The organism is Pseudonocardia sp. DSM 110487, from assembly GCF_019468565.1.
Classification (GTDB): Bacteria; Actinomycetota; Actinomycetes; order Mycobacteriales; family Pseudonocardiaceae; genus Pseudonocardia.
Map to the genome: position 1 here is coordinate 5,727,271 of NZ_CP080521.1, position 56,450 is coordinate 5,783,720.

57 protein-coding genes and 1 pseudogene (2 of these 58 only partly in view) are annotated in these 56,450 nt (G+C 72.8%); 37 read left to right on the forward strand and 21 right to left on the reverse strand.

The features are described 5' to 3' along the window. Both K1T35_RS26705 and K1T35_RS26710 read right to left on the reverse strand, forming a co-directional pair. Positions 1-758, reverse strand: partial view of a cell wall metabolism sensor histidine kinase WalK gene (locus K1T35_RS26705; protein WP_220254570.1) — the 5' portion only. 484 nt of this gene lie to the left of the window's left edge; 758 of the gene's 1,242 nt are visible here — the first part of the coding sequence; the start codon lies at positions 756-758; its stop codon lies beyond the left edge, outside the window. Beyond that, positions 755-1,447, reverse strand: coding sequence for a response regulator transcription factor (locus K1T35_RS26710; protein ID WP_220254571.1), 693 nt, complete (start codon positions 1,445-1,447; stop codon positions 755-757). Before K1T35_RS26710 ends, K1T35_RS26705 begins: the two co-directional genes overlap by 4 nt. A gap of 212 nt (positions 1,448-1,659) precedes the next feature. Between K1T35_RS26710 and K1T35_RS49070 the strand changes: the two genes are divergently transcribed. From K1T35_RS49070 to K1T35_RS26730, 5 genes are read left to right on the forward strand one after another with little or no spacing between them, the layout of a single operon-like run. Beyond that, a complete protein-coding gene (locus K1T35_RS49070) occupies positions 1,660-1,884 on the forward strand; it encodes a hypothetical protein (RefSeq protein WP_255620762.1) in 225 nt (74 codons plus the stop codon). Then, positions 1,881-2,906 carry a MoxR family ATPase gene (locus tag K1T35_RS26715; protein WP_255620763.1) on the forward strand — a complete coding sequence of 342 codons (1,026 nt, stop codon included), beginning with the start codon at positions 1,881-1,883 and terminating at the stop codon, positions 2,904-2,906. The genes K1T35_RS49070 and K1T35_RS26715 overlap by 4 nt, the downstream gene beginning before the upstream one ends. After that, positions 2,903-3,856: a DUF58 domain-containing protein gene (locus K1T35_RS26720; RefSeq protein WP_220254573.1), complete on the forward strand. Its 954-nt coding sequence runs from the start codon at positions 2,903-2,905 to the stop codon at positions 3,854-3,856. The genes K1T35_RS26715 and K1T35_RS26720 overlap by 4 nt, the downstream gene beginning before the upstream one ends. Beyond that, positions 3,853-4,794, forward strand: a complete 942-nt coding sequence (locus K1T35_RS26725; protein WP_220254574.1) for a VWA domain-containing protein — start codon at positions 3,853-3,855, stop codon at positions 4,792-4,794. The genes K1T35_RS26720 and K1T35_RS26725 overlap by 4 nt, the downstream gene beginning before the upstream one ends. A 52-nt stretch (positions 4,795-4,846) precedes the next feature. Next, positions 4,847-5,752 carry an alpha/beta hydrolase gene (locus K1T35_RS26730; protein ID WP_220254575.1) on the forward strand — a complete coding sequence of 302 codons (906 nt, stop codon included), beginning with the start codon at positions 4,847-4,849 and terminating at the stop codon, positions 5,750-5,752. Here the strand turns inward: K1T35_RS26730 and K1T35_RS26735 are convergent. The 11 genes from K1T35_RS26735 to K1T35_RS26785 form a co-directional block, all read right to left on the reverse strand. Continuing rightward, a complete protein-coding gene (locus K1T35_RS26735) occupies positions 5,749-6,414 on the reverse strand; it encodes a response regulator transcription factor (protein ID WP_220254576.1) in 666 nt (221 codons plus the stop codon). The genes K1T35_RS26730 and K1T35_RS26735 overlap by 4 nt on opposite strands. Continuing rightward, positions 6,411-7,559: a sensor histidine kinase gene (locus tag K1T35_RS26740; RefSeq protein WP_220254577.1), complete on the reverse strand. Its 1,149-nt coding sequence runs from the start codon at positions 7,557-7,559 to the stop codon at positions 6,411-6,413. The genes K1T35_RS26735 and K1T35_RS26740 overlap by 4 nt, the downstream gene beginning before the upstream one ends. 2 nt (positions 7,560-7,561) lie before the next feature. Continuing rightward, positions 7,562-8,062, reverse strand: coding sequence for a hypothetical protein (locus K1T35_RS26745; RefSeq protein ID WP_220254578.1), 501 nt, complete (start codon positions 8,060-8,062; stop codon positions 7,562-7,564). Positions 8,063-8,225: 163 nt separating this feature from the next. Further along, positions 8,226-8,705, reverse strand: coding sequence for a nuclear transport factor 2 family protein (locus tag K1T35_RS26750; RefSeq protein WP_220254579.1), 480 nt, complete (start codon positions 8,703-8,705; stop codon positions 8,226-8,228). Positions 8,706-8,767: 62 nt separating this feature from the next. Beyond that, positions 8,768-9,550, reverse strand: a complete 783-nt coding sequence (locus K1T35_RS26755; RefSeq protein ID WP_220254580.1) for a helix-turn-helix domain-containing protein — start codon at positions 9,548-9,550, stop codon at positions 8,768-8,770. A 156-nt stretch (positions 9,551-9,706) separates the two neighbouring features. Next, positions 9,707-10,642: a dihydrodipicolinate synthase family protein gene (locus K1T35_RS26760; RefSeq protein ID WP_220254581.1), complete on the reverse strand. Its 936-nt coding sequence runs from the start codon at positions 10,640-10,642 to the stop codon at positions 9,707-9,709. 3 nt (positions 10,643-10,645) lie between these two features. Next, a complete protein-coding gene (locus K1T35_RS26765) occupies positions 10,646-11,350 on the reverse strand; it encodes a FadR/GntR family transcriptional regulator (protein WP_220254582.1) in 705 nt (234 codons plus the stop codon). Further along, on the reverse strand, positions 11,343-12,242 hold the full coding sequence (locus tag K1T35_RS26770) for a dihydrodipicolinate synthase family protein (protein WP_220254583.1): 900 nt from the start codon (positions 12,240-12,242) through the stop codon (positions 11,343-11,345). Before K1T35_RS26770 ends, K1T35_RS26765 begins: the two co-directional genes overlap by 8 nt. A gap of 14 nt (positions 12,243-12,256) precedes the next feature. Next, positions 12,257-13,078 carry a carbohydrate ABC transporter permease gene (locus K1T35_RS26775; protein WP_220254584.1) on the reverse strand — a complete coding sequence of 274 codons (822 nt, stop codon included), beginning with the start codon at positions 13,076-13,078 and terminating at the stop codon, positions 12,257-12,259. Beyond that, positions 13,075-14,010, reverse strand: coding sequence for a carbohydrate ABC transporter permease (locus K1T35_RS26780; protein ID WP_220254585.1), 936 nt, complete (start codon positions 14,008-14,010; stop codon positions 13,075-13,077). The genes K1T35_RS26775 and K1T35_RS26780 overlap by 4 nt, the downstream gene beginning before the upstream one ends. Beyond that, positions 14,007-15,230 (reverse strand): sugar ABC transporter substrate-binding protein, encoded by a 1,224-nt coding sequence (locus K1T35_RS26785; RefSeq protein WP_220254586.1) that lies wholly within the window; start codon positions 15,228-15,230, stop codon positions 14,007-14,009. Before K1T35_RS26785 ends, K1T35_RS26780 begins: the two co-directional genes overlap by 4 nt. A gap of 95 nt (positions 15,231-15,325) precedes the next feature. Between K1T35_RS26785 and K1T35_RS26790 the strand changes: the two genes are divergently transcribed. Further along, positions 15,326-15,949: a LysE family translocator gene (locus K1T35_RS26790; protein WP_220254587.1), complete on the forward strand. Its 624-nt coding sequence runs from the start codon at positions 15,326-15,328 to the stop codon at positions 15,947-15,949. Between the two features lie 5 nt (positions 15,950-15,954). Here K1T35_RS26790 and K1T35_RS26795 read toward each other — a convergent pair whose 3' ends face one another. Continuing rightward, positions 15,955-17,091 (reverse strand): MFS transporter, encoded by a 1,137-nt coding sequence (locus tag K1T35_RS26795; RefSeq protein WP_255620764.1) that lies wholly within the window; start codon positions 17,089-17,091, stop codon positions 15,955-15,957. A gap of 99 nt (positions 17,092-17,190) precedes the next feature. On the opposite strand from K1T35_RS26795, the gene K1T35_RS26800 reads away from it, so the two are divergent. From K1T35_RS26800 to K1T35_RS26855, 12 genes are all read left to right on the forward strand, one after another. Then, on the forward strand, positions 17,191-18,255 hold the full coding sequence (locus K1T35_RS26800) for a methyltransferase domain-containing protein (RefSeq protein WP_255620765.1): 1,065 nt from the start codon (positions 17,191-17,193) through the stop codon (positions 18,253-18,255). Beyond that, positions 18,252-18,914, forward strand: a complete 663-nt coding sequence (locus tag K1T35_RS26805; RefSeq protein WP_220254590.1) for a spermidine synthase — start codon at positions 18,252-18,254, stop codon at positions 18,912-18,914. Before K1T35_RS26800 ends, K1T35_RS26805 begins: the two co-directional genes overlap by 4 nt. A 199-nt stretch (positions 18,915-19,113) precedes the next feature. Beyond that, positions 19,114-19,881, forward strand: coding sequence for an SDR family NAD(P)-dependent oxidoreductase (locus tag K1T35_RS26810; RefSeq protein WP_220254591.1), 768 nt, complete (start codon positions 19,114-19,116; stop codon positions 19,879-19,881). Further along, complete coding sequence (locus K1T35_RS26815; protein WP_220254592.1) at positions 19,878-20,951, forward strand: LacI family DNA-binding transcriptional regulator; 1,074 nt, start codon at positions 19,878-19,880, stop codon at positions 20,949-20,951. Before K1T35_RS26810 ends, K1T35_RS26815 begins: the two co-directional genes overlap by 4 nt. A gap of 13 nt (positions 20,952-20,964) precedes the next feature. After that, positions 20,965-22,578, forward strand: a complete 1,614-nt coding sequence (locus K1T35_RS26820) for an FAD-dependent oxidoreductase (protein ID WP_220254593.1) — start codon at positions 20,965-20,967, stop codon at positions 22,576-22,578. Next, on the forward strand, positions 22,578-22,736 hold the full coding sequence (locus K1T35_RS26825; protein ID WP_220254594.1) for a hypothetical protein: 159 nt from the start codon (positions 22,578-22,580) through the stop codon (positions 22,734-22,736). The genes K1T35_RS26820 and K1T35_RS26825 overlap by 1 nt, the downstream gene beginning before the upstream one ends. Then, complete coding sequence (locus K1T35_RS26830) at positions 22,697-23,959, forward strand: FAD-dependent oxidoreductase (RefSeq protein ID WP_220254595.1); 1,263 nt, start codon at positions 22,697-22,699, stop codon at positions 23,957-23,959. Before K1T35_RS26825 ends, K1T35_RS26830 begins: the two co-directional genes overlap by 40 nt. Before the next feature lie 34 nt (positions 23,960-23,993). Further along, positions 23,994-26,123, forward strand: a complete 2,130-nt coding sequence (locus K1T35_RS26835; protein ID WP_220254596.1) for a hydantoinase/oxoprolinase family protein — start codon at positions 23,994-23,996, stop codon at positions 26,121-26,123. After that, positions 26,120-26,737: a hypothetical protein gene (locus tag K1T35_RS26840; RefSeq protein WP_220254597.1), complete on the forward strand. Its 618-nt coding sequence runs from the start codon at positions 26,120-26,122 to the stop codon at positions 26,735-26,737. The genes K1T35_RS26835 and K1T35_RS26840 overlap by 4 nt, the downstream gene beginning before the upstream one ends. A 1-nt stretch (position 26,738) precedes the next feature. Then, positions 26,739-28,022 (forward strand): transporter, encoded by a 1,284-nt coding sequence (locus K1T35_RS26845; protein WP_220254598.1) that lies wholly within the window; start codon positions 26,739-26,741, stop codon positions 28,020-28,022. Between the two features lie 68 nt (positions 28,023-28,090). Then, on the forward strand, positions 28,091-29,026 hold the full coding sequence (locus K1T35_RS26850; RefSeq protein ID WP_220254599.1) for an LLM class F420-dependent oxidoreductase: 936 nt from the start codon (positions 28,091-28,093) through the stop codon (positions 29,024-29,026). Positions 29,027-29,035: 9 nt separating this feature from the next. Next, positions 29,036-29,941 carry a LysR family transcriptional regulator gene (locus K1T35_RS26855; RefSeq protein WP_220254600.1) on the forward strand — a complete coding sequence of 302 codons (906 nt, stop codon included), beginning with the start codon at positions 29,036-29,038 and terminating at the stop codon, positions 29,939-29,941. An 18-nt stretch (positions 29,942-29,959) separates the two neighbouring features. On the opposite strand, the gene K1T35_RS49075 is transcribed toward K1T35_RS26855, so the two are convergent. Together K1T35_RS49075 and K1T35_RS49810 are read right to left on the reverse strand one after the other, a co-directional pair. Further along, on the reverse strand, positions 29,960-30,094 hold the full coding sequence (locus K1T35_RS49075; RefSeq protein WP_255620766.1) for a hypothetical protein: 135 nt from the start codon (positions 30,092-30,094) through the stop codon (positions 29,960-29,962). A gap of 56 nt (positions 30,095-30,150) precedes the next feature. Further along, positions 30,151-30,381, reverse strand: a pseudogene (locus tag K1T35_RS49810) (SDR family NAD(P)-dependent oxidoreductase); the annotation flags it as partial. Positions 30,382-30,531: 150 nt separating this feature from the next. On the opposite strand from K1T35_RS49810, the gene K1T35_RS26865 reads away from it, so the two are divergent. The 3 genes from K1T35_RS26865 (at position 30,532) to K1T35_RS26875 (ending at position 32,470) form a co-directional block, all read left to right on the forward strand. Further along, positions 30,532-30,945 (forward strand): hypothetical protein, encoded by a 414-nt coding sequence (locus tag K1T35_RS26865; RefSeq protein WP_220254602.1) that lies wholly within the window; start codon positions 30,532-30,534, stop codon positions 30,943-30,945. A gap of 316 nt (positions 30,946-31,261) precedes the next feature. Next, entirely contained in the window at positions 31,262-31,504 is a 243-nt protein-coding gene (locus K1T35_RS26870) for a hypothetical protein (protein ID WP_220254603.1), read from the forward strand. Positions 31,505-31,603: 99 nt separating this feature from the next. Further along, on the forward strand, positions 31,604-32,470 hold the full coding sequence (locus K1T35_RS26875) for a hypothetical protein (RefSeq protein ID WP_220254604.1): 867 nt from the start codon (positions 31,604-31,606) through the stop codon (positions 32,468-32,470). Positions 32,471-32,484: 14 nt separating this feature from the next. Here the strand turns inward: K1T35_RS26875 and K1T35_RS26880 are convergent, their stop codons facing one another. Both K1T35_RS26880 and K1T35_RS26885 read right to left on the reverse strand, forming a co-directional pair. Then, positions 32,485-33,279, reverse strand: a complete 795-nt coding sequence (locus K1T35_RS26880; RefSeq protein WP_220254605.1) for a TIGR03620 family F420-dependent LLM class oxidoreductase — start codon at positions 33,277-33,279, stop codon at positions 32,485-32,487. Between the two features lie 29 nt (positions 33,280-33,308). Next, on the reverse strand, positions 33,309-34,091 hold the full coding sequence (locus K1T35_RS26885) for a FadR/GntR family transcriptional regulator (protein WP_220254606.1): 783 nt from the start codon (positions 34,089-34,091) through the stop codon (positions 33,309-33,311). Positions 34,092-34,190: 99 nt separating this feature from the next. On the opposite strand from K1T35_RS26885, the gene K1T35_RS26890 reads away from it, so the two are divergent. The 7 genes from K1T35_RS26890 (at position 34,191) to K1T35_RS26920 (ending at position 42,879) form a co-directional block, all read left to right on the forward strand. Beyond that, positions 34,191-35,708, forward strand: a complete 1,518-nt coding sequence (locus K1T35_RS26890; protein ID WP_255620767.1) for an ABC transporter substrate-binding protein — start codon at positions 34,191-34,193, stop codon at positions 35,706-35,708. Between the two features lie 5 nt (positions 35,709-35,713). Further along, complete coding sequence (locus K1T35_RS26895; RefSeq protein ID WP_370645521.1) at positions 35,714-36,658, forward strand: ABC transporter permease; 945 nt, start codon at positions 35,714-35,716, stop codon at positions 36,656-36,658. Beyond that, complete coding sequence (locus tag K1T35_RS26900) at positions 36,655-37,500, forward strand: ABC transporter permease (RefSeq protein WP_255620768.1); 846 nt, start codon at positions 36,655-36,657, stop codon at positions 37,498-37,500. Before K1T35_RS26895 ends, K1T35_RS26900 begins: the two co-directional genes overlap by 4 nt. Next, entirely contained in the window at positions 37,497-39,437 is a 1,941-nt protein-coding gene (locus K1T35_RS26905) for an ABC transporter ATP-binding protein (RefSeq protein WP_220254608.1), read from the forward strand. The genes K1T35_RS26900 and K1T35_RS26905 overlap by 4 nt, the downstream gene beginning before the upstream one ends. Continuing rightward, entirely contained in the window at positions 39,434-40,612 is a 1,179-nt protein-coding gene (locus tag K1T35_RS26910; RefSeq protein ID WP_220254609.1) for a M20 family metallopeptidase, read from the forward strand. The genes K1T35_RS26905 and K1T35_RS26910 overlap by 4 nt, the downstream gene beginning before the upstream one ends. Further along, positions 40,609-42,021, forward strand: coding sequence for an aldehyde dehydrogenase family protein (locus K1T35_RS26915; RefSeq protein WP_220254610.1), 1,413 nt, complete (start codon positions 40,609-40,611; stop codon positions 42,019-42,021). The genes K1T35_RS26910 and K1T35_RS26915 overlap by 4 nt, the downstream gene beginning before the upstream one ends. Before the next feature lie 99 nt (positions 42,022-42,120). Continuing rightward, positions 42,121-42,879 carry an SDR family NAD(P)-dependent oxidoreductase gene (locus K1T35_RS26920; RefSeq protein ID WP_220254611.1) on the forward strand — a complete coding sequence of 253 codons (759 nt, stop codon included), beginning with the start codon at positions 42,121-42,123 and terminating at the stop codon, positions 42,877-42,879. Between the two features lie 51 nt (positions 42,880-42,930). Here K1T35_RS26920 and tuf read toward each other — a convergent pair whose 3' ends face one another. From tuf to K1T35_RS26935, 3 genes are all read right to left on the reverse strand, one after another. Next, entirely contained in the window at positions 42,931-44,118 is a 1,188-nt protein-coding gene (gene tuf, locus K1T35_RS26925; protein ID WP_220262880.1) for an elongation factor Tu, read from the reverse strand. A gap of 282 nt (positions 44,119-44,400) precedes the next feature. Continuing rightward, on the reverse strand, positions 44,401-46,815 hold the full coding sequence (locus K1T35_RS26930; protein WP_220254612.1) for an FAD-dependent oxidoreductase: 2,415 nt from the start codon (positions 46,813-46,815) through the stop codon (positions 44,401-44,403). Positions 46,816-46,876: 61 nt separating this feature from the next. Further along, a complete protein-coding gene (locus K1T35_RS26935) occupies positions 46,877-48,316 on the reverse strand; it encodes a trimethylamine methyltransferase family protein (protein ID WP_220254613.1) in 1,440 nt (479 codons plus the stop codon). A gap of 124 nt (positions 48,317-48,440) precedes the next feature. On the opposite strand from K1T35_RS26935, the gene K1T35_RS26940 reads away from it, so the two are divergent. The 9 genes from K1T35_RS26940 to K1T35_RS26980 form a co-directional block, all read left to right on the forward strand. Then, positions 48,441-49,205 carry an IclR family transcriptional regulator gene (locus K1T35_RS26940; RefSeq protein WP_220254614.1) on the forward strand — a complete coding sequence of 255 codons (765 nt, stop codon included), beginning with the start codon at positions 48,441-48,443 and terminating at the stop codon, positions 49,203-49,205. Continuing rightward, on the forward strand, positions 49,202-49,879 hold the full coding sequence (locus K1T35_RS26945) for a B12-binding domain-containing protein (protein ID WP_220254615.1): 678 nt from the start codon (positions 49,202-49,204) through the stop codon (positions 49,877-49,879). The genes K1T35_RS26940 and K1T35_RS26945 overlap by 4 nt, the downstream gene beginning before the upstream one ends. Before the next feature lie 2 nt (positions 49,880-49,881). Next, positions 49,882-50,739 carry a dihydropteroate synthase gene (locus K1T35_RS26950; protein ID WP_220254616.1) on the forward strand — a complete coding sequence of 286 codons (858 nt, stop codon included), beginning with the start codon at positions 49,882-49,884 and terminating at the stop codon, positions 50,737-50,739. Further along, on the forward strand, positions 50,736-52,556 hold the full coding sequence (locus K1T35_RS26955; protein ID WP_220254617.1) for an ASKHA domain-containing protein: 1,821 nt from the start codon (positions 50,736-50,738) through the stop codon (positions 52,554-52,556). Before K1T35_RS26950 ends, K1T35_RS26955 begins: the two co-directional genes overlap by 4 nt. Positions 52,557-52,659: 103 nt before the next feature. Beyond that, positions 52,660-53,202, forward strand: coding sequence for a DUF1638 domain-containing protein (locus K1T35_RS26960; protein ID WP_220254618.1), 543 nt, complete (start codon positions 52,660-52,662; stop codon positions 53,200-53,202). 65 nt (positions 53,203-53,267) lie between these two features. Next, complete coding sequence (locus K1T35_RS26965) at positions 53,268-54,236, forward strand: YafY family protein (protein ID WP_220254619.1); 969 nt, start codon at positions 53,268-53,270, stop codon at positions 54,234-54,236. Positions 54,237-54,266: 30 nt separating this feature from the next. Continuing rightward, positions 54,267-55,292 (forward strand): ABC transporter substrate-binding protein, encoded by a 1,026-nt coding sequence (locus K1T35_RS26970; RefSeq protein WP_220254620.1) that lies wholly within the window; start codon positions 54,267-54,269, stop codon positions 55,290-55,292. A gap of 137 nt (positions 55,293-55,429) precedes the next feature. Beyond that, positions 55,430-56,395 (forward strand): iron ABC transporter permease, encoded by a 966-nt coding sequence (locus K1T35_RS26975; RefSeq protein ID WP_255620769.1) that lies wholly within the window; start codon positions 55,430-55,432, stop codon positions 56,393-56,395. Then, a protein-coding gene (locus tag K1T35_RS26980) for an iron chelate uptake ABC transporter family permease subunit (protein WP_220254622.1) crosses the window boundary here: on the forward strand, positions 56,392-56,450 show its start. The gene runs 967 nt beyond the window's last position; 59 of the gene's 1,026 nt are visible here — the first part of the coding sequence; the start codon lies at positions 56,392-56,394; its stop codon lies off the right edge, out of view. Before K1T35_RS26975 ends, K1T35_RS26980 begins: the two co-directional genes overlap by 4 nt.

A 56,450-nucleotide genomic window follows, 5' to 3' on the forward strand; every position in this document is an offset into this window, starting at 1 on the left:
GCGTCGGCCGCCTCGTCGGCGACCTGCCCGAGGTCGACGTCGGCGTCGGTGAACGCGGGCGCCGCCCTGCGGGCCGCCGCGAGCAGGTCCTCGATGAGGCTGCCCATCCGCTGGGTCGCCCGCGCCGTGACGGTGCTGGCCCGCTGCCGCTCGGCCGTGTCGACGTCGTCACGGGACAGCACGGCGTCGAGGTTGATCTGGATGATGGCCAGTGGGTTGCGCAGCTCGTGGGAGGCGTCGTCGATCATCTGGCGCTGCGCGGCGAACGCACGGTCCAGCCTGCTGAGCATGTCGTCGACGGTGTCGGCGAGGTCGCGCAGCTCGTCGCGCGGGCCGTCAAGGGCGATGCGCCGGGAGAGATCGGTGGCGCTGATCTCCCTCGCCGCCGCCGTGACCCGCTTGACCGGGCGCAGCACTCGCCCGGAGAGCCACCAGCCCACCCCGAAGCTCGCGATCAGCAATCCGCCGAGCGCCCCGGCGGAGGCGTCGCGCATGAGCTCGAGCGCCTTGTGGTTGACCGCCTCCTGCACGCTGGCGAGGTCGGCGGCCTGGAACTGCTCGCCGTCCTTCAGCACGAGCTCTCCGCCAACCTCCTTCACCTTCTGGACGGTGATCGGGTTGAGCGGCGCGGCGTCGACGCTCTGCGACACCACCGCGTAGACGGCGACGAGCACGAGCGCGGCCAGCGCGAACAGCACGAGCGAGTAGGTGGCGGCGAGCCGGAACCGGATCGTCTGCGCCCAGGCGGGGCGTCTCATCCGATCTCCCGCAGCCGGTACCCGCGCCCGATCACGGTCTCGATCAGCGGTTGCTCGCCGTCGCCGGTGAGCTTGCGCCGCAGCGTGCCGACGGTGACGCGCACGGTCTGGGTGAACGGGTCGGTGTTCTCGTCCCAGACGTGTTCGAGCAGCTCCTCGGCCGACACGACGTGCCCCGGCCGGTGCATCAGGTAGCGCAGCACGGCGAACTCCTTGCGGGTGAGCGGCAGCTCGCGGTCGCCGCGGGTGGCGGTGCTGCGCCCGTCGTCGAGGGACAGGTCGCCGACGGTGAGGATGGCCGTGCCGCCGCCGTTGTCGCGGCGCAGGAGGGCCCGCGCCCGCGCCAACAGCTCGGCGAGGGCGAACGGCTTCACGAGGTAGTCGTCGGCGCCCTCGTCGAGCCCACGAACCCGGTCGGTGAGCTCGCCGCGGGCGGTGAGCATGAGGATCCGGAGCTCGGGGCCGCTCGGTCCGGCGATGCTGCCGTCGCGCACCCCACGGCAGAGCGTGAAGCCGTCGATGTCGGGCAGGTTGAGGTCGAGCACGAGCAGGTCATAGGCGTTCACCCCGAGCTTTGCTGCGGCGTCCGCGCCGGTGAGCGCGATGTCCACCGCGTAGCCGGCCCGGCCGAGCCCCACCCGCAACGCGCTCGCCAGATCCTGCGCGTCCTCGATCACCAGCAGCCGCATGACCGTGACGGTAGCGAGTTCCCCCGGTGCGCAGACCCGCCCTTTTCGGTCGGCTTTCGCTCCGGCTTCCCGGCGTTTTCGCCCCGGCTTGCTCTCCTGGTACCCAGCCGGTGGGTCGCCCCTCACCACCGGTACCCGGCCGGCCCGCTCCGCGCATCCCCCCAGCGCGGGACGGGCCGGCACCAACCGAGGTGCTATGGAGGTCAGAGAACATGTCCCGAACCGCACGCATCGTCCTCGCCGGAGTGCTCACCGCCGGCGCGCTCGTCCTCGGCGGCGTGGCGCTCGCGGCGCCCTCGGCGCCCACCGCTCCCTCGAGCAGCGTCTCGGTGGAGCAGGGCGGGCCCGCCGGCCTGCGTCCGGCGCAGAACGTGCCCGACCGCGACTGCCCGGAGGGTTCCACCGGCGCGGTGAACGCTTCCGCGATCCGGCTGTGAGCGAGACGACCTCGGCGGAGTTCGCGCTCCACGAAACAGCATTGCGCGAAACAGCACTGCTCGAGAAGGCGCTGTTCGAGGTCAAGCGCGTGGTGGTCGGGCAGGACCACGCGCTCGAGCGGATGGTGGTGGCCCTGCTCGCGCGGGGCCACTGCCTCCTCGAGGGCGTGCCGGGGATCGCCAAGACGCTGGCGGTGCGCACCCTGGCCACCGTGTCCGGCGGGACGTTCTCCCGCCTGCAGTTCACGCCCGACCTCGTGCCCGGCGACATCGTCGGCACCCGGATCTGGCGCCCGTCGACCGAGACGTTCGACGTCGAGCTGGGGCCGGTCTTCGCGACCGTCGTCCTCGCCGACGAGATCAACCGGGCCCCGGCGAAGGTGCAGTCGGCGCTGCTCGAGGCCATGGCGGAGCGGCAGGTGACGCTCGGCGGCAAGAGCCACCCGCTCCCTTCGCCGTTCCTCGTGCTGGCCACGCAGAACCCGATCGAGTCCGACGGCGTCTACGAGCTGCCGGAGGCGCAGCGCGACCGCTTCCTCCTCAAAATCGACATGGGCTACCCGTCGGGTGTCGAGGAGCTCACGATCCTCGCGCGGATGGGCGTCGACCCGCCGGTACCGACCCGGGTGCTCGACCCGGATCGCGTCACCGCGCTCCAGCGCGCGGCCGACCGGGTGTTCGTGCATCACGCCAGCGCCGAGTACGCCGTGCGCCTCGTGCTCGCCACCCGCGACCCCGCCGGGTACGGCCTGCCGGACGTCGCGGCGGCCCTGCAGTTCGGCGTCAGCCCGCGCGCCACACTCGGCCTCGTCGCCGCGGCACGGGCGCTCGCCCTGCTGCGCGGTCGCGGGTACGTGCTGCCCGGCGACATCACCGACGTCGCACCCGACGTGCTCGCCCACCGGCTGGTGCTCTCCTACGACGCCCTCGCCGACGGTGTGCCGCCGCGGGCGCTGGTGGACCGGATCCTCGCCGCGGTGCGCGCTCCGCGGGTCACCCCGGCCCAGGACGCGGCCGCATGACGGCTCCGGATTTCCCGGCGCCGGATTTCACGGCGGCGGAGCGCGCGCTGCGCGTCCAGGAGCTCGCGATCCGCCGCCGCCTCGACGGCATCCTGAACGGGGACCGGATCGGCCGCCGCACCGGACCCGGTAGCGAGCTCGGCGAGGTGCGGCCCTACCGGCCCGCGCAGGACGACGTCCGGCGCATGGACTGGAACGTCACCGCCCGCGTCGGCGAGCCCCACGTGCGCGCGAGCATCGCAGAGCCGGACCTCACGACCTGGGTGCTCGTCGACGCCTCGGCAAGCATGGACTTCGGCACGGCCGTGATGGAGAAGCGCGATCTCGCCGTCGCGGTCGTGGCCGCGGTGCTCGCGCTCACCGATCGGCCCGGCAACCGGCTCGGCGTCCGGCTCGTCGGCGGGACAGCCCCGCGCACGTTCCCGCCCCGCGCCGGGCGCCCGGCCGCGCGCCTCCTGCTGCGCGAACTACTCGCGGCGCCCCGCACACCGCACGGGGCCGGTCCCGGCCTCGACCTCGCCACCGCGTTGGAGCGGCTGCACCGCGAGCAGCGCAGGCCAGGGCTTCGGGTGGTGGTGTCGGACCTGCTGCCGCGCACCCCCGACGAGCGCATGGCGTGGGTCGTGCCGCTGCGGCGGCTCGCCGCGCGGCACGACGTCGTCGCCGTGGAGGTGACCGACCGGCGGGAGGCTGTGCTCCCCGACGTCGGGCCGCTCACCCTCGTCGACCCGGAGTCAGGGCGTACGACACGGGTGCGCACGGGCGACCGCAGGCTGCGCGAGCGCTACGCACGCGCCGTGGCCGAGCACCGCGCGGCCACGGCGTTCGCGCTGCGCACGGCGGGCGCCGACCACGTGGTGCTGCGCACCGACCGCGACTGGGTCGGCGACGTGGCCCGCTTCCTCGCGGTGCGCCGCCGCACCGCCCGACACCGCAGGAGCGTGCGATGAGGTTTCTCGCCCCCGGGTGGCTCGCGCTGCTGGCCGCGGTCGCCGTGCTGATCGTCGCGTACGTCGTGGTGCAGCGCCGCCGGAGCCGCTACGCCGTGCGCTTCGCGGCGCTCCCCCTGCTCGAGCGGGTGATGCCGCGCGAGCCCGGCTGGCGCAGGCACGTGCCGGCCGTCGCGTTCCTGCTGACGGTCGCCGGTCTCGTGCTCGGCATGGCCCGGCCGGTGATGGAGGTCCAGGTGCCGCGGGAGCGGGCCACGATCGTCGTCGCCGTGGACGTGTCGATGTCGATGGGTGCCCAGGACGTCGCCCCGTCCCGGATCGCCGCCGCGGTGACCGCGGCACGGGAGTTCGTGGCGGAACTGCCAGAGGCGTTCCCGGTGGGTCTGGTGCTCTTCTCCGGCACGAGCGCGGTGACCGTGCCGCCGACGCCCGACCGCGCCGCGGTGACGGCGGCGTTCGACCGGATCTCGCTCGGCCCCGGCACCGCCATCGGTGACGCGGTGCTCGCCTCGCTCGACGCGGTGCGCGGCTCGGACGCCGGCGCCGCGCCTCCCCCGGCCAGGGTCGTCCTGCTCTCCGACGGCGCCAACACCACGGGCACCCCGATCCCGGACGCGGCCGCCGAGGCCGCCGCGGCGGGCGTCCCGGTTTCGACCATCGCCTACGGCACTCCCACCGGCACCGCCACCATCGACGGCGACAGCGTGCGGGTGCCCGCCGACGTCGAGGCGCTGGCAGGGCTCGCCGAAGGCAGCGGCGGTCTCGCCTACCGAGCCGAGACCGCCGCCGAGCTGGAGGCCGTGTACGCCGACATCGGCTCGTCGATCGGGTTCCGCACGGAGGAGCGCGAGGTCACGAGCGCCGTGCTCGCGTTGGCGCTGCTCACCGCCTTCGCCGCGGCCGCCGGCTCGCTGGCCTGGTTCTCCCGATTGCCGTGAAACCGCAAGTTCGGAGCCTCCCCGCCCGGCACCCGACTGCGATGGTGGAGCCGTGACCGAACCCCGTCCCCTCCAGCTCTTCACGGGTGGCACGTCGCTGGCCGCCACCCTCCACCGCAGCGTTCCCGACCTCGTCGAGCCGCAGCCCACCATCGTCATCAGCGGCTCGTGGCTGACCGTCAAGGAGCAGATGGCCGACCTGTACGCGGCCCGCCTCGCGCAGCGCGGGTACACCGTCGTCACGTTCGACTTCGCGGGCTTCGGCGCCAGCGACGGCGCGCCGCGGCAGGCGGAGCTGCCCGCCCGCAAGATCGACGACATGATCACCGCGACCCGGGCGGTGTCGACGCTGTCCTTCGTGCGGCCGGGCGCGATCGGGTACCTCGCGGTCTGCGCGAGCGCGCAGTACGCGGTGCGCGCGATCGCGGCCGGAGCGCCGATCGACGCATTCGCGAGCGTGGCGGGTTGGTACCACGACGCGCGGACCGTGGCACCGTTCTACGGCGGCGACGACGGCGTCGCACTCCGGCTGGAGCGCGGGGAGGAGGCGCTCGCGGCCTACCAGCGCACCGGCGAGGTCCGCACGGTCCCGGCGTACGAAGCCGGGAACGACCGGGCCGGGATGTTCTTCGAGCTGGACTACTACGGCTCGCCCAAGCGGGGCGCCGTGTCGAACTGGGTGAACGAGATGGCCGAGCTCAGCTGGGTGTACTGGTTGACGTTCGACGGGCTGTCGGCGGCGCGGCAGGTGCGCGTGCCCAGCCTGTTCGTGCACGGCGACGGCTGCGTGCTGCCGGAGAACCTTCGTGCGGTGGCCGGAAATGTCGCAGGCCCCGCTGAGACGGTGTGGGCCGAGGGCACACAGATCGACTTCTACGACCAGGACCCGCAGGTGACGCTCGCGGTGGACGCGGTGGACGCCCACTTCCGCGCCCACCTGGCGGGGACCTCGGGCTAGTCCGCAGGGCGGACGAGCCCAGACTCGTACGCCAGTATGACCAGCTGCACCCGATCGCGGGCGTTGACCTTGCCCATGATCCGGTGAACGTGGGTCTTGGCCGTCAGCGGGCTCAGGACGAGGGCGTCGGCGATCTCCTGGTTGGTCAGGCCGTGGGCGGCGAGGGTGAGCACCTCACGCTCGCGGTCGGTCAGTCGGGCCACCGCGCCGTCCGGCGGCGGGAGCGGGTCGGGCACCCGCAGCACCCGGGCGATCAGGGCCCGCGTCGCCCGGGGCGACAGCAGCGAGTCACCCGCGGCAACCGTCCGGATCGCATCGAGCAGGTGCTCGGGGCGGGTGTCCTTCGCCAGGAATCCGCTCGCACCCGCGCGGATCGCCCGGAACACGTTCTCGTCGGTCTCGAACGTGGTCAGCACCAGCACGCGCGCCGTAGCGAGATCCTCGTCGTCGGCGATCAGCCGGCATGCCGCGATCCCGTCCAGCTCGGGCATCCGGATGTCCATCACCACGACGTCGGGCCGGCTCTCCCGCGTCAGCGCGACGGCTTCGCGGCCGTCTGCCGCCTGCGCCACCACGTCCATGTCCGGTGCGGAACCGACGAGCAGCGCGAAGGCGCTGCGCACCAACGTCTGGTCATCGGCGAGCAGCACCCGAATCGTCATCGGCCCTCCGTCGGGAGCTCCGCGCACACCATGAAGCCGCCTCCGGGACGCGGGCCGGTGTCCAGCCGGCCCCCGACCGCGGCGACCCGCTCGGCCATCCCCCGCAGCCCGTGACCGGTCCCGGGAGCCCCGGCGTCCGTTGAGCCATGCCCGTCGTCGAACACTTCCACGCTCACCACCTCGTCGCCGTACCCGATCTCGAGCCGTGCGCGCGAACCGGGCGCGTGCCGGGCCACATTCGTGAGCGCCTCCTGCACCACCCGGTAGGCCGTGACGTCGACCGCGGGCGGCAGCGCTCTGGCCCGCCCCGTGGTGCTCACCGCGACCTCGACCCCCCGCGCCGCGGCCCCGGCCACCAGCTCGTCGAGCCGGTCCAGACCCGGTGCCGGCGACCGCTCGTCCTCGGCCCCGTCGGAAGTCCGCAGGACTCCGAGCGCCGCCCTGAGCTCGGCCATGCTCGTGCGCGACTCCTCGGCGATGGTGGCGAGCGCCGCGACGAGGTCGTCGCGAGCGGCGCCGCCGGCCCGCGCGACGTGCGTGGCCACGGAGGCCTGCACGTTGATCAGCGAGATGCTGTGGGACAGCAGATCGTGCAGATCCCATGCGATGCGCAGCCGCTCCTCGGAGATCCGGCGCTGGGTCTCGGCGGCGCGCGCCGCTTCCGCGCGTTCGGCGCGCTCGGCCGCCGCCGCGAGATACGAGTCGCGCGCCCGGGTTCCCTCGCCGAGCGCTACGGCCAGGGCGATCCAGCTCACGGCGCCCAACAGCTCCTGCGGGCTCGACCGGGCACGCCACCCGATGAGCGCAACGACCGCCACGAGAACGGCACCGACCAGCCCCGCGACCCGCGGCAGCGCGCGCGTCCCCGCAACCGTGTAGAGCGCGACCAGCACGGGGAGCATCGCCGGCTCGGGCGGGTAGCCAAGGCCCTGGTGGGCGGCGGCGGCGACGAGGCAAACGCCCAGCACGGCCAGCGGTGCACGCCGCCGAAGGGCGAGCGGCGCACAGAGGGCGACGCACAGCCCGATTGCGACGAGAACCGGCCGATCGGGTGGCCCGTCCTCGATCACGACCGCGGTGGCCACCACCGCCAGTGCGGCCACGGCGAGCAGCGGGTCCGCCCACCGTGCGATCGACGCCCGCATCCTCAGGCGACGACAGCGGCCGGGCGGGCGGCGCGGGTGACGGCGGTCGTCGCCGTCACCAGCGCCAGCACGGCATATCCGGCGACCAGGGTGATCCGCATCCAGTTGGTCTCCATGTACAGGAGGTACGACGGGTGCGGCGCCCCGTCGGCGAGCACCACCGATCCGGCGTCACGCACGTCCTGCGCCCACGTTCCCCACGTACCGATCCTCGTCACGACGACCGCGAGCTGCAGCACGAGCGTGAGCCCGAGCAACCACACCGTAACCGCGCGCCGGTACAACGCCAGCAGGGTGACCGTGCACGCGATGCCGAGCACGGAGGTCGGGACGACCGTCGCATCCGACAGCGACTCGTAGGCGGCGTCGAACGCCGCCATCCGCGACTGGTCGACGTACCACAGCGCCCTGTGGTGCATGTGCGTCATGAAGGACAGACCCGCACCGAAGGCGGTCAGCGCCGACAGGACGACGAGGAGGGGAAGAGCAGCGCGCTGTCTCAAGGAGGTCTCCGTTGTGAGGACGCCGGGTCCGTCCCCGGCCTGTCCCCGGAGTCTTCCCTCGGCCGGCGTTCCCGACGACCTGCCTCGGGCGTCAGTTCGGTCTACCACCCGCGGACGCCTGCCCGTACTCCCGCGGGCGTATCGGAGATCCATTGGCGGGGCACTAAGTTCGCGTGCGGGCCACCCGGGGTGACACCCCGGCCCGCTCCGCGGCCTTCGCGGGCAGGCCGGTGTCGCCCTCCTGGTAGAACATCCGCAGGGTGATCCCGCCGATCCGCCAGCCGTCGGCCGTGCGCACGAGCGGCACCACGTAGTGCCCGTGCACGCCCCACACGGCTGCGTCGTCGCCGCTGCCGATCCGGTGGTAGGCGCGCACGTGGGTCTGCGCCACGAGCCCGCCGTCGCGCTCCTCCACCAGGCACGGCCCTGTCATGTGCTGGGTGGCGTCGAAGCCCGGCACGAGGCCCTTCCAGCGCTCGACCAGCTCGTCGGCGGGCAGCGACTCCGGCTCCCCACCGAAGAGCTCGGAGTAGTCGGTGCGCACCTCGTCGGCGAGGCAGGCGCGCACCCCGTCCCAGTCGACGTCGTCGATCGCGTGGAGCAGGCGGGTGAGCACGGCGGCGGGTTCATCGGATGCGGGCACGCGCTGGACCTTGGCACAGCGAGGTGCCGCAACGGAGGGTCCGATCTTGCGGACGCGCCCGCTCAGCGCCGCAGCTCCCCCGGAGCGACCCCGAACTCCCGGCGGAACACCCGACGGAAGTGACTCACGTTCGAGAACCCGACCGAGTGCGCCACCCGCACGACGCTCGCGTCCGACGTCAGCAGCGCCGCCTTCGCCGTCTCCAGCCTCCTTGCGGTGACGAACCGGTGCGGCGCGAGCCCCGTGGTCGCCTTGAACGCCCGGGCGAAGTGGAACGGGCTGAGCGCGGCGACGCCCGCCATCGCGTCGAGTGTGATCGTCGCGGTCAGGTCGGCGTCGACGTAGTCCGTGACCCGGTCGACCGTCCGCCGGTCCAGCGCCCCGACCGCGGGAGCGACCGGTGCGCCACCGTCGCCGTAGGCACGCACCACGTGGGCGACCAGGCGGTGGGCGATCGTGCTGGCCTCGACGTCGGTGAGGTTCCCGCCCACGACGTGCGCCCTCCTGACGAGGGTGGCCATTCCGTACACCACGGCGTCGCGCACGCCGAGCGCGTTCTCGATGCTCGGCGCGTCCGTGGCGACGCGGCGCACCAGCCCGGGATCCGGGTAGATCTCGAGGGCCTCCGTCGTGCCGTCCACCCCGCCCCACGTGATGCCGTCCTCGCCGGTGACGAACACGGCGCCGGCCCGGATGTCCGTCCGCAGGGCCCGCCCGCCGGACTCGAACTCCTGGCGGCTGTGCGCGGAGAACGACACGCCGACCTGGTGGGGCCGCGTGACGGTCGGTTCGCGGTGCGGGGGCAGCCAGGAGTACTCCGAGCGCATGCCCGGCCACTCGATCACCCTCTGCACCGCACGTCCGGGCGGGGCGCTCATGCGCCCCGCCCGGTCCAGCGCCGCTGCCTCACACCGCGGGTCATACCGCATTCCGCGCTCGGCTGGTGTGAAACGGGCGTCGAGGAACGCGGGGACGAGCGGGCGGTCTGAGCCGACCGGGGCTCACGGGCCGATGAACAGCTCCGGGACGGCAGCCTCCGCAGCGGCCCGCAGTGCCGGGACCGCCACCTCGTCGACCGACCGGTGCGGCCAGCGGACGCGCGTGCCGATCGGGGCCCAGCCGCCGATCGCGGCGAGGGTCTTGTCGAGCGCGGGATCGGAGTGGCCGGCGCGGCCGAGCGGGCCGATGTGGGCGTCGAGGAAGCCGCGCAGCCGCTCCTCGAACGCCAGCGCGGCGGGCAGGTCGCTGGTGATCAGCGCGTACCAGCGGGCGGCACCGGCCGGGCTGAGGCAGGCCACGTTCGAGTACGCACCCGCAGCGCCGCGGGCGTACCCGGAGGCCAGCGTGTGGCCCGCCACGAAGATCGCGAGGCGGCCGCCCACCGCGTCGGCCATCCGCGTGTACCAGGCGTCGTCGCCGCCGGGCACCTTCACGCCGATCAGCGCCGGGACCTCGTCGGCGAGCTTCCCGAACAGCTCAGGCGGGATCTGCGTCTTCGCGTAAGGCGGGTTGTAGAGCACCAGCGGCACCCCGTCGGCCACGGCGGCCATGCGCTCGACGGACGCGAGCACCTCGTCGGGTCCGAGCGGCAACCAGTCGGGCAGCACCACCTGGATCGCGCAAGGGCGCAGGTCGGCGGCGCGGGCGATCCGCTCGAGGGACAGCTGCCCGCTGGGGTGGCTCGCCCCGAGCTGGAACGGCATGCCCGCCGCGGTGCAGCGCTCCGCGACGAGCGCGTGCAGCCGGTCGTACTCGGCCTCGGTGAGCGTGTGGAACTCACCCGCGGTCCCGTTGGTGTAGATGCCGTGCACGCCGGAGGCGAGCACCCGGTCGAGCGCGACGGCGAGCCGGTCGAAGTCGATGCTCTCGTCGTCCCGGATCGGCAGCAGCACGGTGGCCCATACGCCGTGCAGCGCGGACGCGGTCAGCGACTCCACTGCTCAGCCCGCATCCGATTCCGGGGTACGCAGCAGGGCGGCGCGCTCCCGGATGTCGTCGAAGTGCTGCTGCATCGCCGCGATGCTCTCGCCCGCGTCGCCGGACTGCAGCGCACGAATGATCCGCAGGTGCACCGCCCCGCGTCCGCCCTCGGGCGGCACCGGGATCGAGTCGCCGAGCCGCGTGAACAGCTCCCAGAAGACCTCGATGAGGTTGTCGACGAGCGGGTTGCCCAGCGCCCGGTAGAGCACCAGGTGGAACCGCTTGTCGACCTCGGTGATCGGCTTCCCGCGCGCCTCGAGCGCGGTCATCTCGTCGGCGAGCCGGGCGCACTCGGCGAGCTCGACCTGCGGGTTCAGCCGCGCGACCGCCGGCATCAGGCCGAGCTCCATCGCCTCGCGCGCGGTGAGGATCTCCTCCAAGGCAGTGCCGGCCGCGGCGAGCCCGTAGGGCAGCTGCTCGATCAGCGGGCGGAAGGAGAACGCCGAGACGAACAGGCCGTTGCCGTGCCGGGCCTCGATGACGCCGAGGGTCTGCAGGCTGCGCGTGGCCTCGCGCAGCGACAGCCGGCTCACGCCGAGCCGCTCCGCGAGCGCGGACTCGGACGGCAACCGGTCCCCCGGGCCGAGCCCGGCCTCGGTGATGAAGTCCCGCAGCCGGGCCTGTGCCTCGCGGTAGATCGGGTTCTTGACCCGTTTCTCAGCCATCGACGCCCTCCAGCGCCGCACGCACGGCAGCGGCCAGCTCGCCCACCAAAGCAGCGGAAGCGTCGTCCAGGCGGCCGTACGGCGACCGCGCCGGGCCCGCGTCCGGGCCTAGCGCGTTCATCAGCGCCTTGAGGAACCCGATCCCGCCGTTCGCGTTCGCGACCCTCGCCACCTCGCGGAACGGCGCGTGCAGCCGGTAGGCCTCGGCAGGCTCGCCGCGGCGAAACGCGGCTGCGACCGCATGTGCCAGGGGAGCCATGCCGTTGTAGAGGCTGCCGATCACCTTGTCGACACCGCAGGCCAGCCCGGCGGGCAGCAGCTCGTCCCGTCCGAAGTACGCGTCGATCCCCGGAGCGGCCGCGCGGGTGCGGTCGTACTCGAGCAGGTCGCCATCGGTGAACTTCACGGCGCCCGTGGTCGGCGCCGCCGCGGCGAGCGCCGCGACCACCTCGGACGGCCGGAAACGCGAGCCGGTCATGCTCGGGATGTGGTAGAAGCCGAACGGTGTGCCCGGCGCCGCCGCCGCGATCGCGGCGAGGTGCGCCACCAGCGCGTCGAGGGTCGGAGCGTCGCCGTAGTACGGGCCGACTGCCCCGATCAGGTCGGCCCCGCAGGACTCGGCGTGCGCGGCGAGCTGCTGCGCCTGCGCGAGGTCGGTGTGCCCCACGTGCACGCCCAGCTTCAAGCCGGAGGGGCGGGCGTCCTGCCACGCCTCTGCCAGCGACTGCCGCTCGGCCGCGTCCATGGCCGCGAACTCGCCCGTCGTCCCGCCGACGAACGCGCCCGCCACGCCGGTGGCGTGCAGGTGTGCGGCCTGCGCCGCGACGACGTCGAGGGCCAGCTTCCCGTCCGGCGTGAACGGGGTCGGCGTGGCGGCCCAGATCTCGAGCATGCAGCGAGTCCTCTCTAACCCTTTGTGGCACCGTCGGTCAGACCGGCCACGATGTAACGCTGGAGCAGCACGAACAGCACGATCACCGGCACGGCAACCACAGCGGACACGGCCATGAGCTCGTTCCACCGGGTGCCGAACGCGTTGGTGAGCTTCGCGATCACCACGCTCACCGGCTGCAGCTCGTCGCCGGTCGCGAGCGCGAGGCCGAACACGAACTCGCCCCACGCGCCGAGGAAGCTGACAACCGCCATCGTGATCACGCCGGGGATGCTGACCGGCAGGGCCACGCGGACGAACGCGCCGAACGTCGTGCAGCCGTCCACGCGCGCGGCCTCGAGGACCTCGCCGGGGACCGACAGGAAGTACGGCCGCATGATCGTGATCGCGAGGGGGATGGAGAGCGAGCAGTTCGCGATGATCAGCCCCGCGTAGGTGTTGACCAGCCCCACCCGCCCGAAGAGCACGAACATGGGCAGCGCGAGGTTGACCGCCGGGATCATCTGCACGGCCAGGAAGAGCAGCAGCGCGGGCGTGACCCACCGGATGCGCAGGCGGGCGAGCCCGTACGCCGCCGGGACCGCCACGACCAGCGTGAGCACCGTGGTGCCGGTCGCGATGACGAACGTGTTGACCAGGCCGCGGGCGATGTCCGGGTCGCCGAACACCGCGGTCTGGTAGGCCGCGAGCGTCGGGGGCACGGGCACGAGCGCGGGCGGCCTCGCGAAGACGTCGGCCTGCTGCTTGAACGACGTGTTGAGCATCCAGTAGACGGGCAGCAGGTACACCGCCGTCACGGCGACGGCGATGCCGAGCCGGATCCGCTCGCGCGTCATGCTGTCTCCTCCCTGCGCAGCGACCGGAAGTAGAAGATCGACAGCACCAGCGGCACCAGCAGCATGACGGTGGTGGCCACCGCGGCGGTGTCGTAGCGGCGGAACTCGAACGCCTCCTGGAAGGCGTAGAGCGGCAGGGTGAGCGTGGCGCCGCCCGGGCCGCCCCGCGTCATGAGGTAGATGGTGTCGAACGTCTTGAAGGCGAAGATGAAGATCAGCAGCATCACCGTGACGCTGACCGGCCGCAGCGCGGGAAGCGTGACGTGCCGGAACTGCTGCCAGGCCGAGGCGCCATCGATGCGCGCTGCCTCGTACAGCATCGTCGGAACCCCCTGCAGGCCCGCGACCAGCAGGATCATCGCGAACGGCGCGAAGCTCCACGCGGTGGCCGCGATCACCGACACCAGCGCCGGGCCGGGCTGGCCGAGCCAGAAGACATCGCCCTCGATGAGGCCGAGGCCGCGCAGCACCGCGTTGAGCAGCCCGTAGGAGCCGTCGAGCAGCCAGCGCCACACGTTCGCACCTACCACCGTCGGCAGGATCCACGCCAGCATCAGCAGCGCCCGCATCACGTTGCGGCCCGCGAACCGGTGGACGAACAGCAGCGCGAGGGCGAGGCCGCCGACGTAGGTCAGCACCACGGTGCCGACGGTGTAGACCAGCGACAGCCACAGGGCCTGCCAGAACTCGGCGCGACCGAACTGGTTGGCGAAGTTGGCGAACCCCACCCACTCGGCGCCGCCCCTGATGACCTCCCTGAGGCCGACGTCCTGGAACGCCTGCAGCACGCTGTAGACCAGCGGATACACCACCGTGACGGCGACGAACAGCACCGCGGGCAGCAGGAACAGCTGGTCAGCGCGGTTACCCGCGCGCCGGCGCGGCCGGTGGGCCGGCGCCGGCGTGCGGGTGCGCTCGAGAACCGCGGTCATGACGTCCCGAGTGCCTCGTCGATCGTGGCCTGGGCGCTGCGCGCGGCGTCCGGGACCGGGGTGCCGCTGATCGCCTGTTGGAGTGCGGCCTGCAGCGCGGTCAGTACTTCAGTGGTGTGGGGTGCCAGCGCCGCGTCGGGCGCCCACGCCTGCTGGAGCTGCTGGGCGAAGACCGCGCGAACCGGGTCTTCCGCGGTGCCCGGCACGTCGTCGCGGGCCGGGAGCTTGTTGCGCTCCGGCAGGTAGACCTGCAGCTCGTCGGGCCGCTGCATGAAGCTGATGAGGTCCCATGCCCGGTCGACGTCGTCGCTGGTGGCGCCGATCGTCAGGTTCTCCGCGGACAGCATCGTCTGTCCCGTCGTCTCCGACGGCAGCACGGCGACGCTCCACTGCAGGTCGGGGTTCTCCTCGCGCAGGATGTTCACGTACGTCGCCGAGTTGATCATCATTGCGGCCTGGCCGGTGGCGAACTGGTTCTTCGCGTCCTCCTCGTTCCAGGTGAGGAAGCCCTCCGACAGCGCGCCGCTCTGCACCATCCGCTGGAACGACTCGAGCGCGGCGTGCCCGCCGGGGCTGTCGATCTCGGTGGGCTGCGCGCCCGCCGCGAGCATCCGGATCGCCAGGCCGGTGGCGCCCTCTGCGCCCTCGATCCCGCTCACCGCGAGCCCGGCCCGGCCCTGGCCGGAAAGGGACGCGGCGGTGGCCTCCATCTCGGCCCACGTCGTCGGGGCCTGCTGCACCATCGCGGTGTTGTAGTAGACGGCGTATGCGTCGGCCAGGTGCGGGACGCCGTAGGTCTTCCCGTCGGCCTGCGTCGACTCCCAGCTGGTCGGGAAGTACTCGCCCTGCTGCCCCCACGCCTGCACCTGGGGGCTCAGGTCCTGGATCACGCCGGCATCGGCCATGGCCGCCGTGTCGAACGCGCTGATCAGCGCGATGTCGGGGCCGTCACCCGCCGCCGCGGCCTGGGTCAGGGTGCGGTTGAAGTCGTCGTACGGGATGAAGCGGATGTCGACGTCGGTGCCGCTCTGCTGCTCGTAGCGGGCGACGAGGTCGTAGAGCGGCTTGCCGGTCGGCATCGACTCGTCGCCGTAGAACTGCCAGACCGACAGCGGCTCCGCCGCATCGCCGCCACCGGTCTCGCCACCGCCGCCCGCGCACCCCGCCGCCGCGAGGACGGCGGCGGCCATCACCACGGTGGCTCTCACGACTGTCCGCATGTCCGACCTCCTTGTCCGAGTCGGGACGAAAATAGGTTAGATATCTAACCTCTGTCAACGCGGCGCGGCACTCGTTGCTGTGGCAGGCTCGGGTGATGGTGGACCCAACGCTGTTCGCCGCCTTCGTCGTCGCCGTCGCGCTGCTCGTGCTCACTCCGGGGCCGGACATGCTGTTCGTGATGGCGGTGGGCGCCACCGGCGGACCCGTCGTCGGGCTCTGCGCCGCCGCCGGTGTCGCCGCAGGCCTTGCCGTGCACGCGACGGCCACCGCGTTCGGACTGGCCGCCCTGTTCTCGGCCGTGCCCACGCTCTACGTCGTCGTGAAGATCTGCGGGGCCGGGTACCTGCTTTACCTCGGGATCGCGACGCTGCGCAGGCGCGACGAGCCGCTGGTGCGCGCCGACGGGGCGGGCGGCGGGCGCGGGCGCGCCTTCCGCCGCGGCCTGCTCACCAACCTGCTCAACCCGAAGGTCGTGCTGTTCAACGCCGCGTTCCTGCCGCAGTTCGTCGACCCGGCCCGCGGGAACGTCACCACACAGCTGCTCGTGCTCGGCGCCGCGTTCGTCGTGGTCGACCTGCTCGTCGACGGTCCCATCGGGCTGCTCGCGGGGCGGCTCGGCACGCTGCTCGCCGAGCGGCGCCGCGCGGTCCGGCGGCTGCACATCGCCACCGGATCGATCTTCATCGGGCTGTCCGCCCGGCTCGCGCTGACCCGCTGAGACCCTCAGGCGCGCGGCAGCGCGAGCGCACCTCCGGCGGCCGCGATCGCCGCCGCGCCGAACGCGACCGGCGCCGTCGTGAGGTCGGACAGCAGGCCGAGCGCGGGCGCGGCGAGGGTCTGCCCCACCGCGATGAGCAGGAAGGCTGCGCCCACCCCGAGCGCGGGCGCGTCCGGGTAGGTGCGCGTCCCCCAGACCAGCAGCACGGCGGTGAGACCGATGTACACCGCCCCGAACAGCGCGGCCGCCACGAACACCACCGGCAGCACGCCGGGCGCGAGTGCGAACGCGGCGGTCGCGGCGGCGAGCAGCAACATTCCCGCGACCCACGCGCGGCCCAGCCCGGTCCGCGCGACCAGGTCGCCGGTGAACGCGCCCGCCACCCCTGCCACCCCGAGGGCGATCCACATCAGGGTCGAGGCCGCCGCGCTCACGCCCGCGGTCACGACGAGGTCGCGCCCGAAGACCCACACCGCCGCGCTGCCGGCCCCCAGCGCCGCGGCGGCCAGCAGTAGCCGTCCCGTCCCCGGCCGCCACCACGGGCCGCGGGCGGCGTCCTCGGACTGGCGACGGGTCCGGCCACCCGGGATCGTAGCGACCGTCCACGCAGTGACCAGCACGGCGATCCCGCAGTAGGTCGCCCATGCCAGGCGCCAGCTCCCGAACAGCAGGAGCGCGATCGGCCCGGACACCGCCACCCCGACCCCGGTACCGGCGTTGACCACGGTCTGCACGCGGTCGGCGCGGTCGGCCCGCACCCACCGGGCCACGGCGTCGGCCAGCGGAGGGGAGGCCAGGCCCGTGCTCGACCCGGCGATCACCACGCCCACCGCGAGTACAGGCACACCGGGGGCGAGCGCGATCAGGCCGGTGCCGAGCACCGCGGCGAGCCCGGCAGCCGTCGCGACCGCCCGCGGCCCCCAGCGGACCGTCGCGAGCGTCGCCGCGACGACGGCCACGCAGTAGCCTGCGTAGCTGCTCGACGCGATCGCGCCGGCCGCCGCGGCCCCGAGCCCGAACTCCACCGTGAACGCCGGGACGAAGAGGCCGTACGCGAACCGGGCGAGGCCGTAGCAGACCGCGATGACCGCCAGCCCTGCCGCCGCCAGGCGCACGGCCCCGACGGCGGCCTGTGTCTGCACGGTCCGTCCCCCCACTGGATGCATGCCGTCGAGTACCCGGATCGGGACGGAGGCACCAAGGTCGTCGCCGTAGAGCGGACGGCTGGAAGACTCGTCGGCGTGGACCCCGACCCGGATCGCACCCGCGCCTTCGGCGAGCAACTGCTGGGCATCCTCACCGGCGGCGTGCTCACGATGCTGATCGGCATCGGCCACCGCACCGGCCTGTTCGCGGCCGCGGCGCGCGGCCCTGCCACCAGCATGGAGCTCGCCGAACGCGCCGAGCTGCACGAGAGGTACGTGCGCGAGTGGCTGGGCGCCATGGTGACCGGCGGGATCATGGAGTACGACCCGGCAGGCGGCCGGTACTCGCTGCCCGCCGAGCACGCGGCGCTCCTGACCGGGGCCACGTCGCGCAACATCGGCCCCGCCGCGAGCAGCCTGCGCACGCTCGGGTCCGTGCTCCCGCAGGTCGAGCGGTGCTTCACCGACGGAGGCGGCGTCCCGATCGCCGAGTACGCCGCGGTGTCGGCGGGCGGGCTCGGCGAGACGTGGCGCCACATCTACGACGAGCACCTCGTCGACGGCTTCCTCGGGCCGGTGCCGGGCCTGCTGGAGCGACTGCGCGCCGGGGTGCGCGTGCTCGACCTCGGCTGCGGTACCGGCCACGCCGTCAACGTGCTGGCGCGCCGGTTCCCGCGCTCGACGTTCGACGGCCTCGACATCGCCACCGACGCGATCGCCGACGCCGAGGCCGAGCGCACCGCGTTCGACCTCCCGAACGCGGCCTTCGCCGTGGCCGATGCCGCCGACCTCGCGCCCGACAAGCCCTACGACGTGATCACCGCGTTCGACGCGATCCACGACCAGGCGGCGCCGGAGGTCGTGCTGCGCCGCATCCGGGACGCGCTCGCGCCGGACGGCGTGTTCGTGATGATCGACACGAAGTTCGCGACGAGGCTGGAGGACAACGTCGGCAACCCGTACGCCCCCCTTTCCTACGGGGTCAGCCTCCTGTTCTGCGTGCCCACCTCCATCGCGACCGGCGGTAGCGGGCTCGGCGCGATGTGGGGCCAGGAACGGGCGACGGAAATGCTCGCCGACGCCGGGTTCACCGACGTCGAGGTGTTCGACACGCCGCGCCCGCAGAACTGCATGTACGTCTGCCGGACGGAGGAGTCGTGAGCAACGAGATCGTCGAGCGCACCACCGGCCTCGCGGGCGAGCTGGTGCTACGCCGGGACGGGGAGCACCACGAGATCGTCGCCAACGGGGTGTTCCTCATGGACACCCGAGGCGGCGGCTCCGAACGACTGCTCGTCTCGGCCACCGCCGACCGCATGCCGCCGCCTGGACGGATGCTCATCGGCGGGCTCGGTGTCGGGTTCTCACTCGCCGCCGCGCTGGTGCACCCCGCGGTCACCGCGGTCGAGGTGGTGGAGCGCGAGGCCGCGGTGATCCACTGGAACCGCGGGCCCCTCGCGCCGCTGCACGGCGACGCGCTCGCGGACCCGCGCGTCGCGGTGCACGAGGCGGACGTCGCCGACCGGATCGCGACCGCGGCGCCCGGGTCGTTCGACGCGATCTGCCTCGACACCGACAACGGACCGGACTGGCTCGTCAGCCCGGCCAACGCCCGGCTCTACACCGACTCCGGCCTCGCCGCGGCCGCGCGCGCCCTCTCCGCGGGCGGGGTGCTCGCCGTGTGGAGCACCGCCCCCTCCCCCGCCCTCGTGGCACGGATGGGCGGGCTGTTCGGCGAAGTCACGACGCTCGAGGTGCCGGCGGATCGGGGCGCACCGGATGTGGTGACGCTGGGGATCGATCCGCGCCAGGAAGCCTAGTTCTCCACCTCGACACCACATACCGCGGAAGATCGCCGGTCGGGTGCACCGGCGGCCACATCCGGCCGGCCGCGCACCCAACCGATGATCATGGCTCGCCGAGATCACCAGCGCCGGACGGGTTGACAATCGCGCGATTCGAGCATCACAGTGGGCGCCGGCGATCTAAAGCGTATTAGATGAGTATTAGGTGCCCGCGATGAAGCCATGGCAGTCCTTCCGCGTCGACGAGTTCGCCGGTCGCGTCGCGCTGATCACCGGAGCCGCGAGCGGGATGGGCCGGGAGACGGCCCGCGCATTCGCCGAGCACGGTGCCGACGTCGTCCTCGCCGACGTCGACGCCGGCGCGCTCGACGGCGTCGCGGGCGAGCTCCCCGAGGCACTCCCGCTGGCCGTCGACGTCTCCGACCCGGATTCGGTGGCGGCGGCGTTCGAGCGCATCGATGCCACCTACGGCCGGCTCGACCACGTCGCGCACTGCGCCGCGGTGATCGCGGCGACACGCTTCCTCGAGGCGGACGCGGCGCACTGGCGGCGGGTGCTCGACATCAACCTGGTCGGATCCGCCCTGGTGACGCAGCAGGCGCTGCACCGGATGCTCGAGGCAGGGAACGGAACAATCGTGCTGGTCGCCTCCGACGCCGGCTTCCGCGGCGGCGGTGGCGTGATTGCCGACGCCCCGTACGCCGCGAGCAAGGCCGGTGTGCTCTCGATCGTGAAGTCGGTGGCCCGCGAGTTCGCCGGGCGCGGCGTCCGGATCAACGCGCTCGCGCCCGGGCCGTCCGACACCCCGCTGCACAGCGGCATCCCCGCCGAGGTGAAGGAGCGGATCGCGGCGGGGCTCCCGATGCGGCGGATGGGCGACCCGGCCGACATGGCCGGTGCCATCCTGTTCCTCAGCTCCGCGGTGGCGTCCTTCGTCTACGGCGCGACGCTCGACGTCGACGGCGGGTCGATGCTCCGATGAGACGAGCGAGCGGAACGCGCAGACCGCGTCCTCGGCAGGCCGACATCGCCAAGGTGGCCGGGGTCTCGCAGGCCACCGTGTCGCTCGTGCTCGGCGGGAAGCCGGACGTCGTCGGCCTCGCCGCCGGCACGGTGCAGCGCGTGCACGCGGCGGCGAAGGAGCTGGGCTACGTCGCCGACCCGGCGGCGCTGCGGCTGGCCCGCAGGCAGAACTACCTGCTCGGCGTGCACACGTTCAGCGCCACGTTCCCGGTCGACATCGAGAACTCCTACTACCCGTTCCTCGCCGGCATCGAGGAGCAGGCGGGGGCGCGCGGCTACGACATCGTGCTGTTCACCGGCGCCGCACCGGCGAGCCGGCAGGCGCCGGGGCGGGCCGACGCGATCCACCGCCTGCGGCTGGCCGACGGTTGCATCCTGTTCGGCCGCAAGGTCCCGCGCGACGAGATCGGGCGGCTGCTCGACGACGATTTCCCGATCGTCTACATCGGACGCCGGAACGAGCTCGGCGACCGGCTGCCCTACGTCGGCGCCGACTACGTCTCCGCCAGCCGCGACGTCGTCCTCCACCTCGCGGGGCTCGGCCACGAGAAGATCCGCTACGTCCGGGAGCAGGACGTCGCACTTGCGTCCGAGGACCGCCAGGCCGGTGTGCTGCAGGGGCTCGCCGATGCCGGGTTCGCCGGCGGCGCGCCGCCCGTGCTGGCCGCCGCGGCGGAGGAGGTCACCGCCGACTGGGTGCGGGCCGAGGTCGAGGCCGGGGTCACGGCCTTCGTCACGGAGGCCACCGACACCAGCGTCGTCGCCCGCGCCGTCACCCGCGCGATCGCGGGGGCGGGCCTGCGGTGCCCGCAGGACGTGTCGCTGGCGATGCTCGGCGAGTACGTCGTGCAGCCCGCGGGTGAGCCCGTCCCGACCGGGTTCGCCGTGCCGCGCCGCGAGATGGGCCGGGCCGCGGTCGATCTCATGATCGACCTGCTCTCCGGCACACCCGTGCCTGCGCCTCGCCGGCAGTCCCTGATGGCCTGCGCGTTCGTGCCGGGCGAGACCACCGGTCCCCGTACCCCCTAGGAACAGGAGAGAAGTGCTCGAACTGCGTGCTGACGTGCTCGTCGTCGGAGGTGGCCTCGGCGGTGTCGCCGCGGCCCTCGCCGCCTGCCGGGCGGGTCGCGACGTCGTGCTGACCGAGGAGACCGACTGGGTCGGTGGGCAGCTGACCAGTCAGGCCGTGCCGCCGGACGAGCACCCGTGGATCGAGCAGTTCGGCGCGACCGCGTCCTACCGCGCGCTGCGCGACGGGATCCGCGAGCACTACCGCCGCTGGTACCCGCTGCGCGCGGAGGCCGCCCGGCTGGCGAACCTCAACCCTGGTGCCGGCCGGGTGAGCAAGCTCTGCCACGAGCCGCGGGTCTCCCTCGCCGTGCTGGAGGCGATGCTGGCTCCGCACCGCGCGGCCGGACGGCTGACCGTGCTGCTGGAGACGGTGCCGGTCGGCGCGGAGTGCGACGGCGACCGCGTCGGCCCGGTCGAGCTGCTCAACCGGCGCGACGGGCGGCGGATCGTGGTCTCGGCGCCGTACGTCGTCGACGCGACCGAGACGGGCGACCTACTGGCACTGACGAAGACCGAGTACGTCACCGGGGCCGAGGCGCAGTCCGACCACGACGAGCCGCACGCGCCTGCCGTGGCGAACCCGCAGAACATGCAGGGGTTCACGTTCTGCTTCGCGCTGGACCACCGGCCCGGCGAGGACCACACCATCGACTGTCCGGAGCGTTACGACTTCTGGCGCTCCTACCAGCCGGAGTTCTGGCCGGGCCCGCTCATCGGGCTGCTGGCGCCGCACCCGCGGACCCTGGAACCGACGCCTCGGCACTTCGCGCCGAACCCTGGCGACGACCCGCTCGGCGTCGTCGCCGACCAGAGCAAGGCGGCGGGCGACCTCGACCTCTGGCTCTTCCGCCGCATCCTCGCGCGCGACCTCCACACGCCGGGGGCGTTCGCCTCCGACATCACGCTGGTCAACTGGCCGCTCAACGACTACTGGCTGGGCAGCGTGATCGACGTCGAGCCGGACGTCGCGGCGCGCCACCTGGCCGACGCCAAGCAGCTGAGCCGGTCGCTGCTGTACTGGCTGCAGACCGAGGCACCCCGCCACGACGGCGGCACCGGGTGGCCGGGGCTGCGCCTGCGCGCCGACGTCACCGGCACCGCCGACGGCCTGGCGAAGGCACCCTACCTGCGGGAGTCCCGCCGGATCCGGGCGTTGACCACGGTCACCGAGAACGATGTGTCGCTCGCCGTGCGCGGAGCCCACGTCGTGCGCGTGCGCGAGGACTCGGTCGGCGTCGGCAGCTACCACCTCGACCTGCACCCGTCGACGGGCGGCGACACCTACATCGACCTGGAGAGCGTGCCGTTCGAGATCCCGCTCGGCTCGCTCGTGCCGCAGCGGGTGCGCAACCTGCTCCCCGCCGCCAAGAACATCGGGACGACCCACGTCAGCAACGGCTGCTTCCGGCTGCACCCCGTCGAGTGGAACGTCGGTGAGGTCGCGGGCCTGCTGGCGGCCCACTGCGTCGAGACCGGCAGCGAACCGCACCAGGTGCACGCCGACCGCGACCGCAGGGACGAGTTCACCCGGCTCCTCGAGCGCGGGGGCGTCGAGCGGCACTGGCCGGAGATCAAGGGGTACTGATGACGATCACCTACGCTCGCGAGCTCGACGTCGCCGCCGACGTCGACGTGCTGGTCGCGGGCGGCGGGCCTGCCGGGCTCGCGCCGCGGTCGCGGCGGCGCGGGGCGGCGCCCGGACCATGCTGGTCGAGCAGTACGGCTATCTCGGCGGGAACCTGACCGCAGGGCTCGTCGGCCCGTGCATGACGTCGTACTCCCTCGACGGCGAGCAGCAGCTGATCAAGGGTGTGTTCGACGAGTTCGTGCGGCGGATGGCCGAGCGCGGCGACGCGCTGCACCCCTCGCAGACCCGGGCGGGCGACGAGTACTCCGGCTTCATCGTCTACGGGCACGACAAGGTCACCCCGTTCGAGCCGGAGGCGGCGAAGACCGTGGGCCTGCAGATGTGCCGGGAGTCCGGTGTGGAGCTGCTCCTGCATTCCTTCGTCGCCGACACCCTCGTCGAGGACGGGCACGTGCGCGGAATCGTGGTGGCGAACAAGAACGGCCTGCAGGCGCTCACCGCCCGGGTCACCGTGGACGCCACGGGCGACGGGGACGTGGCCGCGCGGGCCGGCGCCGAGGTGCGCGTCGGCCGCCACTCGGACGGCCGGACCCAGCCGATGACGCTGTTCTTCCGGGTGCAGGGCGTCGACGACGACCGCGTGGTCGAGTACATCCGCACGCACCCGGAGGACCGGCGGCCGTACGCCGGGATCGTCGCGGCGGCGCGCGAGGACGGCCGGTTCCCCTCGCCCCGGATGGGCGTCGGGATGTACAAGACCATGCGACCCGGCGTGTGGCGGATCAACACCACCCGGGTGCTGGGCCGCGACGGCACGCAGGTGCGCGACCTCACCGCGGCCGAGATCGAGGGCCGCGACCAGGCCATGGCGCTCGTCGACTTCTTCCGCGCCGAGCTGCCTGGATTCGAGGCGTCCTCGCTGCTCGACACCGCGGCGACGGTCGGGGTACGGGAGAGCCGGCGGATCATGGGCGACTACGAGCTGTCCATCGAGGACCTGCAGACCGGCCGCCACTTCGACGACGTGATCGGCCTGTGCGCCTACCCCGTCGACATCCACGACCCGAACGGCGCGGGCGGCGGGATCACGCCGTCGTACAGCACCGCGAACGCCTACGAGATGCCCTACCGCAGCCTGCTCCCGCGCGGCCTGGAGGACGTGCTCGTCGCCGGCCGGTGCGTGTCGGCCACCCACGAGGCGCTCGGCGCGATCCGCGTCATGCCGCCCGCCTTCGCCATGGGCGAGGCCGCGGGCACCGCGGCGGCACTCGCGGTGGCCGGGGGCACGTCCCCGCGGCTCGTCCCGGTGCCCGAGCTGCAGCGGCGGCTGCGCGAGCAGGGCGCCTACCTGGGCGAGGAATCCCTCGCCCTGGCCTGACCTCCCCACCTCGACGAAGAGGAGTTGGTGCCGGATGACGACGCCCATCAGGGTCGGGATCGACGTCGGAGGAACGTTCACCGATGCCGTGGCGATCGACGCGACGAGCCTCGAGCTGATCGGGACCGCGAAGGTGCTGACCACGCACCGGCACCCCGACGGGGTGGCGCGCGGGATCATCAACGCGCTCAAGGAGCTGCTGGAGAACTGCGGGCGCAGCGCCGACGACGTGGTCTTCCTCGCCCACGGCACGACGCAGGCGACGAATGCCCTGTTGGAGGGCGACGTCGCGACCGTCGGGGTCGTCGGCCTTGGCCGCGGGCTGGACGGCTGGCGCACCCGATCGGTGCGCCACCTGTCCCGCCTCGAGCTGGCGCCGGGCAAGCACCTCCCGCTGGCCTACGCCCACGCCACGGCGCCGTCGCAGGTGCCGGGCGCCGTGGCGGCCGTGCACCGGGCAGGCGCCGAGGTGGTCGTCGGGGTGGAGGCGTTCAGCGTCGACGACCCCGATGGGGAGCTGGCCGTCGTCCACGCCGCGGAGTCGCAGCGGCTGCCGGCCACGGCGACGCACGACATCAGCAAGCTCTACGGGCTGAAGAAGCGGGCGCGCACCGCGGCGCTGAACGCCAGCATCCTGCCGCGCATGCTCGGCACCGCCGAGCTGGTCCGCAGCAGCATCGACCACGCCGGGATCCACGCGCCGCTCATGGTGATGCGCTGCGACGGCGGCGTGATGTCCCTCGACGAGATGCGCCGCAGGCCCCTGCTGACGATCCTCAGCGGACCGGCCGCGGGTGCCGCGGGCGCGCTGCTCGCCGAGCGGGTGAGCGAGAGCGTCTTCCTGGAAACCGGCGGGACGTCCACCGACATCTCCGTCATCCGCGACGGCCGCGTCGCCGTCTCGTACGCGAAGGTCGGCGGCTACACGACCTACCTAAAGTCCCTCGACGTGCGCACGGTCGGCATCGGGGGCGGCTCCCTGGTCCGCGTCTCCGGTGGCCGGGTCGCGGACGTCGGGCCGCGCAGCGCGCACATCGCCGGCCTGGACTACGGCTGCTTCGCCGACCCGGAGCTGGTGCGCGGCGGCCGACTGGAGCTGGAACGGCCGATGGAGGGTGACCCGGCCGACTACGCCGTCGTCGTCACCGACCACGGCCGCTTCGCGATCACCGTCACCTGTGCGGCGAACGCGCTCGGCATCGTGCCCCGTGGCGACTACGCCTTCGCAGAGCCTGCGGCGGCCCGTCTGGCGATCGAGCCGCTCGCCGCGCGCCTGCGCTACTCGGTCGACGACGCTGCGCGGCAGATCCTCGATCGCGCGGCCGGCCGGGTCCGGGAGGTGGTCGACGAGCTGATCAAGGACTACCGGCTCGAGCGGGATGGCCTCGAGCTGGTCGGAGGGGGCGGTGGCGCGGCCACCGTGGCCCTGCACCTCGGGTCCACGATGGACCTCCCCGCCCGGATCGCCGCCAACAGCTCCGTCATCAGCCCGATCGGCGTGGCACTCGCGCTGGTGCGCGACACCGTCGAGCGGGTCATCCCCGAGCCGAACCGGCAGGACATCCTCTCGGTGCGGGCCGAGGCGGAACGGGCGGTTCTGGCGCAGGGCGCCTCGCCGGCCACCATCGAGGTCGACGTGTCGGTCGACCCGCAGCGCAACGTCGTCGCGGCGGTCGCGACCGGCGCCACAGACCTGCACACGCCTGCGTCGGAGAAAGCCTCCGAGCAGACCGCCGCCGATGCCGCCGCCCGGAGCATGCGCGTCGACGTCGCCGCGGTCCGCACCGCCGCGACCACCCCGCAGTTCCGCGTCTACACCGCCGAGCGCGCCCGCGGCGGGCTGATCGGCAGGGTGAGCCGGCCACGACACCCGGTTCGCGTCGTCGACTCCGACGGCCTCGTCCGCTTCACCAGCCCGCACGCCGAGGTGCGCGGCTCCACGGTCGGCGCGGCCCGCGCGGCGCTGACGAAGGCCCTCGACGAGTTCACCGCCTACGGCGACAGCGGGGCGCGGGTGCCCGCGATCCACCTGCTCGTCGCCGGGCGGCTGGTCAACCTCGCCGGCGTCACCCACGCCGACCAGGTGCTCGCGCTCGCCGACACCGAGCTATCGGGGCGCGCCGACGAAGAGGACGTCGTGCTGGTCGTCGAGGAGCGCTCGTGAATACCGCGGTCCTGGCGCAAAGGTGCGTCGAGCTCGCCGGACGGTCGGACGCGGACATCGGAGGGAAGTTGCTCGGGCAACTGGCCGTGCACGCCGCGGTCGACCCGGACACCCTCAGCGGCTGGGCCGCATCCGCGCTCGCCTTCGGCCGCGAACTCGCCCGCACGGCCCGGCGGCCCGCGCCCCTGCCCGTCACCGAGACGAGCGGGGGCATCGAACCCGGGCGGCGCATCCTGCTCGCCGAATACCGCAGCCGGCCCGCGCGCGTGCTGATCTACCGCGACGCCGTCGAGCGGGCCGAGGTGCTGATCGACGACATCGGCTGGCGCGACTGGTACCCGGCCGGCAGCGTGCGGGCCGCCGCCACCGCGCACGAGACAGCGCACCAGCTGCTGCACGGCCCGGCCGCCGCCGCGCTCCGCCACCGCGTCGGGAAGGTCGCGCTGCGGATCGGGCGCTGGTCGGTGCCCGCGCACGTCGTGGGCGCCGCCGAGATGGCCGCCCACGGCTTCGCCGCAGAGTCGGCCGGCCTGGGACGCACCCCGGTCCTGCTCACCGCGGCGCTGGGCGAGCTCGCCGCCGGTATCCGACAGCCTGCCGAGAGGGACATCTGAGATGGGTATCGCGATTCTCCTGGTCATGGCCGTCGGCGTCGGCGTGATGCTCACGCGGAAGGTGCCGACGGCGTTCGTGCTCGTGCTGCTCGGTGTCGTGATCGGCCTCATGGCCGGGGCACCGCTGATGGGCGAGAAGAACAGCATCACGACGACCGTGCTGCAGACCGGAGCCGTGGCGCTCGCCGCCACGATGGCCGCCATCGTGATCGGCTCGTGGCTCGGCTCGATCATGGGTGAGACCGGCATCGCCTCGACGTTGATCCGCAAGACCGTCGAGCTGGGCGGCGACCGCCCCTATGTCGTCGCGCTCGGCGTGTTCGTCGTCGGCATTCTCGTCGGGACGGTCACCGGCTCCGCTCCCGCCGCGATGCTGGTCGGGATCATCGGTATCCCCACCATGATCGCCATGGGTGTCCCCCCGATCACCGCAGCGGGCACCGTCGTGTTCGGCCTGAGCGCGGGCATCCCGTTCGAGTTGATCTCATGGCAGTACCTGTCGCAGACACTGGAGATCCCGGTCGAGACGGTGCGCGACTTCCAGCTCACGCTCTTCCCGATCGTGCTGGTGATCGGCGTCGTCTACGTCGTCGTCGAATCGCGGCGCCGCGGGGTGCAGCACGCGTGGGCCGCCATCGCCCCGGAGCGCGCGCGGCCGGCGAGGGAGCGCCGCACGGGGGGCGCCCCGTGGTACTCGCTGATCACGCCGCTGGTGCCGATCGTGCTGGCGCTGCTGCTCGACGTCCCGATCATCCCCGCGCTGCTCGTCGGCGTCTGCTACGCGCTGGTCACCACCACGCGGCCGAGCCGGCTCGCGGCCGTCGGGCTGCGGACGCTGCACCGCAGCTTCGACACCGCCATCCCCCCGCTGCTGCTCTTCGCGGCGATCGGCATCCTGCTCGCCGCGGTCAAGCTGCCCGGCTCGGTCGAGGCGCTGCGCCCGATCGTCACCGCGGTGATCCCCACCCACCCGGTGCTGTTCGTGCTGATCCTCGGGCTGCTCACGCCGCTGTGCCTCTACCGGGGACCGTTCAACGTGTACGGCATGGGTGCCGGGCTCGCAGGCGTCCTCATCGCCAGCGGGGCGTACGTGCCACAGGCGGTGCTCGGCGTGATGGCGTCGTACAACCAGACCCTCGGCGTGTCCGACCCGACGAGCACCCAGACGGTGTGGAGCGCGGGATACGCGGGGGTGCGGGTCGAGCGGGTGATGCTGCAGACGCTGCCCTACACCTGGGCGGTGGCGGTCGGCGGGCTCATCCTGACTGCCGTGCGGTTCCTATGAGTGGTACCCGGGTCTGCGCGGGGTGAACCACGGTTGTGCGGCGGGGAGACCCTCGGCAGGCTGATCGCGTGCGCGACTTCCGGTTCTCCGCCAACGTCTTCGGGATCCCGTCACGAGAAGCGCTGCAGGAGCGGTGCCGGCGCGCGGAGAGCGCCGGGTTCCACACCATCTTCGCCCCCGATCACCTCGGTGCCCCGGCCCCGTTCCCGGTGCTGCAGGCCGCGGCCGACGCCACCGAGCACCTGCGGGTCGGCACGCTCGTGCTGAACGCGCCGTTCTGGAACCCCGCGCTGCTGGCCAGGGAGGCGGCGTCGATCGACATCCTCTCCGACGGCCGGCTGGAGCTCGGGCTGGGCTCAGGGCACATGAAGTGGGAGTTCGACACCGCCGGCATCCCGTGGGAGCCCTTCGGCGCGCGGGCGCGTCGGCTCGAGGAGACGATCACCGAGCTGCGCCGGTTCTTCACCTCCGACCTGGCGGCACTGCCAGGAGGGCGCTCCCCGCTCCCGATCCAGCGCACCGGGTTCGACGGCTCCGGCCCGCCGCTCATCGTCGGCGGCACGGGTGACCGGGTGCTGTCGATCGCCGCGCGGTACGCCGACATCATCGGCATCGCGGGCGTCTACCAGATCGAGGGCAAGCCGCCGGGGACGTTCCGCCTCGGTACCGCCGCGGACGCCGACGACCGCGTGCGGTTCGCGCGCGAGCAGGCGGGCGGCCGGGCGGGCGACGTCGAGTGGCACGTGCTCGTGCAGATGGTCGTGCCCACCGACGACCGCCGCGCGGCCGCGGAGGAGCTGGTCAGGCGCTTCGATGGCGAGATGACGGTCGACGAGGCCCTCGAAACCCCGTTCCTGCTGATCGGCACGGTCGCGCAGATGGCCGAGCAGCTGCGGGCCTCCCGTGAGCGCTACGGCTTCTCCTACATCACCGTGCACGAGCCGTATTACGAAGCGTTCGAATCGGTGGTGGAACTGATGCGGAGCGAGGCCGTCACCCAATAGGGTGACCGCGTGCCGGAGCTGGACCTGCGTTTGCTGCAGTCGTTCCTCGCTGTCGCCGAAGAGGGCGGCATCACCCGGGCTTCGGCCCGACTACACCTCGCCCAGCAGGCCGTATCGGCGCAGATGCGGCAGCTGGAGCACACGCTCGGCGTCGCGCTGCTCGTCCGCACCTCCCGCGGCGTGCTGCTCACCGCGGCCGGACGCGAGCTCGCCACGGGCGGGCCCGCCGCACTCGAGCACGTCGACCGGCTCGTCGAGCGGGTGCGTGGCGTCGCCCGCGGCGAGTCCGGCAAGCTGCGGCTCGCCTGCAAACCCCACGCGACCGCCGAGTTCGCGCTGGAGGTCACCGAGGCCATCGAAGCACGGGTCCCCGGCGTGGACATCGAGCTCACCACGGCGTCCACGCTGCCCGAGGAGCTGACGCTGCTGGCGACGGGCGCCGTCGACGCGGCGTTCCTCTGGGCGCCGATCGGCGATCCCCGGCTCCCCTACGCCCCGGTGCGTTCGGACCGGCGGATGGTCGCGCTCGCCGCCGATCATCCGCTCGCGGGCCGACGACAGGTGCAGCTCGCCGACCTGGCCGACGAGCCCGTCATCCGGCCGGCGGGCCCAGTGGCCGCGAATGTGCTCGCCCACTGGCTCGCCGAACCACGGCCTGGCGGCCGCCTCGCCAAGCGCGGGCCGGCGGCCGACCGCAGCGAGGACCACCTGCTGCTCGTGGCCCGCGGCCGTGGCGTCTGGCTCGCGCCGGAACCGATCAGCCGCTACTTCCCCAGCCCGCGCGTCCGCTGGCTCCCTGTCACCGACGCCGAGCCGAGCACGCTCGTCGCCGTGTGGACGCCCGAGTCGCCCTCCGCGCTGGTATCCCGCCTGATCGCCGAGGTGCGGGCACTGACCGGCTGGCACGACTCGTGAGTCGGTCCATCTCCTGAATCAGTACATTGCGCCGTTGACCCGCAGGGTCTGACCGCTCACCCAGCCCGCCTCCGCACCCACGAGGAAGCCGACCATCGGGGCGATGTCCGACGGCGTCCCGAGCCGGTTCTGCGGGACGAACCCGGCGGCCATCGCCGCGGACTCCGGCGACTCGGCGCCGTGGAAGAACGGGGTGTCGACGGGATCTGCGCCGCGTCGGTCGCGTCGGTCCGCACGGCCTCGGCGCTCACTCCGTGCTCCTCGAGCCGGGCGAGGGTCTTCGCGGCGACATCCACGTCCCCGGCGTAGCTGATCACGGTCGTGGCGCCGCGGGCGGCGAGACCCACCGCGAACTCGGCTCCCATGTTGCGGGAACCCCCGACGACGATGGCGACCTTGCCGTCGAGGTCACGGGCGGTGGTACGGGCTGGAGCAGTCATGGCACGACCCACGCCGCTTCTGGCGCCGACCGGAAACAGCGATGCGCGGTGGCCGCGTCCACGAGATGTTGTGGCGGTAACGTCGTCCCGTCCGTTGACGAGGTTGAGCCCGAGGAATACTCTGACCACACAAGAGACAAGGTTTTCGTCATGACGGAGCGCTACCTCGGTGTTCTCGGCATCGCCGAGGCGCTCGAGGTGAGCCGGCACGCCGTGCACAAGTGGCGCTCCCGCTACCCCAGCGACTCCGCCCACCCGTTCCCCGAACCCGACGTCGAGGTCGACGGGGCTCCCGGCTGGGCGGAGCGCAGATTGGACGAGATCGTGCAGTGGCGGGATGGCCTTCCCGGGCGCGGTGTGGGCGGCGGGCGCCCCTCCGCCGCGCGCCAGCGGTATCTGAGCGAGGCGCTGACCCGAGGTCTGAGCAGGGAGGAGGCGGACCGCCTCCTCACCGCCATGGCCGAGGAGTTCCCCGAGATGACCGACCAGCAGGTCTGCGAGTTCCTCCTCGAGAAGTGGCGCGGCCTCGACGAGATGGAGGAGATCCTCCGGCGCTACAACTAACTGATCCGGCGTATCGGTTGGCCATGGTCGCGACAACGACCACCTGCACCCGATACCGGCAGGTCAGCGCGGTGATCAACGGTCTCGATCGACACCGCGACCGGCGCATGACGGGCCGGTCTCCGGGACCTGCGCTGTTGGTAGCCTGTCGCCGTCTCCCATCCAGTTGGGCGGTCACGCCTGCATGCAGCCGTCACTTCGGATCACCACACGCCGGTTCGTCCTGTTGTGGGCGAGCACGGCCCTGGCGGTCGTGGCGGTTGCGGCATTGATGGGGCATCTGCTCGGGCCGCACTCCCACAGTCCCGTCACCGACGTGGCCGCCATCGCCGGGCATGAGGTCGATCATGACCCGGCCGGGCACGGCGACGATGGCGAGATGGGGTGCGGGTACCTCGTGCAGGCCCACTCCGGCGGCCAACCCGCGGCCGAGCCGGCGACGTCGGCCGTCACCGTCCGTCCGGCTTGCCGGGATCGCGATACCGCCTCCGTCGGCTCACCGCAGGACGATCGAGCGCCTCCCGACCTGATGTCGGAACTCCAGGTCATCCGGGTGTAGTCGGCACCACCCGCCACCGAGCGGGCACTGCCGCCTGTCCAGATGACCACCGTGCCGGCCCGGTAGAGCCGCGCGGGCCAATCATGGAGTGACGACGCCGTGCGCCACGACTACCTGACCCATCGCCGGCCAACCCGCAACGCCCCGATGGCGGATCGGCAACTCGTCGCCGACCACCCGGCTCGCGAGCCGGCCGGCGACGACATGCCGACGGAGCCTCAGTACGTCATCCCGACGACCCCCCGGCCGCGGCGACCAGCACAGCCGGATCGGCAGCCGGATCCGGACGACGCGGGTGGGCGACATCGGCGCACGACCCGGCGCACCGACACCGAGCTGGCGCACATCGTCGCCGGTCTGGCCAGCCTTGCCGCCGGCGTCATCCACGTCGGCGCCACCCCGGGGCATTGGAACGAGTGGCAGGCCGCAGGCCTGTTCTTCGCTGGTACCGCCGCATTCCAGATCCTGTGGTCGGTGCTGGTCGTGACCGTGGGCGGACGGTTCCTGGCCGCCATCGGGATCGTGGGCAACCTGGGTGTGCTCGGCGCATGGGCCGTCAGCCGGCGGTGGGGCGTGCCGTTCGGGCCGCACGCCAACGTCCCAGAAGCCGTCGGCCTGGCCGATACGCTCGCCACGCTGCTGGCCGGGGTGGTGACCGCGGTCATGCTCTGGTCACTGCTGCCACGCGAGCGCAACGGCGTGCTGTCCGCCGGTGGCTACCGGCTGGCGACGATCGGTGCGCTCCTGGTCATGGCGACCGCGGCCGTGACCGGCACCGTCGACGCCATGGGCCCCGGTCACAGCCACAGCGGAGCGGGCGGCGACGCCCCTCACGACGACGGTACCCATGACGACGACACCGGCACGGCTCCTCGCACCGGGGATGCCGAACCGGATGGGGTCGAACCGGACAGGCCGGAGCCGGCGCCACCCACCCACGACGACGGTCACGACCACACTCATTGACGGCTGCGTAACGGCTACCGGCGGCTCGGGGCCAGCCGCTCCGCGGTCTCGAGCTCGCCAGGACCACCCAGTGGCCCGATCACCACGTGGTCGGCCCCCGCCGCCTCCTGCTCACGCAGCCGGGAGACGACCCGGTCCAGCCCGCCCCATGCGAACGCCGCGTCGACGAGACCGTCGCTCATCTCGCTGATATCGGTGTCGCTGAGCCCCATCCGGGAGAACGCGGCCGCGTAGCCGGGCACCTGGGACAGGAAGCCCAGCGGTTCTCGGGCGGCGGCCCGCGCGGATTGCGGGTCCTCGTCGAGGACGACCATCTGGTCGACGACGAGCGTCCGGCCATCGCCGAGCCGCTCCCGGGCCCATCCGGTGTAGGCGGGATCCACCAGCAGCGTGACGGCCCCTCCGAACCGCTCCCGGGCGAGGTCCAGCTTGCGCGGCCCGAGCGCCGCCAGCAGCCGGCGCTCCCGCGGCACCGCGGCGTCGAGCTCGTCGAGTGCACCGTTCAGAGCCGCGATGCCGCCGGCCTGCCCCCCGAGCCCCACCACGAGGCGACCCGGAGCGATCCGTTCCGCCTCCGCGTACAGCTCGACGATCGCGTTGGGGCCGTGCACGTCGAGCGGGATGATGCCGGGCACCACCGCGATCCGGGTCGTCGCCCGCAGGATCCGCAGCAGCGGATCGAGGGTTGCCAGCTGCCCGCCTGCCACCCAGATCGCCGAGTACCCCCACCGCTCGACGGCGCGCGCGTGCTCCTCCAGGTCGTCGGTCACGGTCAACGCGGCGCCGTAGCGCCCCAGTCCATCGATCATGGAACCGACCGTAGAAGCTGAACCTCACTTCAGGTCAACTCCTCGTCGAGCAGCGCGCGGAGCAGCGGCCGCTCGGCCTCGGGGACGTAGTCGGCGTAGTAGTCGTAGAGCGACTCGCGGGCCAGCCGCGCTGCTAGGGGGCCGTCGCGGCGGCGCACAGCGTCGAGGACGTCGGCGTGGTGACGCAGCGAGCGCTCCATGAGCTCGCCGCGGTCCTGCGCATCAGCGATCTTCTGGGAGATCAGACTCAGCACGACGCCCCGGACGACGTCGCTGCACACCTGGATCAGGATGTTGCGGCTCGCCCGCGCGACCGTGTCGTGGAACGCGACGTCGGCCCGGCTGAACTCCTCGTAGCCTCGGTCGAGGGCGAGCTCCATCTCGGCGAGGGCGGTGTGCATCGCGGCCAGTTCATCCTCGGTGGCGAGGCGGGCCGCCAGTAGGTTCGCGGAGCCTTCGAGGAGCATCCGGAACTGGACGAGCTCGGCGAGCCCCACCTCGTCCACGCGCACGAGCCGGGTGACCGACTTCCGCAGCGTGGTCGGGGAGAACGGCAGCACCTCGGGGCCGTTCGGGTCGCCGGGGCGGGAGCGGACGAGCCCGTCGCTCTCCAGCACCCGCAGCGCCTCGCGCACTGTGGAACGACTGACGCGGAACTGCGCGGTCATCTCCCGCTCGCTGGGCAGCCGCTCGCCGGGGCGCAGCTGGCCGCGGAACACGCGGTCCTCGACCTGCTCGACGATGCTCTGGTAGGCGCGGACGGGCCGCACCGCCTCGAATGGCCTGCCCGACTCCGAACCCGACTCAGCCATCGCTGCTCCGCTCGTGCTTGACCCACCGGATCGCCCATGACACGGTAGCGGCTCGATGAGGCTACTGGTCCGACCAGTTGCGGCGGGGGGATCCTCCAGGTGACGCGTTCCAAGCTCGGTTCGGGCGTCCTCCTGCTGGCCGCCGCCCTGCTCGCGGGCGGCTGCTCCGCCGGTTCGACGGCCTCCCCCGGCGCAGCTCCCGGTAGTCCCGACGCCCCGCTGCGGATCGGGCTGACCGCCGAGCCGGCCAACCTCGACTTCACCCGCACCGACGGCGCCGCAATCCCGGAGGCGCTGCTGGTCAACGTCTACGAGGGCCTCGTCAAGCTCAACCAGCAGACCGGCGAGATCGAGCCGGCGCTCGCCGAGTCCTGGACCGTCAGCCCCGACGGGCTCGTCTACGACTTCACGCTCCGCGAGGGCGCGACGTTCTCGAACGGCCAGGCGTTCACCGCCGACGACGTGAAGTTCAGCATCGAGCGGGTCCGGTCGGACGCGTGGACCGTCTCACTCAAGAGCGGCATGGGCGTCGTGTCCGGGGTCGAGGCGGTGTCCCCGACGCACGCGCGGGTCACGCTCAGCCAGCCCAACAACAGCTGGCTCTTCCGGATGACCACCCGCATCGGGGCGATGTTCGACCCGTCCGGCGTCGGCGACCTCGCCAACGCGCCGGTGGGCACGGGTCCGTACACGGTCTCGGAGTTCCGCCGCGGCGACCGGCTGGTGCTCACGCGCCGCGACGACTACTGGGGGGATGCCCCCGCGATCCGCCAGGTCGACCTGCAGTACTTCCGGGACGCCACCGCGGCCGTCAACGCCCTGCTCACCGACGGCATCGACGTGATCGGCACGGTGCAGGCGCCCGAGGCGCTCGCGCAGTTCGAGGGCGACGGCCGCTTCCAGGTGATCGAGGGCACGACCAACGGCGAGGTCACCCTCGCCATGAACAACGCCACCGGGCCCACGAGCGACGTGCGGGTGCGCCGCGCCATCGCGATGGCGATCGACCACGACGCCGTACTGAACACGGCGTGGGCCGGCCGCGGTGCCCTGATCGACACGATGGTTCCGCCGACCGACCCCTGGTACCAGCCGCTGCCCGACGTCACCCCGTACAACCCGGACGCGGCCCGCGCGCTGCTCGCCGAGGCCGGCACGCCGAACCTCTCCCTGCGGTTCCGGATCGCGAACCTCCCGTACGCCGTCGCGGCGGCGCAGGTGGTGCAGAGCCAGCTCGCGGCCGTCGGGATCCAGACCCAGATCGAGCCGCTCGAATTCCCGGCCCGCTGGCTCGAGACGGTGTTCCGGAACGCCGACTACGACCTCTCGATCGTCTCCCACGTCGAGCCGCGCGACATCCGCACCTTCGGCGACCCGAGCTACTACTGGCGCTATGCCAACCCGGAGGTCCAGCGGCTGCTCACCGAGTCCGAGACCGGCAGCCCCGAACAGCAGATCGACGACCTGCGGCAGGTGGGGCGGCTGATCGCCGAGGACGCGGCGGCCGACTGGCTGTTCCTGCTCCCGAACCTGATCGTCGCCGACGCCGACGTACGAGGGCTGCCGCAGAACCGGATCGGCGAGTCCCTCGACCTCACGGCGCTGTCCCGGGCGTAGCCGTGCTGTTGCAGCTGGCACGCCGGACGGCGGTGCTCGTCGCCAGCCTCGTGGTGGCGTCGATCGTCGTGTTCGCGTTCATGTCCGTGCTCCCGGGCGACCCCGCCCGGGTGGCGCTCGGCGTCAACGCCACCGAGGAGGCGGTCGCGGCCACCCGCGCGGCGTTCGGCACCGACCGGCCGCTCGTCGTGCAGTACCTGGATTGGGTGAGCGGGCTTCCGGTGGGCGACTTCGGGCGCTCCTACGTCACCGACGTCGACATCGGGCCGCAGATCGTCGACCGGCTGCTCGTCACGACGTGGCTCGTGCTCTCCGGGATGGCGGTCGCGCTGGTCGTGGCGCTGCCGCTCGGCGTGCTCGCCGCCGTGCACCACCGGCGGGCGAGCGGCACGGCGATCACGGCGTTCAGCCAGGTCGGGGTGGCGATCCCGAGCTTCATCGCCGGCATCCTCCTCGTCACGGTGTTCGCGGTACGGCTGGGATGGCTACCGTCCGGCGGGTGGACGCCACCCGCTGTAGCCCCGGTCGAGTTCCTGCGCCGCCTGGTGCTGCCGGCGCTCGCGCTCGGGCTCGTACAAGGGGCGGTGCTCACCCGGTACGTCCGGTCCGCCGTGCTCGACGTGCTGCGGGAGGACTACCTGCGCACCGCCCGGTCCAAGGGGCTCACCCCCGGCCGGGCGCTGGTGCGCCACGGGCTGCGCAACGCCGCGATCCCGGTGGTCACGGTGCTGGGCCTGCAGCTGGCGACGCTGCTGATCGGCGCGGTCGTCGTCGAGCGGGTGTTCGTGATCCCCGGGCTGGGCAGCCTGCTGCTCGACGGAGTCGCCAACCGTGACCTGCTGCTCGTCCAGGGGGTCGTCGTCGTGCTGGTACTGGCCGTGCTGGTGGTCAACTTCCTCGTCGACGTGGCCTACACCGTGCTCGACCCGCGGCTGAGGAGAGCGGCGTGACCGCCGCTGTGTCGAAACGTGGCACCCGACGGGTCTGGGGCCCGCCTGCGCTGGTCGTCGGCGGGGCGCTCGTCGCGCTCGTGGTGGCCGCGGCGCTCCTCTCGTTCGTCTGGACGCCCTACGACGCGGTGCAGGTCGACCCGGCTGCGCGGCTCGCGCCACCGGGCGCCGCGCACTGGCTGGGCACTGACACGTTCGGCCGGGACGTGGTGAGCCAGCTCTTGGTCGGGGCGCGCACGACGCTGTTCGTCGGGGTGGTCGCCGTCGGGCTCGCCGGGGTGGTCGGCACGCCGATCGGCATCCTGGCCGCGATGGGTCCGCGCTGGCTGGGCGAGCTCGTCATGCGGGCCAACGACATGGTGCTCGCGTTCCCCGCGCTGCTGCTCGCGATCATGTTCGGCGCGGTGTACGGGCCGAGCACGCTCACCGCGATGGTCGCGATCGGCATCGCGACCGTCCCGTCGTTCGCGCGGCTCGCCCGCGGCGGGGCGCTGCAGGTGCTCGCCACCGAGTACGTGCTCGCCGCCCGCGCGGCCGGGCGCCCGCGCACCGCGATCGCCGCGCGGCACGTGCTGCCCAACATCGCGGGGCTGCTGCTGGTGCAGTCGTCGGTGTCGTTCGCGATCGCGGTGCTCGCCGAGGCGGCGCTGTCGTTCCTCGGGTTCGGCACCCGCCCGCCGACACCGTCGTGGGGCCGAATGCTGCAGGAGGCACAGCAGCTGCTCTACCTGCGGCCGGAGCTGGCGCTGTGGCCGGGGCTGGCGATCGCGCTCGCCGTGCTCGGTTTCAACCTGCTCGGCGACGGGCTGCGCGACCGGTTCGACCCGAGGCTGCGCCGATGAACGTTCTCACTGTCGAAGGGCTCGACATCGGCACGGCCGACCTGCGGCTCGTCTCCGACGTCTCGTTCACGATCTCGGCGGGCGAGCGGGTCGGGCTGATCGGTGAGTCCGGATCCGGCAAGTCGCTCACCGCGCTGGCGATGATGGGTCTGCTGCCCGAGGGGGTGCACGCGCGCGGCTCGGTGCGGCTCGCGGGTGTGGACCACGACCTCGTCGGCGCCCCCGAGCCGCGCATGGCCGCCGTGCGCGGTGCCGCGATGACGATGGTGTTCCAGGAGCCGATGTCGGCGCTCAACCCGTCGATGCGGGTGGGCGATCAGGTCGCCGAGGTGATGCTGCTCCACGGCACCGAGCGGGATCGCCGCGGCGCACGGGCCGCCGCCGTGAAGCTCCTCGACAGCGTGCACCTCCCCGAGCCGGAGCGGCTCGCCCGCGCCTACCCGCACCAGCTCTCCGGCGGGCAGCGCCAGCGCGTGATGATCGCGATCGCGCTGGCCAACGGCCCGTCGGTGCTGCTCGCGGACGAGCCGACCACCGCGCTGGACGTCACCGTGCAGGCGCAGGTCCTCGACCTGATCCTGACGGGCGTCGCCGAGCGCGACGCGGCCCTGCTGTTCATCACGCACGACCTCGCCGTCGTCGCCACGGTGTGCGAGCGCGTGATGGTCATGTACGGCGGGCGGATCGTGGAGTCCGGCCCGGTGAAGGAGGTGTTCACGCAGCCGCGCCACCCCTACACGCGGGGCCTGCTCGCGGCGTCCGACGTCGCCGACCTCGACGGTGACCGGCGGCTGCGCACCATCCCCGGCTCGGTGCCTGCCGCCGGCCGGTTCCCCGACGGCTGTGTGTTCCGCACCCGCTGTCCGAACGCCGCAGCCGACTGCACGATCCTGCCTCCCTGGACGGAGCGCGACGGCGGCGGCTACGCCTGCCATCACCCGGTGAGCTCTCCGGAGGAGGTTCAGGAAAGCCACATTCAGGCCCTGCAAAGCCCTGAATGTGGCTTTCCTGAGCTCCCGGAGCCGGCTCGACCCTCGTCCCTGATCGAGGTACGCGGCCTGCACCGCACCTACCACCGCCCGCGCACCTCGTTGCGTCAGACCCCGCCGCCCGTGCACGCGCTGGACGGGGTGTCGTTCGACATCGCGGAGGGGCAGCGGTTCGGGCTGGTCGGCGAGTCGGGCTCGGGCAAGTCCACGCTGATCCGGCTGCTCGCCGGGCTCGACTCCCCCACCTCGGGCACGATCACCTTCGACGGCCGGGACGTCGGCGGGCAGCCGGAACGGCGGCTGGGGTTCCTGCGCGAGCAGCTGCAGGTGGTGTTCCAGGACCCGATGGGCTCCCTGGATCCCCGGATGCGGGTGCGTGACATCGTCGCCGAGCCGCTGGCCGGCCGACGCGAGCCGGACGTGCGCGGGCGGGTCGCCGAGCTGCTCGCCGCGGTCGGGCTGCCGCCGGACGCCGGGGACCGCTACCCGCACCAGTTCTCCGGCGGGCAGCGCCAGCGGATCTCGATCGCGCGGGCGCTCGCGCCGCGGCCGTCGGTCCTGGTGGCCGACGAGCCGGTGAGCGCGCTCGACGTGTCGGTGCGCGCGCAGATCCTGAACCTGCTCGCCGACCTCGTCGAGAGGTTCCGGCTCACGCTGGTGTTCGTCTCGCACGACCTCACCGTCGTGCGCCAGGTCTGCGACACGATCGCTGTGCTGCACCGCGGCGAGCTGGTCGAGCTCGGGCCGTCGGCACAGATCGCCGACGCACCCACGCATCCGTACACGCGGCGGCTGGTGGCCGCCGTCCCCACGATCCGCGGGGCACTCGCCGGTCGCACGACAGCCGACCTGCTTGCAGGGTCGGCCATCAATGCGGCCGACCTGCTTACCGGGTCGGCCGTCGATGCGGCCGACCTGGCCCGCGGGACACCCGAGGAGCTGCTGTGACATACCCCGTTGACGAGGAGGCCGTTGTCGCGCTGACCCGCGACCTGGTGCGACTGCGCACCGTGAACGAGGACGGCGCACGCGAGGCACCGGCCGCGGACCTCGTGGCCGCGACCATGCGCTCGTTCGGCTGGGAGCCGCGGATCACCGAGGTGGCCCCCGGCCGGCCGAACGTCGTGGCGGTGGTCGAGGGCGGCGGCGGGCCGGGGCGGACGCTCGCCTTCGAGGGGCACACCGACGTCGTCACCGAGGGCGACCCGGACCGATGGAGCGTCGACCCGTACGGCGGCGAGATCCGTGACGGCCGCCTCTACGGCCGTGGCTCGGCGGACATGAAGTCCGGGGTGGCGGCGATGCTGCACGGGGTGCGGGCGCTGCAGCTCGCGGGGCCGTTCCCCGGGCGGGTGCTCGTGTGCGCGCTCGTCGACGAGGAGGGGCTGATGCTGGGCGCCAAGCACTTCGCCGGCACCGACCTCGCCCGCTCCGTCGACGGGGCGATCATCTGCGAGCCCGAGGAGGGTGAGATCTGCACGTCGGCCAAGGGCGCGGTGCGGATCCGGGTGGACCTGCTCGGCGCGATGGCCCACGGCGCCATGCCCCAGCACGGGCGCAACCCGCTGCCCGCGGCCGGGCGGCTGCTCGTGGCGCTCGCCGACCTGCAGGACCGGCTGCAGAAGGCGCACCCCGCCCACGAGCACCTCGGCGAGGTGTACGTGACCCCGACGGTGAGCCGCGCGGGCTCGCTCGACCAGATCAACGTGATCCCGGCGCGGGCGACCGTTGCCGTCGACGTGCGCACGATCCCCGGCGTCGGCCACGCCGAGCTCGTCGCACGCGTGCGGGAGCTGGCCGCCGAGGCGGGCGCCCCGGATGGGGTGACGTCCGAGCTCACCGTCGTCGACGACCGCCCGTGCGTGGAGATCTCCGAGGACCATCCGCTGGTCACCGCGCTCGCCGCCGCCCACGAGGCGGTTCTCGGCGAGCCCGCCCGCTACGGCGGCGTGCCCGGCGCCACCGACGGCACGATCCTCACGCGCGACGCCGGGATCCCCACCGTCGTCTACGGCCCTGGCGGCAAGTGGATCGCCCACCAGGCCGACGAGTTCGTGGAGGTCGACGACATCGTGCGGTGCGCCTACGTCTACGCCGCGGCGGCGGACCGGTTCCTGCGATGACGCCCGCGCTCCCCTTCCCCGCAGGCCTGCCGATCGGCGACGGATGGGTGCCCGCGGCCACCGCGGACGTCCGGTTCCCCTACGACGGCTCGGTCGTCGCGCCCGGCCCGGTCGGCACGGTCGCCGACGCCTCCGCGGCGCTGGAGGCGGCACTCGCCGCCCGTGAGGCGGCCGCCGCGCTCCCGTCGCGGGTGCGCCGCGACGTCCTGCTGGCCACGCGCGACGCGCTCGCCGCCCGCCGCGAGGATCTGGAGCAGCTGCTCGTCCTGGAGACCGGCAAGCCGCTCGTCGACTGCCGGGTGGAGGTCGACCGCACCCTGGTGACCCTCGCGGCGGCCGCCGAGGAGGTCGCGCGGCTGCACGGCGAGACCGTGCCGCTTGACCTCCTGCCCTCCGGCGACGGCATGATCGGCTTCTGGACGCGGCGGCCGATCGGCGTGGTCGTCGGGATCACCGGCTTCAACTACCCGCTGTTGCTCGCCGCCCACAAGTTCGCGCCCGCGATCGCCGCCGGGTGCCCGGTGATCGGCAAGCCCGCCCCGCAGACGCCGCTCGCGACACTGTGGCTGGTCCACGCGCTCCGGGAGGCCGGCGCTCCGCCGGCGATGGTGCAGCTCGTCACCGGCGACGCCGAGGTCGGCGCCCGCCTGGTGACCGATCCGCGGATCGGGGCCGTCTCGTTCACCGGCTCGGCCGAGGTGGGGCACCGGATCGCCCGCTCGGCGGCGCCGCGGAAGGTGCTGCTGGAGCTGGGCTCGAACGCCGCGCTGGTCGTCGCCGCCGACGCCGACCTCGACGCCGCCGCGTCCGCGATCCTGCGCGGCGGGTTCTACGCGTCCGGACAGGCGTGCATCTCGGTGCAGCGGGTCCTGGTCGAAGCGCCGGTGGCGGACGCGCTGCTCGACCGGCTCGAAGCGGGTCTCGCGGACGTCCGGGTCGGGGACCCGCGGGACCCGCAGATCCGGGTCTCCGCGCTGATCGACTCCGGCGCCCAGAAGCGGGTGGACGAATGGGTCGACGAGGCGGTCGCCGCGGGCGCGCGCAGGCTCCGGGAGGGCGTGCCGACCGTGCTGGCCGGCGTCCCGAACGGCGTGCGGGCATGGGACGAGGAGGTGTTCGGCCCGGTCGTGTGCGTGCGTACCGTGCCCGACCTCGAGTCCGCGTTCGACGCGGTCAACGCCTCCCGGTACGGCCTGCACGCGAGCGTGTTCACCCGCTCCCTGGCCTCGGCCTTCCGGGCGATCGACCGCCTCGAGGTGGGCGGCGTCGTCGTCAACGAGGTGCCCGGCTTCCGCTCGGACACCATGCCCTACGGCGGCGTGAAGGACTCGGGCATCGGCCGGGAGGGCCCGCGGTTCGCGGTGGAGGAGCTGACGGTCACGCGGATGGCCGTGATTCGGCCCGGTTAGCGACGCCGCCTCTGGGCATGATCATCGCCCCGGTGCACGGACGGCCGCATCCGGCCGTCGATGCACCGAATCGGCGATCACACCGATCGAGGAGGACCTGTGGACTATGCGCGGCTGTTCCGGCTGGACGGCCGGCGGGCCGTTGTCGTCGGCGCGGGGAGCGGGATCGGGCGCGAGGCCGCCCGGGCGTTGGAGGCGCAGGGCGCGGAGGTCGTGTGTGCCGACCGCGACGTCGACGCGGCCGCCGCGACGGACGCCGGCACGCCGTACGCGCTCGACATCCTCGACCGCGACGCCGTCCGTCGGGCCGGCACGGAACTCGACGCGGTCGACGTGCTGGTCTTCACCGCGGCCACCAACGTCCGCAAGCGGCTGCTGGACTACGCCGACGCCGAGTTCGACCGCGTGGTGGATCTCAACCTGCGGGCTTCGTTCGACCTGGTGCGAGCGTTCGGCGGGGGGATGGCTTCGCGAGGCCGCGGCTCCATCATCGGGTTCACCTCGATCCGCGCCGTCACGGTCGAGCCGGGCCAGGGCGTCTACGCGGCGACCAAGGCCGGTCTCGTCCAGCTGCTGCGCACGGCCGCCGCGGAGCTGGGGCCGCACGGGGTGCGGGTGAACGCGATCGCACCCGGCGTCGTCGAGACGCCCCTGACCGCACAGATCCGCGCCGACCCGACGTGGGAGGCCGCCTACGCGTCGAAGAGCGCCCTCGGGCGTTGGGCACAGCCCGCCGAGCTGGCCGGGGCCGTGGTGTACCTGGCCTCGGACGCGGCGAGCTTCGTGACCGGCAGCGTGCTCACCGTCGACGGCGGCTGGACGGCCGTCGACGGCCGCTACGACCCGCCGGGGCTGTGAGTGTCGGTTGCCCATCGCGACAGCCATGGGCAACCGACACTCGATCTGCGGTCAGGCCAGGATCTCGGTGACGGTGCCGCCGGCCACGGTGTGGCCGCCCTCGCGGACCGCGAAGCCGAGCCCGACCTCCATGGCGACCGGCTTGCCGAGCACCACCGTCAGGTCGGCGGTGTCACCGGGCGCCACCATCGTCAACGGCCCGAGGTCGACCGACCCCGGAACGTCCGTGGTCCGGAAGTAGAACTGCGGCCGGTAGTTGCCGAAGAACGGCGTGTGCCGGCCACCTTCCACCGGGGTGAGCGCGTACACCCGCGCCCGGAACCGGGTGTGCGGCGTCACCGTGCCCGGCACCGCCACCACCTGACCCCGCTGCACCTGATCGCGCTTGACCCCACGCAGCAGGATCGCCGCGTTGTCGCCCGCCTCGGCCCGGTCCAGCGACTTGCCGAACGTCTCCAGTCCGGTGGCCACAGTGGACAGCGTCGGGCCGATCCCGACCACCTCCACCGGCTCGCCGACCCGCAGCGTGCCGCGCTCGATCGCACCGGTCACCACGGTGCCCCGGCCGGAGATGGTGAGCACGTTCTCGATCGGCATCAGGAACGGCTCGTCCAGCACCCGCGGTGGCACCGGGATGTACCGGTCGACCGCATCCAGGAGGTCCACGATGGACCGCGTCCACCGCGGGTCGCCTTCGAGGGCCCGCAGCGCCGAGACGCGTACCACCGGCACCTCGTCGCCGGGGAAGCCGTAATCGGACAGCATCTCGCGAACTTCGAGCTCGACCAGGTCGAGCAGCTCCTCGTCGGCGACCGCGTCGGCCTTGTTCATCGCGACCACCAGGTACGGGACGCCGACCCGGTGGGCCAGCAGCACGTGCTCGCGGGTCTGCGGCATCGCGCCGTCCTGCGCCGAGACGACCAGGATCGCCCCGTCGACCTGGGCCGCCCCCGTGATCATGTTCTTCACGTAGTCGGCGTGCCCTGGCATGTCCACGTGGGCGTAGTGCCGGGTCGCGGTCTCGTACTCGACGTGCGAGATGTTGATGGTGATGCCGCGCGCGAGCTCCTCCGGCGCCCGGTCGATGCCGTCGAACGACACGTACCGGTTGACGGACGGGTCCTGCGCGGTGAGCACCTTCGTGATGGCGGCCGTCAGCGTGGTCTTGCCGTGGTCGACGTGCCCCATCGTGCCGATGTTCAGGTGCGGCTTGGTCCGCACGAACTGGCTCTTGGCCATCGTGGTCTCCGTGCTCATGAAAGGGGCTCAAGGCGTGCGCGGGCGGGGCGCCACTCCCGCTCAGAGGGGACCGCGCCAGAACGGAAAATCAGACACCCTCCTCCACCTGTCCTGCTGCGGACGGGAGAAGGGTCAGCTATCCAGCCGGGCCTGCGTCGCGCGCGCCGCGGCGGCGCCGGGCAGGCAGGTGCCTGCGGGCGCGAAGCCGACCGGGGCGAACATGGCGATCACGGTATGGCCCAACCACCGGATGACCAACGGAATTCCCCGGCGCCCCGAAGATCAGCCGCGCAGCCGGGACATGTCCGGGTTGAACAGCGGTTCCTGCGTCACCTCGGCCGGGGTACGGCGGTCGAACCAGCCGATCTCGAGCTGCTGCCCCGGGGTGGCGAGCTCGGCGGGCAGCCAGGCGTACGCGATGCCGCGGCCGACGGTGTAGCCGTAAGCGGCGCTCGTGACGTAACCGACCGGGCGGCCGTCGGCGAAGACCGGCTCCTTGCCCAGCACCGTCTCGTCGAGGGTGAGGCAGACCAGCCGGCGGCGGACGTCGTCGCGGCGGCGCAGCACGGCGTCGCGGCCGGTGAACTCGCCCTTGTCCGGCTTCACCGCGAAGCCGAGGCCGGCCTCCCACGGATCGTGCTCGAACGTCATGTCCGTGCCGAACGAGCGGTAGCCCTTCTCCAGCCGCAAGGAGTTGAAGGCGCCGCGGCCTGCGGCGATGATCCCGTGCTCGCGCCCGGCGTCCCAGAGGAGGTCCCACAATGTGCGGCCCATGTCGGCGGTCGTGTAGAGCTCCCAGCCCAGCTCCCCGACGTACGACAGCCGCAGCGCGGTGACGGGCACGGTGCCGACGTGCACCCGACTGCCCCGGAAGTACCGGACGTCGGTGAGGTCGGGGGCCAGCGGCAGCACCACCTCGCGGGCGAGCGGTCCCCAGACGCCGATGCAGCAGGTCCCGGCGGTGACGTCGCGGACCGCGACGCCCTCGGGCGCATCCCGCAGCAAGAGATCCAGATCCAGGGGGCCGTTGGCGCCGATCTGGAACTCCTCGGGCCCGAGCCGAGCGACGGTGACGTCGCTGCGGATGCCACCGGCGTCGTCGAGCAGGAGGCAGTAGGTCACCGTGCCGACCGACCGGTCCACGTTGCCGGTGGTGACCCGCTGCAGGAACGCCGCCGCACCCCGGCCGCTGACCTCGATCCGCGTCAGGGAGGTCATGTCGTAGAGCGCCACGCGCTCCCGGGTGATCTGGGCCTCCGCGCCGACGATCGGGGACCACCAGCGGGCGGCCCAGTCGTCAGGCGTGGGGATGTCGCGCCCGGCGACGAGCGCGGTGTTGGCCTCGTACCAGTGCGGGCGCTCCCAGCCCGCCGCCTCGAGGAAGACGGCGCCGAGCGCGCGCTGCCGCTCGTAGAACGGCGAGGTGCGCAGCGGGCGGGGCTCGAGCATCGGTTCGAGCGGGTGCAGCGCGTCGTAGACCTCGACGTAGTTCTGCTTGTTCTTGGCGAGCACGAAGTCGGGGGCGAGCTGGTGTGGCCAGAACCGGTTGACGTCGCACTCGTGCAGGTCGAAGCTCGCCGACCGGCCGTCGACCAGCCACTCCGCCATGGCCTTCGCGACGCCGCAGGAGTGCGTGACCCATACGGCCTCGGCCAGCCAGAAGCCGCGCACGTCGCGGACCTCGCCCAAGAGCGGCATGCCGTCGATCGTGAACGAGAAGAGGCCGTTCATCGCCTCCTCGATCTTGGCGTCGCGCAGCGCCGGCACGAGCGCCTGCGCGTCGGCCCAGCCGGGGGCGAAGTCGTGCTCGGTGAACGGCAGCACCGAGGGCATCACCTCGGCCTCGTCGACGCCGACGATGTCGCGGGCGTCGACGGGCAGCGGGTCGTGGCCGTAGTAGCCGACGGCGAGCGCCTCGCCGCGTTCGCGCAGGTAGAGGTCGGCCCCCTGGTGGCGGAGGATCGGCCGGGTGATCTCCCGGTCGTGCCCGGCGAGCGCCGGGAGCGGGCCGGAGTACGCGAGCTGGTGTGCGAGCGGGGTGAGCGGCAGCGGCACCCCCACCATCGCCGCGACCTTCGGGCCCCAGATCCCCGCGCAGCAGACGACGACGTCGGCCGGTAGCTCGCCCTGGTCGGTGACGACGCCCGTGACCCGCCCGTCCTGCGTGTTGATCCCGGTGACCTCGTGCCGCTCCAGCACCCGCACCCCGCGCGCCGCGGCCGCCCGCAGCTGCGCGTCGACGGCTCGGACGGACTTCGCGACGCCATCGGTCGGGGTGTGCAGCCCGCCGAGCACGACGTCGCGGTCGAGCAACGGGTGCAGGGCCACGCACTCGTCCGGCCCGACCACCCGGGCCTCGACGCCCCACGACGTGAGCCAACCGCGGCGGCGGTGCAGCTCGGCGAGCCGCTCGGGCGTGGTGGCGACCTCCAGCCCGCCGACCTGCAGGTAGCAGGGCTCCCCGTCCAGCTCCAGCGCGCCGAGCTTCTCGACGGTGTAGCGGGCCATCTCGGTCATGGTCTTGGACGGGTTGGCCTGGAAGACGAGCCCCGGCGCGTGCGAGGAGGACCCGCCCGGCGTGGGCAGCGGCCCCTGGTCGACGAGGGTGACGTCGGTCCAGCCCCGCACGGAGAGCTCATCGGCGAGGGCGGCCCCGACCACCCCGGCCCCGATGATCACAACGCGCGCTCCGCTCATGCCACTCCTCCCCGCTCCACCTCGTTCCGACGAGCGGCGCGTCCGTCGGAATGGGTATCCCTCAGTCGCCGAGCTCGCGCCTCCGGCGTGTCACGTACGCCTCCAGCTCCTCGCGGATCGCCTCGTCGAGGGGCGGGGGCTCGTACTCCGCCAGCCGCTTCTGCGCGACGTCTGCGGCGCGGGCTGCCGCATCCTTCCCGCCGCCCCGCATCCACCGGTCGTAGTTGTCGGAGCTGTTCACGAACGGGCGGTAGAAGCAGGTGCGGAAGCGCTCCATGGTGTGGGCGGCGCCGAGGAAGTGGCCGCCGTGGCGCACCTCGTCGTGGGCGCCGAACGCGAGCGACGCCTCGTCGATCTCCAGGGGGGTGAACTCCTGCTGCAGCATCTCCAGCACCTGGACGTCGAGCACATACTTCTCGTACGACGCCACGAGCCCGCCCTCCAGCCAGCCCGCGGAGTGCATGACCCAGTTGATGCCCGCGAGGAACGTCGGGAGCATGGTCATCAGGCTCTCGTAGCCGGCCTGCGCGTCGGGGGTCTGGCTGGAGGTCAGGCCGCCGCCGGAACGCACCGGTAGGCCGAACCGCCGGGCGATCTGGCCCGTGCAGAGTAACCCGATCGCCGATTCGGGTGTCCCGAAACAGGGTGAACCGGACTGCATGTCGATGTTCGACAGGAACGACCCGAAGATCACGGGTGCACCGGGCCTGATCAATTGTGACAACGCGATGCCGGTAAGCGCCTCAGCCATCTGTTGCGCAAGCGTTGCCGGAATGGAAACAGGTGACATCGCACCCATCAGGAGGAACGGGGTGAGCACGACCGGCTGGTTTGCCGCGGAGTAGGCGAACTGCGCCTCCAGCATGCGGTCGTCCCAGCGCAGCGGGGAGTTGCAGTTGATCAGGGAGATGGTGGCGGGCGTGGCCTCGATGGACTCGCGGCCGCCGAAGAGGATCTCGGTCATGGCCAGGGTGTCGCGGGCGTTCTCCCCCGAGACGACGTTGCCCATGTAGATCTTGTCGGTCAGCGTCTGCAGGGCATAGGTCATGTCGAGGTGGCGGGAGTCCAGCGGCGTGTCCTCCGGCTCGCACACCACCCCACCTGCGGAGTCGATGGCGTCGAAGCTCTGTGCGAGCTTCGCGAAGGAGTGGAAGTCGGCGAGCTTCGCGTCGCGGCGGACGTCGCCCTCGCGCACGAACGGCGGCCCGTAGACACTGCCGAAGACCATCGCGTCGTCACCGATGTGCACGGTGTGCGCCGGGTTGCGGGCCTGCACGTCGAACGACCGCGGAGCCTTGGCGACCTGCTCGAGGACGAAGTCCGGATCGAAGATCACGCACTGGTCCTCGACCTTCTGCCCGGCCTGGCGGAACAGCTCCAGGGCCCGCTCGGAAACGAACTCCACCCCGATCTCACTCACGATCCGCCGCCACCCGCCCTCGAGGGTGGCCATCGCATCCTCGGAAAGGATCTCGTAGCGCGGCATGGCGTTGCGGAACATGCAGACCCCCTGCGGATCTCCCCAAAACCGGACCTTGACGAGGGCCGGTGCCGGCAGGATCCTAACGGCATTCCTCGGAACACTGGTTCCATAACATGGAACTCTTTTGGGAACGGATCCCGCGATGCCGACTCAACAACTGGGCAGTCAGGCCGTCGACCGCGCGAGCGCGCTGCTCGCGCTCGTGGTCGAGTCGGGCGCGCCGCGGACGTTCACCTCGCTCGTGGCGGAGCTGGGACTCGCGAAGTCCACCACCTCCCGGCTGCTGCAGGCCCTCGAGCGCAGCAGGCTCGTGCAGCGCGACCAGAGCGGCGCCTTCCGGCCCGGCGCACTGTTCTCGATCTACGCCGCTCGGCCGAGCGCGCTGCACGACCTCGTCGAGCTCGCGCGGCCCACCCTCGATCGCATCAGCGAGATCACCGAGGAGACGGTGAACCTGAGCGTGCCGCGCGGGCGCGAGGTCGTGCAGATCGCGCAGATCGACAGCCGGTACCTGCTCGGTTCCACCAACTGGGTCGGCGTCGACGTCCCGGCTCACTGCACCGCGCTGGGCAAGGTGCTCTACGCCTTCGGCTCATTGGCGCTGCCGCCCGGCACGCTGGAGCGACGCACACCGCACTCCCCCGTCGACCGCGCGACGCTCGAGCACATGCTCGTCGAGGTGCGCAGGCGCGGCTGGGCCGTCTCGCTCGACGAGCTGGAGGTGGGGCTCGGCGCGGTGGCCGCACCGGTCCGGGGCGTCGACGGAGCCGTGCTCGCCGCCGTCTCGGTGTCCGGCCCCACCACCCGCATCAACGACCACGGCATCACCCGGCTCGGGGATGTCCTGGTCAATGAGCTGCGCGGACTGTCCGCCCAGCTCGGTCACCAGGGAAGGGAAGCGATATGACCGACGAGGAGATTCTCCGGGCGCTCTACGACGAGACCCTCGTCGGCAACGGACCACGCGTCCTCGAGCTGACCGAGCAGGGCCTCGACTCCGGCATGGCCCCGGAGACGATGCTGTTCGAGGCGCTCATACCGTCGCTGGAGGAGGTCGGCGCCCGCTTCGAGCGCGGCGACTTCTTCGTACCCGAGATGCTCATCGCGGGCCGCGCGATGGCGGGGGCGCTCGACCGGCTGCGCCCGCTCCTCGCCGAGACCGGCGCCCAGACCGTCGGCACGTTCCTGATGAGCACGGTGAAGGGCGACGTGCACGACATCGGCAAGAACCTGGTCAACATCATGCTGGAGGGCGCGGGCTTCCACGTGATCGACCTGGGCGTGCAGGTCTCGCCCGAGAAGGTGGTGGCGGGCGTGCTGGAGCACAAGCCCGACATCGTCGGGTTCTCGGCGTTCCTCACCACGACCATGCCGATGTTCAAGGCCAACATCAACGCATTGCAGAAGGCGGGCCTGCGCGACCAGGTGATCGTGATGGTCGGCGGGGCGCCGGTCACCCAGGAGTACGCCGACGCCGTCGGTGCCGACGGGTACGCCGCCGACGCGTCCACCGCCGTGCGTCTCGCCAAGCAGCTGATCGCCACCAAGCGCGCTTCCCGCGACGCGACAGTGGCGGTGTAGCCGTGCACACCACCGTCAGCTCCGCCACGCGCGAGGTCGTCATCGGCCCCGACCAGCCGTTCTGCCTGATCGGCGAGCGGATCAACCCGACCGGCCGCAAGGTTTTCGCCGAAGCGCTTCGCGCGGGTGACCTCTCCCGGATCGCTGTGGACGTGGAGCAGCAGGTCGCGGGCGGCGCCACCATGCTCGACGTCAACATGGGCGTGCCGCTCGCCGACGAGGCCGAGCTGCTGGCCAAGGCCGTCACCATGATCCAGGACCTCACCGATCTCCCGCTGTGCATCGACTCCTCGGTGGTGGAGGCACTCGAAGCTGGCCTGTCCGCCTACCGCGGGAAGGCGCTCGTCAACTCCGTCACCGGGGAGCGCGAGCGGCTCGACGCGATCCTGCCGCTGGTCAAGGAGCACGGGGCGGCGGTGATCGCGCTTCCCAACGAGGAGGACGAGATCCCCGACGACCCGCGCAAGCGACTGGAGATCACCCGCAAGATCGTCGACGTCGCGGTCGGCGAATACGGGATCCCCCTGGAAGACATCGTGATCGACCCACTTGCGATGCCGATCGGCGCCGACTCCACGCTCGTCCGCAAGACCCTCGACACGATCGAGCTGATCCGCGACGAGTTCGGCCTGAACATGACGCTCGGAGCGTCCAACGTCTCGTTCGGGATGCCGGATCGGCACGCGCTGGGCTCGGCGTTCCTGCCGATGGCCATGACCTGCGGGCTCACCAGCGCCGTGATGGACGTGCGCACGCCGCAGATCGTCGAGGCAGTGAAGGCCGCCGACCTGCTGCTCGGCAACGACGAGTGGGGTGCGGCCTGGATCGCCGCGCACCGGGCGAAGAAGCAACCGGCGTGAGCACCGACCGGGTCCGGATCTCCTACGAGGTCGAGGGCGCGCAGGACCGCGAGGTGCGGGTACCGGCCGGCGTCACCCTGTTCGACGCCGCGAGCTGGAACGGCATCGCGATCGACTCCACCTGCGGCGGGCACGGCACCTGCCGCAAGTGCAAGGTGCGGGTCACCGACGGCGATGTTCCGGTCTCCCGGCTCGACCCGCGCGCCTTCGACGCCGACGAGCTTCGCGCGGGCTGGCGGCTCGCCTGCCGCGCGCCCGCCAGCGGCGACGTCCGCGTCACGGTGCCGCCGCTCGTCACGCGCCCGAAGGCGGCCACGGTAGGCGTCGGGCGGCAGGTGATCCTGCGACCCGCGGTGCAGAAGCGGTACGTCGAGCTGCAAGAACCGACCCTCGCCGACCAGCGCACCGACCTCGAGCGGCTGCTCGGCGCCCTCGACGACCTGGAGCCCACCGTCGACCTGCACGCGCTGCGCGCACTCCCCCGCGCCCTGCGCGCGGCGGACTTCCGCGTGACGGCCGTGCTGGTCGACGACGTGCTCATCGACGTCGAGCCCGGCGACACCACCGGGCGGATGTTCGGCATCGCGTTCGACCTCGGCACCACCACCGTCGTCGCCACGCTGCTGGACCTCACCACCGGCACGCCCGCGGGCGTCGCGTCGCTGCTCAACCCTCAGCAGCCGCTCGGTGGCGACGTGATCACCCGGATCAGCGCGACGATGCTCGACCCGGAGGCGCTCGGCCGGCTCACCGGGCACGCCCGCGACGCCCTGAACCAGCTCGCGCACGAGGTGTGCGCGGGTGTGGGTGCCGACCCGCGCGAGGTCTACGAGGTGGCCGTCGCCGGCAACGCGACGATGACCGCGCTCGCGCTGGGCATCGACCCCGAGCCGCTCGGGGTGGCGCCGTTCGTGATGTCCACGCGCTCGTTCCCCGGCCTGCGCGCGGACGACCTCGGGCTCACGCTGCACCCGGCCGCGCGGGCGTACGTGTTCCCTGCGCTGGGCGCGTACGTCGGCGGCGACATCGTGGCCGGCGCGCTCGCGTCCGGCATGGACCGCGACAAGCGCGTGCGCCTGTTCGTCGACGTGGGCACGAACTGCGAGATCGTGCTGTCCGACGGCGAGCGGGTGTTCGCGACCGCGGCCCCGGCCGGCCCGGCGTTCGAGGGCGCGCAGATCCGCTGCGGGATGCGTGCGGCGCCGGGGGCGATCGAGGGCGTCAAGATCTCCGACGAGGACGTGGCGCTGCAGGTGATCGGCGACGTCGAGCCGGTCGGCCTGTGCGGGTCCGGCCTGGTCGACGCCGTGGCCGCGCTGCTGAACGTCGGGCTGCTCGACGGGTCCGGCCGGCTGCTCGGCCGGGAAGCGGCGGAGGCACTGCGGCCGGGGCTCGCCGACCGGCTGCAGACCGTCGGCGAGGAGCGGGTGTTCGTGTTGGCCGACGGCGTGTACCTGTCCCAGCGCGATGTGCGCGAGCTGCAGTTCGCCAAGGCCGCGATCGCCACCGGCTGGCGGCTCCTCGCCGCTGAGCTGGGCCTCGACCCGGCCGACGTGCAGCAGGTGCTGCTCGCCGGCTCGTTCGGCAGCTACCTCTCCCCCGCCGCGGCCGTCCGGATCGGGCTCGTTCCGGGCATCCCAGTGGTGCGGATCGTCAGCGCCGGCAACGTCGCGGGCGAGGGCGCGAAGATGGCCCTGCTCTCGGTACGGGAGCGCGCCGCGGCCGAGGCTCTGCTGGAGGAGGTGCGCTACGTCGAGCTCTCTGACCGCCCGGACTTCAACGACCGGTTCATCGACCAGCTGGCCTTCCCGGCCTGAGGTTCAGGAACGCCACGTTCCTGAACCTCCCGGGGTCGCCGTCGTCGCGTGCGGGGCCATCGCCTCGCACGTCGCTGCCGTCGTCGGGCGGCGGGGGTGGAACGTGGACGTGCATCCGCTGCCGCCGCTCCTGCACAACCACCCCGAGCGGATCGCGGCGGCCGTCCAGGAGCGGGTCCTCGACCTGCGCGCCACGCACGTGGCCGTCGCCGTCGCCTACGCCGACTGCGGCACGTACGGCGCGCTCGACGAGGTGTGCGCCCGGCTCGGCGTCCCACGGCTGCGCGGCGACACCTGTTACGACGTGTTCGCAGGCGCCGAGCGGATGCGGGAGCTCTACGAGCAGGAGCCGGGAACCTACGTGCTCACCGACTACCTCGCACTCTCGTTCGACCGCTCGGTGATCCGCGAGCTGGGCCTGGACCGGTATCCGCAGCTGCGCGAGGAGTACTTCCGCCACTACCTGCGGGTGGTGTGGCTCGCCCAGCACCCGGTGCCGCGGATCCGGGTCGCCGCCGAGCGCGCAGCCGCGTACCTGCGGCTCCCCCTCGAGGTCGTCGACGTCGGCGAGGCCGGGCTGGAGCGGGAGCTCGCACGCCTGGTGCTCGAGCGCGGTTCTGCGGCGGGAGCGTCCGGGACACGTTGACCTGAGGGCGGGTCTCCGAGCAATAGCGGAAGGACTGCTTCCGCGATCGGTGCGATCCTTGGCCGATGTTGCAGACCTCGGCCCGGCTGCTCCGGATCCTGTCCCTGCTGCAGATCCACCGCGACTGGACCGGTGCGCAGCTCGCCGAACGGCTCGGGGTGAGCTCGCGGACCGTGCGCAGCGACATCGACAAGCTGCGCAGCCTTGGCTATCCCGTGCATGCCTCGCCCGGCGTGTCGGGCGGCTACCGGCTCGGGTCGGGAGCGGCGCTGCCGCCCCTGCTGCTCGACGACGACGAGGCCGTCGCGGTGGCGATCGGCCTGCGCACCGCGGCCGGAGGCACCGTCAGCGGCATCGAGGAGACGTCCGTGCGGGCGCTCGCCAAGCTCGAGCAGATCCTGCCGTCCCGGCTGCGGCATCGGATCTCGGCGATGACGTCGGCCACCGTCACCGTGCCGGGCGTCGGCCCGACCGTTGACGCCGACGTCCTCACCACGATCGCGGGCGCGATCCGCGCGAGCGAGCGGCTGCGATTCGACTACGCCACCCACGACGGCGTGGCCGGCGTCCGCGTCACGGAGCCGCACCGGCTGGTGAGCTGGGGACGCCGCTGGTACCTCGTCGCGTGGGACGTCGACCGGGACGACTGGCGCACGTTCCGCGTCGACCGGATGTCCCCACGGTCGCCGACCGGTCCGCGTTTCACGCCGCGGGAGCCGCCGGAGGGCGACGCCTCGCTGCACGTCCAACGCGGCGCCGGGGCAGCCACATGGCGCTACCGGGCGAAGGTGCTGCTGCACGCCCCCGTCGAGTACGTCAACGCGCGGCTACCGGTCGCCACGTCCGTCGAACCGGCCGGTGACGGTCGTTGCGTCGCCGAGGTCGGATCCGACACACCGCAGATGCTGGCCCACTACATCGGGCTGCTCGACGTCGACTTCGAGGTCATCGACTCCCCCGAGCTGGCCGGACAGCTCGAGAAGCTCGCCGACCGCTTCGGCCGAGCCGCCGCGAGTGTCACACCCAACTCCTGAAGCACTGTTCAGATGAGCCATAGTTGGCTCATGCTGCGCTTCGCCGTGCCCCGCATCGTGCCGACGCTCGCGGCCGCCGCCCTGCTCGCCGCCTGCGGTGGCCCTCCGTCGGCGGTCGTGCCTGGGGGCAGCGGCACGACCGCCCGCAACTGCGGCATCGACGTCACCGTCCCGGGCCCGCCGCAGCGGATCTACGCCGCCTATCAGCCCGCGATCGAGATGGTGCACGCGCTCGGGGTGAGCGACCGCGTCGTCGGCACCGCCTACCTCGACGCGCAGGTGCTCCCGGAGTACGCCGCGGCCCAGGCGGCGACCGACTACCTGCCTGAACTGCCCAGCCGGGAAGCACTGCTGGCGGCCAACCCCGACTTCGTCGTGTCCGGCTTCAACGATCTGTTCGCGACCGCGGGCTCCGAGTCGCTCGGCACGCGCGCGAGCCTGCGCGACCTCGGAGTCCAGTCGTGGATCTTCTCCCCGCTGTGCCCGAGCGCCGACGGCATGGCCGACGAGGCGATCGACCCCGCGTCGGTGACGATCGAGAACGTCTACTCCGACGTGCGAGACCTGGGCAGGCTGTTCGGGGTCGAGGACCGCGCCGCGCGGGTGGTGGCGGACATGCAGGCTCGCATCGCGGCGGTGCAGCAGCGCGTGGCGGGGGCGTCCCGGCCGCGGGTCGCGGTGGTGCGGCCGCAGGACGACGGCACGTTCCGGGTGGCGGGCGGGCCCGATTTCGTCACGCGGATCCTGGACATCGCGGGCGCCGACAACGCCTTCGCCGACCTGCAGGGCAGGCGCAACTTCCCGGTCGGGCCCGAGGAGATCGTCGCCCGCGATCCGGACGTGATCCTCACGAGCACGTGCTGCGACGGTTCCTACACACTCTCCGACGCCGAGCCCGACGCGGAACGCATCCGCACGAACCCCGCGTTCGCCGGGCTCAGCGCTGTGCGGGAGGGCCACGTGTACGGATTCCTCTTCGCCGACCGGGCCGCCGGGGTGCGGGTGCCGCACGCCGCGGAGCTGGTCGCCTCACTCGTGCACCCCGACCGCCGGTGAAGGATCCCTACACACACGCACTCAGCCCGCGACTCGCGTACATCCAGACCGCGACTCGCGGGGAACGGGGCTGCGCCCGTTCCGCGAGTCGCGCTGTGGGTGCGCGCGAGTCGCACTTTCGGTGCGCACGTGTCGTGGTGGGTGCCGCTGTCCTGGTCGCCGCGGCTGCCTGGCTCTCGCTGCTCGTCGGCACCCAGCCGATCACGCCCGCCGACCTCGTCGCGGCTCTCGCGGATCCGGCCGCCGGCAGCAGCGCGGTGGTGCTGCACCTGCGCCTCCCCCGCACGGCCGCGGGCCTGCTCGCCGGCGCAGGGCTCGGGCTGGCGGGCGCCGTGGCGCAGGGGCTCACCCGCAACCCCCTCGCGGGGCCGGAAGTGCTCGGCGTCAACGGCGGGGCGGCGTTCGCGGCGGTGGTCGCGATCTCACTGGTCGGGGTCGGCCCGCTCGGCGGCTACGTGTGGTTCTGCTTCGCAGGCGCAGTGCTCGCGCTGGCCGCCGTACTGGCGATCGCCACCACCGGACGCGGCGGCGCCACACCCGTGAAGATCGCCATGGCCGGGGCCGCGGTGTCGGCCCTGCTGTTCTCGCTGACGTCGGCGATCGTGTTGCGCAACCACGATCTGTTCGAGCGGTTCCGGTTCTGGCTCGTCGGCTCGCTGACGAGGGCCGACCTGCCCACCGTGCTCCAGGCCACCCCGTTCCTCGCCGCGGGTGCGGTGCTCGCGCTCGCCCTCGCGCGCCCGCTGGACGCGGCCGCGCTCGGCGACGACACGGCACGCAGCATCGGCGCCCGGCCGGCCGTGGTTCGCGGGCTGGCGGTCGTGGCGATCGTGGTCCTCGCGGGCACGGCGACGGCGGTCGCCGGTCCGGTCGGGTTCGTCGGGCTGGTCGTGCCGCACGCCGCACGGATGCTCACCGGCCCCGCCCACGTGCGTGTGCTGCCGCTCTCGGCGCTGCTCGGGGCGCTGGTGCTGCTCATGGCCGACGTCGCGGGCCGGGTGGTGCTGCGGCCCGAAGAGGTGCAGGTCGGCGTCACCGCCGCGGTTCTGGGCGCGCCGGTCTTCCTGTACCTGGTCCGCAGGCGCCGGGTGGCGTGGCCATGACCGCGACACTGCGGGCAGGGCGCGTCTCGCTGCGGGTCGAGCCGGCGTCGGTGCT

Bases quoted from the DNA above. Each gene is read 5' to 3' on its own strand.
- K1T35_RS26710 (WP_220254571.1), bottom strand. From the start codon at position 1,447: ATGCGGCTGCTGGTGATCGAGGACGCGCAGGATCTGGCGAGCGCGTTG.
- K1T35_RS49070 (WP_255620762.1), top strand. From the start codon at position 1,660: ATGTCCCGAACCGCACGCATCGTCCTCGCCGGAGTGCTCACCGCCGGC.
- K1T35_RS26720 (WP_220254573.1), top strand. From the start codon at position 2,903: ATGACGGCTCCGGATTTCCCGGCGCCGGATTTCACGGCGGCGGAGCGC.
- K1T35_RS26725 (WP_220254574.1), top strand. From the start codon at position 3,853: ATGAGGTTTCTCGCCCCCGGGTGGCTCGCGCTGCTGGCCGCGGTCGCC.
- K1T35_RS26735 (WP_220254576.1), bottom strand. From the start codon at position 6,414: ATGACGATTCGGGTGCTGCTCGCCGATGACCAGACGTTGGTGCGCAGC.
- K1T35_RS26740 (WP_220254577.1), bottom strand. From the start codon at position 7,559: ATGCGGGCGTCGATCGCACGGTGGGCGGACCCGCTGCTCGCCGTGGCC.
- K1T35_RS26765 (WP_220254582.1), bottom strand. From the start codon at position 11,350: ATGGCTGAGAAACGGGTCAAGAACCCGATCTACCGCGAGGCACAGGCC.
- K1T35_RS26770 (WP_220254583.1), bottom strand. From the start codon at position 12,242: ATGCTCGAGATCTGGGCCGCCACGCCGACCCCGTTCACGCCGGACGGG.
- K1T35_RS26775 (WP_220254584.1), bottom strand. From the start codon at position 13,078: ATGACGCGCGAGCGGATCCGGCTCGGCATCGCCGTCGCCGTGACGGCG.
- K1T35_RS26780 (WP_220254585.1), bottom strand. From the start codon at position 14,010: ATGACCGCGGTTCTCGAGCGCACCCGCACGCCGGCGCCGGCCCACCGG.
- K1T35_RS26785 (WP_220254586.1), bottom strand. From the start codon at position 15,230: ATGCGGACAGTCGTGAGAGCCACCGTGGTGATGGCCGCCGCCGTCCTC.
- K1T35_RS26790 (WP_220254587.1), top strand. From the start codon at position 15,326: ATGGTGGACCCAACGCTGTTCGCCGCCTTCGTCGTCGCCGTCGCGCTG.
- K1T35_RS26810 (WP_220254591.1), top strand. From the start codon at position 19,114: ATGAAGCCATGGCAGTCCTTCCGCGTCGACGAGTTCGCCGGTCGCGTC.
- K1T35_RS26815 (WP_220254592.1), top strand. From the start codon at position 19,878: ATGAGACGAGCGAGCGGAACGCGCAGACCGCGTCCTCGGCAGGCCGAC.
- K1T35_RS26825 (WP_220254594.1), top strand. From the start codon at position 22,578: ATGACGATCACCTACGCTCGCGAGCTCGACGTCGCCGCCGACGTCGAC.
- K1T35_RS26830 (WP_220254595.1), top strand. From the start codon at position 22,697: ATGCTGGTCGAGCAGTACGGCTATCTCGGCGGGAACCTGACCGCAGGG.
- K1T35_RS26835 (WP_220254596.1), top strand. From the start codon at position 23,994: ATGACGACGCCCATCAGGGTCGGGATCGACGTCGGAGGAACGTTCACC.
- K1T35_RS26845 (WP_220254598.1), top strand. From the start codon at position 26,739: ATGGGTATCGCGATTCTCCTGGTCATGGCCGTCGGCGTCGGCGTGATG.
- K1T35_RS49075 (WP_255620766.1), bottom strand. From the start codon at position 30,094: ATGGCCGCCGGGTTCGTCCCGCAGAACCGGCTCGGGACGCCGTCGGAC.
- K1T35_RS26865 (WP_220254602.1), top strand. From the start codon at position 30,532: ATGACGGAGCGCTACCTCGGTGTTCTCGGCATCGCCGAGGCGCTCGAG.
- K1T35_RS26880 (WP_220254605.1), bottom strand. From the start codon at position 33,279: ATGATCGATGGACTGGGGCGCTACGGCGCCGCGTTGACCGTGACCGAC.
- K1T35_RS26885 (WP_220254606.1), bottom strand. From the start codon at position 34,091: ATGGCTGAGTCGGGTTCGGAGTCGGGCAGGCCATTCGAGGCGGTGCGG.
- K1T35_RS26905 (WP_220254608.1), top strand. From the start codon at position 37,497: ATGAACGTTCTCACTGTCGAAGGGCTCGACATCGGCACGGCCGACCTG.
- K1T35_RS26915 (WP_220254610.1), top strand. From the start codon at position 40,609: ATGACGCCCGCGCTCCCCTTCCCCGCAGGCCTGCCGATCGGCGACGGA.
- tuf (WP_220262880.1), bottom strand. From the start codon at position 44,118: ATGGCCAAGAGCCAGTTCGTGCGGACCAAGCCGCACCTGAACATCGGC.
- K1T35_RS26930 (WP_220254612.1), bottom strand. From the start codon at position 46,815: ATGAGCGGAGCGCGCGTTGTGATCATCGGGGCCGGGGTGGTCGGGGCC.
- K1T35_RS26935 (WP_220254613.1), bottom strand. From the start codon at position 48,316: ATGTTCCGCAACGCCATGCCGCGCTACGAGATCCTTTCCGAGGATGCG.
- K1T35_RS26940 (WP_220254614.1), top strand. From the start codon at position 48,441: ATGCCGACTCAACAACTGGGCAGTCAGGCCGTCGACCGCGCGAGCGCG.
- K1T35_RS26945 (WP_220254615.1), top strand. From the start codon at position 49,202: ATGACCGACGAGGAGATTCTCCGGGCGCTCTACGACGAGACCCTCGTC.
- K1T35_RS26965 (WP_220254619.1), top strand. From the start codon at position 53,268: ATGTTGCAGACCTCGGCCCGGCTGCTCCGGATCCTGTCCCTGCTGCAG.
- K1T35_RS26970 (WP_220254620.1), top strand. From the start codon at position 54,267: ATGCTGCGCTTCGCCGTGCCCCGCATCGTGCCGACGCTCGCGGCCGCC.